The organism is Streptomyces sp. NPDC005266, assembly GCF_040607655.1.
Lineage (GTDB): Bacteria > Actinomycetota > Actinomycetes > Streptomycetales > Streptomycetaceae > Streptomyces.
Map to the genome: position 1 here is coordinate 89,132 of NZ_JBEXHC010000011.1, position 45,668 is coordinate 134,799.

A 45,668-nucleotide genomic window follows, 5' to 3' on the forward strand; every position below is an offset into this window, starting at 1 on the left:
CACCCCCCACGCGCACAGCCCCAGCGCCGCCACCCGGGGGCCGGTGCGGGCCAGGGAGGGAAGGTGCACCGCGCTGCCAAGGCCGAAGAGCGCGGCGTCCCGTCGGATCAGGACGTCAGCAGGACGCCCGCGTACGAAACGCCCGCGATCACCCCCCACGCGCACAGCCCCAGCGCCGCCACCCGGGGGCCGGTGCGGGCCAGGGAGGGAAGGTGCACCGCGCTGCCAAGGCCGAAGAGCGCGGCGGCGAGGAGGAGCTCCTGGGCCGTCCCGGCGGCGTCGAGCGCGGCGATGGGCAGCATCCCCGTACTCCGCAGGGCGACCATCGCGAGGAAGCCGGCGATGAAGAGGGGCACGAGCGGAGGCCGTTTGCCCTCGCGTCCCCTTCCCCTCGCGCCCGCGCGCGCCTTCGCTCCGGCCCGCGCCTTCGCTCCCGCCCGCGCCTTCGCGCCCGCCCGCGCCTTCGCTCCCGCCCGCGCCCGCGCCGACACCGCGAGCGCCGCGACCAGCGGGGCGAGCAGCGCCACCCGCATGAGCTTGACCAGCACCGCCTCCCCCAGCGCCGCGGGCCCGGCGGTCTGCGCGGTCGCCACGACCTGGCCCACGTCATGCACGCTCGCGCCCGCCCACCGGCCGAACTGCGCGTCACTGAGCCCCAAGGGGTGGTGCAGCAGCGGCAGTACGGCGATGGCGAGCGTGCCGCACAGCGTCACCAGCGCGACCGAGGTGGCCACATCCCGTTCCTCGCTGTCCGACACCTCGCTCACCGCGCCGATCGCGGACGCCCCGCAGATGGCGTAGCCGGTGGCGATCAGTAGCGGCTGATCGCCGCGCAGCCCCATCCGGCGGCCGAGCCACCAGGTGCCGCCGAAGGTGGCAGCGACGACGCAGACCACCATCGCCACCGTGGCCCAGCCGAGGCCCAGCACATCGTCCACGCTGAGTTTCAGCCCCAGCAGTACGATGCCGAGCCGCATCAGCCGCTTCCCGGCGAGCGTGAGCCCGGCGCGGCAGCCGCCCCGTACAGACCCGCGTACACCGGGCAGATGCGCGGCGGCGATGCCCAGGACCACGGCGGCGGTGAGCATCGGCACGGCGGGGACGAGCCAGTGGACGCCCCAGGCGATCGCGACCCCGCCCGCGGCGAGCCCCAGTCCGTACGCGGGGGCGGGCACCTTGGGGGCGGCGGGCGGCGCGTGCCCGGCCACCGCGCCCGCGCGGGCCGATGCCCGCGCCCCGGTCAGCGCCATGCCGTCACCGCGCCCGCGCCGGCCCGGTACGGGCGGGGTTCCCGGGGCCCTCGGGGGCCGTTCACCGCTCGTCCGACGTGGGGAGCTCGTACACCCGCCGCACGCTGCTGCCCAGGCGGGCGATGTCCGCCCCGTAGACATGGATCGAGATCGCCGTGGACCCGCAGGCGTTCCACACCCTGTGGATATCTCCGGGCGGCGCGAAACCGCACACCGAGCCCCGCGGATTGACCACGTCCTCCACCGCGACCAGCCGCGAGGTGAGGCCGTCGGGGACGAGCCGGTAGCGGCGCTCGTGCTCCTCGCCCTCATGGACGCCGGTCACACACCAGGACACATGGTCATGGACGGCCGTGCGCTGACCGGGCAGCCACACCAGCGCGACCACCGAGAAACTGCCGTCGGGCTCGGCGTGCAGGATGTGCTGGCGGTAGCGGTCGGGGGCGCTCTCCCGCTGGGCGGGATTCAGCAGATCGGCCGTACCGAGGAAGGGCGCGAGCCGCTCGCCGACCAGATAGGCGGTCACATCGGGCGGCAGGCCCCGGCCGACGGCCTCGCGTACGCCGTCGACGAACGCGGCGAGGCGCGCCGTGACGGGGGATGCGGTGGTGCCGGTCGGAGTGGTCATGGGGGCAGCGTCCTGCCGCCCGGTCCATCACGTCCAAGGACAGTTCTTTGACCTGACCCCAAATAGCGCTTATGGACGGGCGGTGCTCAGCACCCCACCCGATTCCCGGCCACCGTCTTGAGCTCCTCCAGGACCCGCGCCGTGGCCGGGATCGCCAGATGCTCGCGGAGGACGTACGCCGAGACATGGCGGCGCGAGGCGGGCTCCAGGGCGCGCCCGGTCACCTTGTGATGGCACAGGAAGGAGAGCACCAGACCCGGCATCATCGCGACCCCGAGCCCCGCCGCGACCATGCTCTGCACCACCAGATTGTCGTCCGTGGTGAAGGCGATGTCCGGGGCGAAGCCCTGCTCGGCGCATTCGTGCAGAAAATTGGCGCGGCACCGCAGACACCCCGCTATCCAGCGCTCCTCGCTCAGCTCCGCCAGCTTGACCGCCCGCCGCCTGGCCAGCGGATGCCCGGTCGGCAGCAGCACCGTCAGCTGGTCCTCCAGCAGCGGTATCCCGATCAGCTCGGCGGGAGTCTCCTCGCGCAGCCCGGGATAGGTGAAGGCGAGGGTGATGTCGCATTCACCGCGCACCACCCGCCCCAGCGACTCCGGCGGCTCGCCCTCCAGCAGCTCCACCCGCAGCCCCGGATGGCCGGCGGCCAGCCGGGCCATGGCCTCGGGGATGAGCGTGGCGTTGGCACTGGGGAAGGCGCAGATCCGCACCCGGCCCGAGCGCAGCCGGGTGATGGCGTTCATCTGCTGCTGGGCGGCGGAGATGCTGCCGAGGATGGTGTCGGCGTGCCGGGCGAGGGTCTCCCCGGCCTCGGTGAGCCGCATACCGCGCCCGACCCGGATGAACAGCGGGCTGCCGACGGCCCGTTCGAGCGCCCTCATCTGCTGGGTGATCGCAGGTTGCGTATAGCCGAGGGCACGGGCGGCGGCCGAGTAGGAACCGGCGCGCACCACCTCGTGGAACGTCCTGACGTGCCGGGAATCGAACACCCTCGCATGATAGGCGGACGGACGCGGAACCATAAGCGGGATTTGGGGGACCGCAATCGCACCCCTCCCACCGCTTTTGAGTCACCCACCACACCCGGTGCACCACGTCACACGGTCGGACGCGGAATCCTGGGGCAAGCTGACTGCATGCCGCACTACACCTCGTACGACGGGACCGAGCTCGCCTACCGAGTGCTGGAGGCCCGCGACGGCTCCGCACGGCCGCCGCTGATCGCCCTGGCCGGCGGCCCGGGGCGGGACGCCGCGTACCTGGGCGACCTCGGCGGGCTCGACGCCCATCACACCCTCGTCATCCCCCACAGCCGCGGCACCGGGGACTCCCCGCCGGCTGCCGACCCGAGCGGCTACGCGTTTCCGGGGCTCGCCGAGGACCTGGAGGCCCTGCGCCGCCATCTGGGCCTCCAGCGGTTCGCGCTGCTCGCCCATGACGCGGCGGCGGCGACCGCCCAGGCGTACGCGGCCGCCCACCCCGAGCGGCTGAGCCGGCTGATCCTGGTCTGTCCGGGCGCACGGCTCCAGGGCGAACTGCCCGAGGACGCCCGCGAGATCTTCGAGGCCCGCGCCGACGAGCCCTGGTGGGAGGAGGCGTACGTCGCGGTGCAGCTGCTCCCGGACACCACCGATCTCGGCGAGGTGCGCCGGCTGCTGCTGCAGGCCGCCCCCATGGCGTACGGCCGCTGGGATGAACCCCAGCGCGCCCATGCGCAGAGCGAGGGCGAGCAGCTGGGCCCGGTGCCCCGGGCCGGCTTCTGGCAGGGCGTGGACGAGGCGGGCCGCCGCGCGGTGCTGGCGCGACTGCGCGAGGTGCCGTGCCCGGTGCTGGTGGTGACGGGCGACCGGGACGCGGTGACCGGGATGCGGGCCGGGGAGCTGGTCGCGGGTTCCTTCCCGGAGGGTCGGGTACAGCCGCTGCACGGGGTGGGCCACTACCCATGGGTCGACGAGCCGGATCTCTTCCGGCCGGTCATCGAGGACTTCCTGGCCCACCGTCCCAGCCGACCATGAACGCCGTGTGTCAGTCATATGGCAGCCCCTGCCGCGCCATTGATGCCACACCATCCCCGTCCTATCGTCTGAGCACAGGCACGACATTGGCCGTGTGCCCGAGTGGTTGAGGGACTCGCCTGCAAAGCGGGTTACGCGGGTTCGATTCCCGCCACGGCCTCTGGCGTCCGACCAGCGAAAACAGAAGGCGGCACCCCGGAGGGGTGCCGCCCTTTTGATCCTCCGTCTCAGTTCCCGTCTCAGTTGCTCCCCGGCACTCCGCCTGACGACCGTTCAGCAGCTCCAGCGATGAGCGAGATGGAGGGGGCAGCACGATCTCTGAAAGCAGCGGCCGTCACGCGCCAAGGCGTCCATAATCGCGCCATGGACGCAGGGCTAGCAGGGCTCATCGGGGCCGCAATCGGCGGCGTCTTAGGGGTCGGCGGTGCAGTGGCCGCCGCAGCAGTCACGGGCCGAGGCCAGCTTCGCGCCAACCTCGGCCAGATGCAGCGGACGGCGCGGAGGGCTGTTTACCTTCCAGCGCTCGCCGAATATACAGACGCCATGAAAACAATCGACCGAATATTGCGGAGTTGCGATGCTGGTCAGCGGCCTTGAGCAACCGCTGTACCTCTTGGACGCTGTAGGGCTCCACCTCGTACTCCCCCGTCTTCGGGGCCTTGGCCAACTGAACGGGGTTCTTGCCGAGATGCCCTCGCCGTACGGCCTCATTGAGGGCGGTGCGGAAGGTGCGATGCACCTGGTGTGCGGTCCCCGGCTTGCTGCCGTTGGCCTGCATGTTCGCGTAGAACACCTCGATGTGCTCGGGCTTGAGTCTGTCGAGACGGTGGGCCCCCAGGCCGGGGATCAGGTACTTCCGCACGGCGACGGCGCCGTCCAAGGGATGGAAGCCCGTGACGGCAATGGCCGGCGAGTAGCCGATGTCATGCAGCACGGCGGCGGCCTTCAACAGTTCCGCGTCGTCCCCCAGGATCGGGCTCAGGGAGCGAGCGCGTTTGGCGACCCCGAGCGAGTGCGCCCACCGGCGCGGCAGCGGTTCGGACAGCAACGATTCAGAGAGCCTGTACGCCCACTCAGTCAGTCCCATGGCTGCCAAGACTACGGCTGGGCAGTGGGAGTCGGGAGAGCGCGCACGGTTCGCCCCTTGCCATGGACCGCGACAAGCAGACAGTTCCCCTCCATCTGGGCGAGAACACGACGCACGGCGGTCCGGGACGCACCGAACCGCTCACACAGCTTCGCTTCGGACGGGTAGGCGTCCCCTACCGAGAGGGAGTCCTCTTTGATCAGGTCCGTCATACGCTGCGCGAGCGACCGCCGGTCGCCTCCCCGGACCACTCGCCACCCGATCCCGGGAGCGGACTCGACAACCCCGTCAGCTTCGAGAACCTTGAGCGCCCGACGGATCGTGTTCCGCGAGACACCGTGCGAGTTCATCAGGTCGGCCTCTGACGGCAAGGTGCCGCTGCCGGACTCCGCCTGAATCTGCGTTTCGCAGCGTCTCTGCAATGACCAGGTAGGTTCCGCGCGGACTGGCCTCCGGCACTCTGGCTCCTCTCGCATCACTCCATCGTTCGATGTAAGGATCCCACGGAGCGCACCGAACATGCGGAGGCACTCTCCGTGGCGGATACGCCGTACCCGCCAGCGAGCAACCGCGCCAAGAATCCCCCGACTGGTGGGCATCTCGGACGGGTAGCACGCCCAAGAACCCTCCTCGTTCGTACCACACTGCAGTGACAGTCACCATGGAGCTGAGCCCGGTCGTGGGCGCCTCTGTCAGTCAGATGACGCACGTAGAGTTTGCATCATGCTTTCAACTTCTCTTGCTACGTTTTGCGTGGGTCGCCCGGCGTCCTCATTTCGGGGAGCCGAAAAGGCCGACTGATGCGCTGCATCGAATTCATCCAAGCGCTGCAATACCGTGTCGTATTCACTCATATCGAATGGCGCGGTCGAGCCGGTGACTTTGTAATGCTCGATGACTTCCTTCATCTCCGACCCAGGGGTATTGGGATCGCGATAAGTCTGCGCCCAATCTTCGAACGCCGCTTCAGCATAGTCGTCGCGCACCGAATCCAGTAGCCGCATAGCCTGCGAAACCTCGATTCCGGGGTCGTAATGGTAAATGGAGCGCAGAAAATCTTCCGCCTCTTCGATCAGGTTCCAGTCGCTTAGATCACCCATAATCCATTCGGCAGCCCAAGAAATGCAATCAAAGAGGACTTCCCCACCTCTCGGCGTTTTGTCTTGAGCCAGGGTCTGCAAGAGTGCGTGGAGATCAGTCGAATCAGACGCGTTCAGTACGGTGTTTTCGTCGGACGCCGATTCAAGAGCCAGCTGTCGGATGATCTCTGAGTCGAGCTCCCGACTCATCTCCAGGCACAGCCAAGCGCGACGCACATAGTTACTTCCGCGGTTAGAATTTCGCAGATTGACAGGATCTGCGTGAAAAACACTGACCACAACCTCTTCGAGCCTATCGCGGCGTTTCCTGTACGCCTCAACCATAGGGCCCCCGCCGGGGGCAGGGAATGTAAGCCAAAGAGCCTCTAGCTGCTCAAACCTTTTCACGAGCGATATCAGCGAGGTCACTTCACTCATGCCCGATTGCACATATTTTACAAGGTAGTCCCGAACGGATGGGTTGTGGAAGCTAATATGCACCTTCCCATACTGCTCCGCACTTTTCAGCATCGTCCCATCAAGAACACCCAGCGCCTTACGCAAGTCCCTCAAGGACTCACCGCACTCCTCCCAGAGCTCTTGCAGATCCTCTAGACGGATGCTCGACATGAAGGAAAGGACAAGTTTAAGTAGCTTCACGTCGGTCTCACCGAGCTGATTCTTTACAATGTGATCCCAAATTCGGTGCGGATCTTCCAAGTTGGCAATCAGGTCGTCAACCAGCGATTCACGGTGACCTGACAGCAACCCGGAATCCGCGAGAGTGACAGCCACAATCCGCGGGTTGAAGTTACGGTGCTGGATGATTCGTCGATAGACTTGGGGATCAGCGAAGGACTCCTTGACACCCTGGGGCAGTGGCGCCCTATAAACGTGATTATAGAGAATCGAAGCCCTGGCTTTATATGTGTAGTCTTCGAGGTCAATGACGCACGTATGCACGTCGAACGGATGCCTATCAAGTCGCTCGTACCGCTGCCTAGCCTGAGCAAGGATGTATTCACGGGTCGTAAGAACGAACCGCTTGTTCGGGCTGCCTGAAACGCGCTTCATCAGCGACAGAAGCCGACTGTCCTCGTTCTTTCCGAGCTTCTCATCAAGTGTCGTCTGCCCGAGAAAGTCGTCGTAGTAGAAGACTTGACTCACCTCATCATTCCATAGGTGATTGGCTTCGTCGGCATCCTCCGAGATCTCTACAAGTTCATACCCCGTGGCCATGTAGTGAGCACTCAGGACCTGGCCGAGAGTCGTCTTCCCAATACCGGGAATTCCGGCAATTACGCACACGTGCCTGCTCTCTAGAACTTCTAGGGCTCTTGCATAGCTAGGATTAGCGGCGTAGGTCCGAAGCGTGCCTTCGAACTCTCGCGCCAACTCCTGGGATCGTGTGACGACGTTCTTGACTAGCAGCGCATTGAGGACGGATGCGCTCGTAAGCCAGAGACGCAGATGCCTGCGAACGATCTGATCGTACTTCCGCAGGAGCGCGTCTATCTCTTCCTTCCCATAGATGTCATTAGGGGTTTTGACATAGGGCTTCAGTGCTTCAAATAGCTTATCTTTAGCGCCTTTAGTGAGCGAAACAGATGTCGCCAGGATGTATCGCTGCGGCTTTAGCTTTGCGACCTTCGCCGCTTCCACATTCTGGATGTGCTCGATCAGTTTTGCCCGCCCAGACCTGTGCCAATGCTTGCACTGCACGATAAGCGACTCTCCGGCCGGGCGGAGGTGACGCAAGTCGACCCCTCCATCTGCGCCGGCGGAGAAAATCTCAAGCCGCAGACCAAGTTCTTCTTCGAGTAGGTCCTTACACACGGCTTCGAAGTCGAAGTCTGTCAGTCGACTCAGGTCGAACGTTTCCATGTCCCTCCCCGTCCCTCCCCTGTTGGCACCAGCTCCAGTATCGGGCTGTGAGCGGCAACTCGCCCAGCGATCGGGAGACTTGTCCTCAGTGCGGTGTCGACTGTCTCGGTGTGGGGCAGCGGTTCGCGTGGCGGCCCCATGGGGCGAACGGTCTGCGTATGCAACCGGGCGAGGAGTTCGTCAGTAACCGCGTCCCGTCTCAGTTGCCGTCTCGTTCGCCTCCGTGCGGGACCGTCCGCAGCCGTTCCGACGGCCCTGCCAATCACTGCGTCCGCACTGGGTTGAACGTCGGTGACCATCTCTGGACCATGCCCTGGCCAGTACCGACAAACCTGCAAAGCGGGTTACGCGGGTTCGATTCCCGCCACGGCCTCCACCTGCCTGACCAGGCACAACGACAGGGCGGCACCCTCCAGGCGGTGCCGCCCTGTCGTTCGTCGTCTCAGTTCCTCAACGCCCGCCCATGTAACCGTCCAAACGCCCCACGGACTCGGTCTCTGATCGCCAGGATGTATGGCGACACTGCGGGGGCGTGCGCAAGGAGGCACAAGGGCGTGAGGCATGCTTCCGCGTCGCCCCTGGCGCAAGCGGCAACCTTCCCAGGGCTGGCCAATGCAGGAGAGAGATGAAGCAAGACTCGCAGGCTGCGAAGCGTACCCATGTCGCTCCACCAACCGGGGAGCCATTGACGGCAGCTGAAGAGTAATCAGGTGTGCATAGCTAGGCGAGCTATGACCCCGACGAGGTCACTCCCCACTCGTTCTGTCACACGTGGGCGCATGACCTACTGGACGCGGGCGTGAGCGGGGAGAACGTCATGGCCATCCGGGGATGGTCCAGCGCAGTCATGCTCCGCAGGTACGGGGCCGACATGGCCTCACGCCGAGCAGTGGACGCAGTGCACAGGCTGGGTGACCGGTACTGACCTGCGGCTAAGCAAGAGCCGGCGAGCACAGCCGAGGGCTGGTGTGGGACGTTCCATCCACCACACCAGCCCTCTACTCGTCGCCCTTCACGAAGGACCCCATGCCCGGCGTGGTCACGAGCAGCCCTTCCGCGCGGAGAGCGGCCACAGCCTTCCGGGCCGTCATCTTGGCTACGCCCCACTCGCCCATGATCCGCGACTCACTGATCAGGGTGTCGGGCGGATAGGTGCCGTCCTGGATGCGCTGCCTGATGGCGTCGGCGATCTGCTGCCACCTCGGCCGTTTCGGATCCCACTGCGGCTCTCCCATACCTGCACGCTACGTACGCGTACGCGGGCAGACATGTGCAGGCGGGTCTATAGGCAGGCATAGACAGGCATGAAGCGCGGTAGCTAATGTGACGCGGACAACAGCACAGATAGACCCCCGCGACCGGTGCAAGCGGTCCGGGGGCGTGGCCCGCACTGCGAAGGAGTGCAGACGTGCGAACTCTACTGGCCCTCGTTCTCTCATGGCTCTTGCCGTCCACTGGCAAGCGACGAGGCACCCCGCCCGCTCAGGACGCGACAGACACGACTGCCGCGGACGCGCCGACGCGGCGACTGATCATCGCTCCCCTGCCCGCCCCCTTCTCCGTACCGCGGCCCGGGGACGCCCATGACTTCCGCGTGATCGTGGCCGATGAGTTGCCCCTGGTGCGGCCGTACGTCATCGCTCACGAGCGCGAGCGGGAGAGGCAGCGACAGAGGGACCGGCGAACTGCTCTCGCCCTGGCAACCCTCGGCATCGACTTCCACGGGGTGACGGCATGACCGACCCGAGGCGGTACCCGGACGAACCTCTGATCCTGCCCCTGGACGGCTGGCTGTACGAGGCCCACCCCGTCAAGGGCTGCCCGGTCTGCGCTCAAGCGGAGACCGCACTGAACGCAGCCAAGCGAGCCGGGAACGCGTCGGCCCGCTTCGAGGCAGCGAGGACCATTCGAGCGCACCGGGACGGCCACCGCTGATGGCGACCATCGCCGAGGCTCGCGCAGCCACGCGACCGGTTCACTCGAAGCCACGCGCCGGACGCACGGGCGGGGAGGAGCCCTGGTCCCTGTGGAAGTGGGGAGACCTGTGCGGGACGTGCAACGGCACCAGCCTGATCTGGTGCCCGGACTGCGGCGGCTTCGCTGGGTGTGGGACGTGTCGGCAGACGTTCAAGGTCCTGTGCCCCGAGTGCGCTGGCGGCGAGCTAGAGCCGTGGAGGCCGTAACGACGTAGACCACCCACCACTAGAGAGCCCCGTCTCAGCAACACGGGACGGGGCTTTCATCTGGCTCAGGCCACGAACGGCACGGAGGAGTCCTTGCTGCCGTCGTCCGAATCGCTGCCGCACGCGGTGACCAGGCTCGCCAGCACGGCGACGGTCGACATGATCAGGCACGCTCTACGCATCAGGTTCCCGCCCCTTCTGCCGGGCCCTCCCTGGCCCAGCCGGGCAATTCAAGCACTCCGCCACCCGAACTATCCGGGAACGGGAACTCGCCGACCGAGGAAGCCCGTTGCCCCGGCAAGGTTGCTGCTGGAGCCCGGCTTCCAGTCAGCCGTCCTATCCGACCAAGTGGCACGGACCGTCCAACGTCACCGGCCCGAGTCGTCGAAATCGGCTGGGCCCACCCGCCTGTCGGACATGGAGCCTCAGCAGGAGCTCAACGCTCGTCTTGCCGCACTGATGCGGTTCTGCGCGTCAACGCCGTACACGGCGGACTCCCGGAGCGTCCTCCAGGTCCGCAGATACGTGTCGACACTCGCCTCGTCGTCGATCCACAACTCCGCGTGCCAGTTCTCAACGATCACCTGACGGTCGTCGTAGATCCAGAAGGCGGTCGCCGGGGGGATCTTGAGCGAGGCGGACAGCGGGATGATCCCCAGCTCTACCGTGTCCAGGCCGACGGCTCCTGCGAGTCGGTCGAGCTGGGCCGCGAGCACCGAGGGCGGACAGATCAGGGCGTGAAGAGCGGCCTCCCACAGGATGAGGTGGAAACGCTGCGAGGAGTCGTACAGCGCCTCTTGCCGTTTCATGCGGGACCGGACTGCTTCCTCGGTGTCGCGTGGCGATCGCTGCAGCTCCGCGTACCTCGTGAAGATCGACCGGGCGTAGTCCGGAGTCTGGAGAATCCCGAAGATCATGGAGGACTCCCAGCCACGGAATACGGAGGCGTCGGCGTGAGCGCTCAGGTGGGTGTCCTGGACTGGCTTGTGCCCGGCGGCCAGCTGTCGCCGCCATGACCGGATGTGGGACTCGAAGCCACGGAGGCGGGCCAGCAGCTCGTCGTACGCCTCGGGCTGGCCGGTTGCCTCCGCCCACTTGCGCAGGTCATCGGGTGTTGGAGTCTGCCTGCCGTTCTCCAGCCTGCTGACCTTGGACTTGTTCCACCCGTATTGCTCGGCGAGTTCCGTACCGGTGAGCCGGCACCCAGGGGCGGAGAGCCGGAGTTCGCGTAGCCGTACCCCGAGCGCTTCTCGTGCCTGCTGATAGTCCGTGCTCACCGGTTCGCACCTGCTCTCAGTCCTCCTTCGCGGTCAGCTGCGCCGCGAACTGCTCGTACGGGACGGCGTGATGCATCGCCGCGTCACGCGCCATGGCATACCCCAGGACTGCCGCAGGCTCCGTGATCAGTTCGACGTTGACCAGGTTGTCGGCGTCATCGAAGTTGAGGAGCGCGACCAGCCGGGAGTCGAAGATCCAGAAGTCTTCGTCGGGCAGGCTGAGCCGGTCGGCATTCTCTCGCCACAGGTTGTGGATCTTCTCGCCGACGGCGCTGTTGCGGCGCGCGTTGTCGAGCAGATAGAGCTGGTCCGTCGTCGGCGGGTCGTCGACGATGCGGACACGCTCGAACCGTTTGCCGAGCCCGGTCTGCTCGCGGCGCTCGGCACACCACTGGGCGTCGACACCTTCCCAGTTGACGGGCTCGCCACGGGTGAACTGCGCGTACGTATCCGTGAGCTCGTCGGACGCGTACCGGCGGCGGGTTTCCAGGCGCCACGCCGTGTGCTCGAACTGCGTGAAGAGCCGGTCGAACTCATCCAGCCCGATGATGTTCGGCACGCGAGTGACCTCCTTGGGGGCGAAGTCGACGAGCAGTTCCCGTGGCACCACGATCGGCACCTCCCCCTCGTTCAGGTGCCGAAGCTGGGCGACGTCGTCAGGGTCGGTGAGGGCCGGGCCGTGCACGATGACCTCGCCCGTGTCGAGGTCTTCGTGAATGGACGGGCACCCGTTGACGCCGCTGCCCGTGCCGTTGAAACGCAGTCGTCGGGTCATGATCACGTCCTTCCACTGGGGACTGATCTCCCAAGCTTTCCCGAGGTCGGCGTCTTCTGGTGGGGGTCTCGTCGACCCACATCAGCAACCTTGCGCAACGTCGCCGGGTAGTCAAGCAACTTCGCGCAACTTCCATGGCGGGCATCAACTCCACCTCTCTAGCGTCCTGTTCATGCCTACGACGGAACTGCGGGACGTCGACCCGCACGCGACAGTGGAGTCTCTGAGGGCGGCGCTCACCGAGGCCGGGTTCGTCTTCCCCTCCCTCGGCGTCGACTTCGCGAACCCCGATCTGAAACTCGTCGAGCTGGGGCGCGTCCGCGCCGACGGAGCCGAACGACTGGCAGAAGTACTTCGGCGAGGGGGCCGTGAGTGATGGCAACGCGGGAAGAAGACGGCACCCTGGTCGTCGACACGAAGACGGACAAGATCGGCTACGTGATGCTGGCCCCTACGTCCAGCTCCGACCCCCCGGCGGCGGACGCGAGTGGGACGCGGACCCCGACGCCATCCGGCAGGCCACGGACACCGACGTGCTGCGCGCCCGTGTGACCGAGATGAACCGGGCGGAGCGCCTAACTGCGATTAGCCTGTCCACCGCCGCGAAGAGATCGTCTCGTGCGGCATCGACAGAGGACAGACCAAGCCCGATGAAGACAGTAGCCGGGAGGTCAGACCGGCTAGGACTTCGAGACGAACGATCCCTGACCGAGCACCGTGTAGAGCCTGCCCTCTTCCCTGAGAGCCGCTACGGCCTTCTGAACAGTTGAGGGTGCCACGTCCAGCTCGGTAGCAAGGTTGACCACGGCAGGAAACCTCTCGCCTGCCGGGTACTGCCCAGCGTCCAGGCGGCGGCGTAGCTCGGCAGCGACCTGAGGCCATACCGGCTTGCTGCGGTCAAGATCCATACGCCGAGGATGCGTGAGTACGCGCATTCACGCGACCGCGTATACGCGTATACGCGTACCTCAGCTTACGAAAGGCCCCCGCGACCGGACGAACGGTCCGGGGGTATGGCCACCAGCTATGAGGAGCTGATGACAGTGAGCCAGCCTAGCCATGTACGGCTGTTGCCCTGGAAGGGGCCAGAAGGGAAGACAGCGCACCTGATCACGGACGGCACTCCCACACCGCTGTCTCTGCTGGCGGACAGGATCGAGAGCCAGCAGATCGAGACAGCAGCCGTGATCGTGGAGTTGGCGCGGCCGATGGTCGGAGGGGAAGCCAAGCTCACGGCAGATGAGTTGCGCTGGATCGCTGGCCGGCTGATCGAGAGCCTGACGGATGTACTGAACATCGCTGAGAGCCGGGGACAAAGGATTCCCGACTATGCGGATCCGGAGGAGTAGCCCAAGCCCTCACAGAGCCCCTGGACGCCCTGTCTGGGGGCTCTGTCATGCCCAACCGCAGATATTCCAACTCAGGGTCCAACGAGGTTGCTGGGCATCCTTGGCGCAGTTCTGTGCCCGGGTTGAGCCAGTCGCCTGCCATGTTCTGAACCGCTTGACCAAGGGGGCGAGCCTGGTCGGACTCGGTACTAGTTCCGGGCTGCGTGAGCAGACTGCAAAGCGGGTTACGCGGGTTCGATTCCCGCCACGGCCTCCCGTAGCGAACAGCCCCCTCAGTCGGCGACCGACTGAGGGGGCTGTTCCGATCAGGGCCCGCTTGCCGACCGGGTCCGGACCCTTGTCCGGGCATCGGGCCGCGACGGATACTTCGCTGCGCGCCGAACCCTTGGTGATCTACCGTCGGCCGTATGAGCATCGGCACCGCATCCCCGGAGGAAGAGCCAGCGTGACGCCATGGGAGATGCTCGCCGTCTTCGCGGCGGGCACCGGGGCCGGCGCGATCAACACCGTCGTCGGCTCCGGGACTCTGATCACCTTTCCCGTTCTGCTCGCCACCGGTCTGCCGCCCGTCACCGCCGTGGTCTCCAACGCGCTCGGCCTGATCCCCGGCTCCATCAGCGGAGCCATCGGATACCGCAGGGAACTCGCCGGCCAGGCCCGGCGCATCCTGAAGCTGTGCGTCGGCGCCCTTCTCGGCGGTCTCACGGGCGCCACGCTGCTGCTGGCCCTGCCCAGCTCGGCATTCGAGAGGATCGTCCCGGTCCTGGTGGGCCTCGCCCTCGTCCTGGTCGTGTTCCAGCCGCGGATCAGCGGGGCGGTGCGGCGCCGACGGGAATCAGCCGACCGTCCCGCCCGTCGTGACGGTGGCCCGCCGCTCCTCATCGGGCTGACGCTCGCCAGCGTCTACGGCGGCTACTTCGCCGCCGCCCAGGGCATCATCTACGTGTCGCTGATGGGCACGCTGCTCGATGAGCCGCTGCAGCGCCTCAACGCCGCCAAGAACGTCCTGGTCGCCGTAGTCAACGCCGTCGCAGCGCTGTTCTTCCTCTTCGTCGCGGACTTCGACTGGACGGCCGTCGCCCTCATCGCGCTCGGCTCCGCCCTGGGCGGGCAGATAGGGGCCGCGGTGGGCCGCCGCTTCAGCCCCGCCGTCCTGCGGACCCTCATCGTGGCGGTCGGCACGGTCGCCATCGTCCAGTTGGTGATCCACTGACCACGGCCCGTGCGGCCGGATTTCGTCGATCGGTCGTCGGCCGTCACAATTCAGCCAGGCGACCCTCCCCGTTCTCCTGCCACGGATACGCAGGGGCGGGTGGCGCCTCGGATGGATGAAGGAGATGAGCTCCCAGCGAGGAGGCACGTAGTTGGAAGGAAGGCTGGCCATGACGGTGGACGCGCGTGACGAGGTCGAGAAGTTCATCCTGGGCGATCGGTTCGCCTGCCTGGCGGGGCGCTCCGCTTGGCGCCGGGGTGGCATCACCTATCGGCACTATGACTTGATGGGGAGCGAGGACTCCGCCCGGCTGATGGCACTCGATCTCGCCGATTTCGTGGCGACGGCGGATTGGAGCGCCCGGACGTTCACCAGCTTCATCGCGACCTTCGAGCAACCTCGTGGGGTGGATGAGCTGCGGTTCGAGGAGTTGCTCTGGGATCAGCTGCAGCTGCTCCACGAGCAGGACGCGCGGTCCTATCACTGGGCCGAGGGCTACTCGTCGGATCCCCGGTCCAGGGAGTTCGCGTTCAGCGTGGCCGGTCATCCGTTCTTTGTGATCGGGCTGCACGAGACCCACCGCCGCTGGGGCCGCCGGCCTCCCTTCCCGATGCTGGCCTTCAACTCCCACCGGCAGTTCGACAGCATCAAGGGCGCCGGAATGTGGGACCGGCTGACGGAAAAGATACGGAAGCAGGACATCCAGCTCCAAGGGGACATCAACCCCAATCTGATGGAGTACGAGGAGCTTTCCGAGGCCCGCCGCTACTCGGGCCGTCCCAAGCCCGCCGACTGGCAGTGCCCCTTCGCCGCCCGCGAAGCCGAGCGCGAGCCCGCCCTGATCGCACCGTCTCCCGCCTAGGGATCCGCTTCACCGCTCGCCTCGGGGCCCGGCAGCCACCGTGCTGCCGGGCCCCGGCACGGCGGGCGGCTACTTCAGAAGCCACTTTCCGGCCAGCCGCATGACCTCCGCACGGTTGCGCGCCGGAGCGGCGCGGCGACGGCCTCGTCGCGCCGGGTCGGCGACCTCGCGCTCCCAGGTGCCGTGATGCACATCGGCTGGGTCCCGGACCGCTCCGGCGGCTACCGCGGCCAGATGGCCGTCCTGGTGAAGCCGAACGGGCCGATCGGCTCCCTCTATATGGCGGCCATCAAGCCCTTCCGGTACGTGGGGGTGTACCCGGCGCTGATGCGGGCGATCGGACGCCGGTGGCAGGAGGGATCGGACCCGCGCCGGCCGGCCAACCCCTAGGTCCGGTTGACGACCGCCGCCTGGGGGCGGATCGGGAGGCGGTTGACCGGGCGGCCCGTCGCCGCCCGGACGGCCGCCGCCACCGCCGCCGGGGAGGTGACGACCGGGATCGCGCTGGCCGCCTTGGCGCCGAAGGGGGCGACCACGTCGCGCTCCTCGACGAGCTTGACGATGCGGATGTCGGGGACGTCCAGGGCGGTCGGCAGGGCATAGCCGGTGAGGTCGGGGTGGCGGACCACGCCGCGGGAGGTGCGCAGGTTCTCGGTGAGGGCCGCGCCGATGCCCTGGGTGACGCCCGCCTCGATACGGGTGCGCAGCTGAGCCGGGTTGAGCACCCGGCCGACATCCTGGGCGACCGTCATGTCGACGACCCGCACTGCGCCGATCTCGATGTCGACGTCCACGACGGCGCGCACGGCGCAGAAGGCGAGCCCGACGAAGGCGTCGCCCTGGCCGGTCTCGTCCAGCGGTTCGGTGGGGTGGGGGCGGCACTGGGCGGTGGCCCAGAGCTCCTTGCCCTCCAGGGCCTCCTCGACGGTCGTGCTGAGCACGCCGTCGTAGGAGGTGATCTTGCCGTCGGCGATGGTCAGCAGCTCGGTGGACATGCCGAAGGTATGGGCCAGCGGCTGCAGCAGCTGGGTGCGGACCATCTTGGCGGCGCGCTCGACCGCCCCGCCCGACACCCACGTGTGGCGGCCGCGCGAGGCCGGCCCGGCGGGGGGCTGGTCGGTGTCGACCGGGGCGACGTGGACCTCCTCGATGCCGAGGACGTCCTGGACGATCTGGCGGGCCAGGGTGGTGAAGCCCTGGCCGGTCTCGACGGCCGCGCAGATGATGGTGGCGACCGGGCCGGTGACCTTGACGGTGGCGGTGGAGACCTCGTCGGCCCCCTCGGCGCCGAGCATATGGACCATGCCGAGCGCGTAGCCGACCCCGCGCCGCACCGCGGACGGCTCCCCCGCGCCCTCGGGGCCACCGGGCAGCAGCCACTCCTCCTCGGGGTCGTCCTTGGGGAGGGCGGGCAGCGGCGCGTCCCGGACGGCACGCAGCAGTTCGTGGACCGGGGCCGGGCAGGTGACGGTCTGTCCCGTGGGGAGCAGATCGCCGGTGGTCAGGGCGTTGCGCAGCCGGAGTTCGACGGGATCGACGCCGAGCTTGGCCGCGAGCTTGTCCATCTGACCCTCGTACGCGGCGCACACCTGCATCGCGCCCTCACCGCGGACATGGCCGGAGGGCGGGTTGTTGGTGCGCACGGCCCAGCCCTCGATGAAGGCGTGCGGGACGACGTAGGGGCCGCAGGCGAAGGAGACGGCGGCGGCGAGCGCGTCGGCGGAGGAGTCGGCGTAGGCGCCCGCGTCCAGCAGGATCTGCGCCTCGACCTTCACCAGCGTGCCCTGGGCGTCCGCGTGGTGGCGGTAGCGCAACAGGGTGGGGTGGCGGTGGGCGTGGCCGAGGAAGGATTCCTCGCGGGTGGCGGCGAGCTTGACGGGGTGGCCGGTGCGCAAGGCGAGCAGGCCGAGCGGCAGCTGCATGCCCGGGTCCTCGCGCTCGCCCATGGCGCCCGGCACGCCGGTGACGACGACCTTGACCCGCTCCGGCTCCAGGCCGAAGCAGGCGGCGGCGAGGTCGCGGTCGGTGTGCGGGTCGGTGGAGGCCGTATAGATCTCCACGCCGCCGTCGGGGCGCGGTACGGCGAGGCCCGCCTCGGCGCCGATGGGCGCGGGGTCCTGGCGGCCGATGCGGTACAGGCCCTCCACGACGACGTCGCCGACCACGTCCGGGTCGCCGAAGCGCAGCGGGATGTGGCGGACGAGATTGCCGTCGGGGTGCAGCGGTTCGGCGGAGAACGCCTGCTCGGGGTCGGTGACCGGCTCCAGCACCTCGTACTCGACGGCGATGGCGGCGGCGGCCAGCCGGGCCGTGTCGGGGTGGTCGGCGGCGACGGCGGCGATCGGCTCGCCGTGGTGGCGCACCAGGTCCTTGGCGAAGACGGGGCGGTCCGCGACCCAGCGGCCGTGGGAGGTGTCGCCGGGGACGTCCTCGTGCGTCACCACGGCCCGCACCCCCGGCATTTCGGCCGCCGCTCCCGTGTCGATGGAGACGATACGGGCGTGCGGATGCGGCGACCGCAGGACGGCGGCCCACAGCAGGCCCTCGGCCCACAGGTCGGCCGCGTACGGGAAGGTGCCCGATGCCTTGGCCGCCGCGTCGGTGGGCGGCAGCGAGACGCCGAGCCCTGTCTGCGGCGCGGGCGGTACGGGGGTGCCGGCGGCGGGGGTGGCGGTGACGGCGCCGGCGCCGTCCGCGATTCCGGTCATGCCGATGCCCTTCCAGTGCCGCTTCCGTTGACGCTCCCCCGGCCGGTGGTGCCCTGGGCCCCGTACGGGCCGGCCTGGTGCGGAATACGGGCCGGGTCCTGATGGTCCCCGTGCTCCCCGGACTCCTCCGCGGCCGCTTGCGCCGCCTCTTCGGCGGCCCGGCGGTTTTCGACGACGTCGCGGACGGCGTCGAGCACCCCGCGGTATCCGGAGCAGCGGCACAGATTGCCGCAGATCGCCTGGCGGGTCTCCTGGGGGGTGGGGGCGTGATTGCCCTCCAGCAGGTCGTGCACGGTCATCGCGAGTCCGGGCACGCAGAAGCCGCACTGCACCGCGCCGCATTCGGCGAGCGCGCGCTGGACGTCGGAGGGCTGCCCGTCCACGGCGAGGCCCTCGACCGTACGGACCTCGCAGCCCGCGGCGGTGGCGGCGGGCACCAGGCAGGAGGCGACGAGCCGCCCGTCGACCTGGACGGAGCAGGCGCCGCACTCGCCCTGCGAGCAGCCGTCCTTGGCCCCGGCGAGGCCGAGGCGCTCCCGCAGGACGTACAGCAGGGACTCGCCGATCCATACCTCGGTGACGGGGCGGTCGGCCCCGTTGACGCGCAGCACATAGGAGGCGAGCGGGTGCTCGCTGTGGCTCTCGCCCGGCTGCGCCGCGCCGTCCGCCGCCCCGGCTCCGTCGGGAACGGAGTCGGGAAGGGGCTCAGCGGGGGCGTCAGCGGCCTCGGGCGCCTCCGCCGGGGCCTCGGCGGGGGCGGACGCCTCAGGGGCCTCAGCGGCCCCTGTGAACTCCTCCTCGTCCGCGATCCGTTCATGGTCGGCTGCCGACTCGGGGGTCTCGTCCGGGCCGTCACCGGCATCGGCGGCGGGCGCGTCGGCGGGGCCCGCGCCGTCGTCGGGGCCGGAGTGCGGGGCATGCCCATGGACGTCGCCGGGGAACTCGCCGTGCCAGCCCGCCTCCTGCGGCAGGCCGTCCTGCGCCGGACGGTCCTGCGGCAGCCCGGGCGCGGGGCTGCCGTGCGGCGGGGTGTGCAGGCCCGTGTGCTGACCCTCCACCGAAATCTCACCCGAGTCCCCGGGCGCGGGCCAGCCCGGGGCGCCGCCCGGGGCCGGTGTGTCGACGTCGGGCATCCGCAGCGGACGGCGGGCGGGGGCCGGCGCGGAGGCGGCCGGCGGCGCGACCGGGCCCGGGTGGCCCTCGACCGCGTACTCGCCGGAGTCCTCCACGCCCTCGTCGGCGGCCGGGATCGACCACTGGCCGGTGTGGCCAGGCTGCTCCTGCCGCCGCGCCTGGTCGGCGAAGGGCATGCGCAACTGGGCGGTCGTCTGCGGGTCCTGCCGGTCGTCGGGGGGGCCGGCCTGGCCGCCGTACGGCGGTGCCGCGGGGCCGGGGTGGTCGTCCACCCGGTACTCGCCGGTCTCGTCCACGCCCTCGTCGCCCGCGACCGGGATGGTCCACTGGCTGGTGTGCACGGGAACGCCGCCGGCCGTGGGCGACGCGGGCAGCGGCCAGTCGTCGACCGGTCCCTCGGTGGCCTGGGCCGGCCAGTGGCCGGTATGGGGCGGATGGCCGGTGTGGGGCTGGTCCTCGGCGGGCGCCGGCCACTGCCCGGCACCCTGCGGAACGTCGTGGGGCTCGCCGTGCGGATCCTGATGGCCACCGTAGCCGTAGCCGCCGGAGCCTTCCGGATCGGCCGCCGGCATGTTCCAGTGCCCGGTCGTGGCCGGGTCCTGGGGGGCCGGCTGCCAGTGGCCGCCCTGGGACGGCGCCCCGGGCGCGCCGTGCGCCTCGGACGTGCCGTGTGCCCCGGGCGCGCCGTGCGCCCCGGGCGCGCCGTGCGCCTCGGACGTGCCGTGCGCGCCGGTCATCGGCGGCGGGGTGTAGCCCGTGCCGGGCGCCGCGAGCGGATCCCAGCCGCCGGACGCACCGGCCTGGTCCAGGTACGCCTGGTAGTCGGGCGGCAGTTGGACGAACGCCGTCGACTCCGCGTCGTACTCCGGGCCGTGCGGCATCGGCTGCCACCCGCTCCCGGGCTCCGGCCGGTGCGGCTGCTGTTCTTCACTCACGCGAGCGCCCTCCCCAGTGCTCGGCGGGCCAGGGCTGCCACCGTACGCCTCAGATGGAGCGCGGCGGGCGGCAGGGTGACCTGCTCGGTGCCGTCCTCGCCGGGCGGCGGGTCGGGGATGCACGCGGCGGCGACGTACTCGCCGAAGGCGGTGGTGACCTGCGGATCCAGATGGCCGCGGTCGCCGTCCCAGTCGATGAGCGAGGCGACCCAGCGCTCGGCCTCCAGGGGCCGCAGCGGCATCGGCGCGACCGCGCCGACCGCGCAGCGCACCCCGCGCCGCGCCGGGTCGAGGACGATGGCGACGGACGCGGTGGCCCGGCCGGGGCCGGTGCGTCCGGTGGCCTTGAGGAAGGTCTGCGGGGCGTGCAGCAGCGGAACCCGGACGAATCCGACGAGTTCGCCGGGACGCAGCATCTCGACGCCGGCGAGCAGATGGCTGACCGGGATCTCACGGCGCGAGCCCTCGGGCCCGGCGATGACGAGCGTCGCCTCCAGCGCGGCGAGCACGGGCAGCGCGTCGCCGGTGGGGGCGGCGCTGACGATGTTGCCGCCGAGGGTGCCGGCGTTGCGGATCTGCGGCGGTCCGGCGGCCCGCGCGGCCAAGGCCAGGGCCGGGATCAGCGCGGCGAAGTCGGGGCGGCCCATCCGGGCGTGGGTGAGCCCGGCGCCGAGCAGGGCGTGTCCGTCGAGGTACCGCCAGCCGCGGATCTCGCTGATCCGGCCGAGGCCGACGAGCGCGGCGGGCCGCAGCAGGCCGGAGTTGACCGCGGCCATCAGATCGGTGCCGCCCGCGACGGGCACGGCGGCAGGCATGGCGGCCAGCGCCGCCACGGCCTCATCGAGCGAGCCCGGCAGCGTCACCGTGTGCGCCGCCTGCGGTGCGTGCGTGGTCAACCCAGCTGCCCCTTCCCCGGTGTCCCGGCTGTTGCGCCGTACGGTACGTGCTGACAGCCCGGACGTGGCAACTCTGGCACATCTTCCGCGCCCGCCGTCGCGAGGGTCCGCGATCCGTGGATCCGTCCCTGACCTGGGGGATGGTACGGATTTCTGGCGACGTCTCCGTCGAGAGTGGATTGCCACGTTTCAGGGACCCTTGTACGAAACCGGGCGAGCGGCTCCACGGTCCCAGGGGCGCGCGGCCCGGGGAGGCACCTTGCGGGCGGCTCACACGATCGGGGGCGACCCCTCGAGCGGACGTCCGAGGACGCCGGGGCGGCGCTGCCAGGGGCGCGGACCGGCGGGGGGCCGGTAGCTCACGCCCAGCGCGTCCAGACGCGCGTAGTGTGCTTCCATGCGCCCGTTGAATTCCGCGAAGTCCCGTGTCGACGGGGGCGGAAGCGGGGACCACACGACCTCGGCGAAGGCGGCGAGCCGGGGGAAGGTCTGGTAGTCGACGCGCCGGCGGTCCTCCAGCACCTCCGTCCAGACGTTGGCCTGGGCGCCCAGCACCCGCTCCGCCTCGGATGCGGTGAAGTCCGGGGGAACCGGGTCGAAACGGTAGACGTCCTCCAGGGTGCGGACATAGCCGATGGGGACCGGTTCGTCCGTGCCCGGGTCCTGCCGGTGGTCGAAGTAGACCTGCTGTTCAGGACAGATGACGACGTCGTGGCCGGCCCGCGCGGCGGCGAGGCCGCCCGCGTAGCCGCGCCAGGAGGCGACGGCGGAGCCGGGCGCCAGGCCGCCGTCCGCGGATCCGGCTCCGCCGTCCAGGATCTCGTCCCAGCCGATCAGCCGGCGGCCGCGCTCGCCGAGCCAGCGTCCGAAGTGGCGGATGAACCAGGACTGCAGCGCGTCCTCGTCGGCGAGCCCCAGCGCGCGGATGCGCTCCTGGGCGGCCGGGGATGCCTTCCACTGCTCCTTGGGGCACTCGTCGCCGCCGAGGTGGACGAAGGTGCCGGGGAACAGCTCCAGGACCTCCTCCAGGACGTTCTCGAAGAACCGGAGCGTGGTGTCGGTGGGGGAGAGTACGTTCGGATTGATGCCCCAGGTGGTCCAGACTCCGAGGGAGGCCGTATCGATGACGTCCGCGTTGCCCAGCTCCGGGTAGGCGGCGATGGCGGCCTGCGCGTGTCCGGGGATGTCGATCTCCGGGACGACGGTGATATGCCGCTCGGCGGCGTAGGCGACGATCTCGCGGATGTCGTCCTGGGTGTAGTAGCCGCCGTGCGGCCGCTCGTCCCACAGCGGGGAGGCCCGGTGGCCGAGCTTGGTGCGCTCGCGCCAGCCGCCGGTCCCGGTGAGCCGGGGGTAGCGGCGGATCTCGATGCGCCAGCCCTGGTCGTCGGTGAGATGCAGATGCAGCACGTTGAGCTTGTGCGCGGCGAGCAGGTCGATGTACGCGAACACGCCGTCCTTGGGCATGAAGTGGCGCGCCACGTCCAGCATGAGGCCCCGCCAGGCGAAACGGGGGGCGTCCTCGACCGTCTGCTCCGCGATCGCCCAGGTGGTGTCCGCGCTCTTCACCGGCGCGCGGCGGAATGCCTCCGGCCCCAGCAGCTGACGGAGCGTCTGCACGCCCCACAGCACGCCCGCGGCCGCCCCGCCCACGACCTCGACGCGCCGGCCGGCGACGGTGAGCCGGTAGCCCTCGGGCTCCAGGGCCGGGTCGGTCCGGAGGGTGATGGTGTCACGGGCGCCGGGTTCGCCGTCCGGCAGGGACAGGGCGAGGGCCTGGCCGAGGGTGGCCCGCAACAGGCGCGCCACCCCTTCCGTGCCGGGGCCGGCGGCCAGTGCGGTGAGGCTCGGGTCGAGCCGCGCGCCCGTGCGGTCCGGCCGGGTCCTGATACGGCGGGGGGCGGGGATCAGACCCACGGCGTTGTCTGTCACGTCAGTCCTTCACCGCGCCGCCGAGGCCGGAGACCAGTCGGCGCTGTACGAGTACGAAGAAGACCAGGACGGGGATGGTCATGACGGTGGACGCGGCCATGATGCCGCCCCAGTCGTTGCCCTCGTCCTTGAAGAAGACGAGCAGCGCCATCGGGAGGGTGGAGTTCTCGGTCGCGCTGATGATGAAGGACTTGGCGAAGAGGAAGTCGTTCCAGGCGGAGATGAAGGAGAAGACGCTCGTCGCCACGAGTCCGGGGAACACCAGGGGGAAGAGGATCTGCCACAGGAAGCGGGAGCGGCTCGCCCCGTCCAGGTGGGCGGCCTCCTCCAGGGACTCGGGCACCGCCTTGACGAAGCCGCGCAGCATCCAGATGGCGAACGGCAGCGAGAAGGCGATGTGCGGCAGGATCAGCGAGCCCAGGGTGTTCAGGCCGACGCCCGGCACCGCTTCGCCGAGGTCCCGCATCAGGAAGAACATCGGGATGGTCAGCGCCTCGACGGGCACCATCTGGGCGACCAGGAACATGATGAGCAGGGTGGTGCGGAAGCGGAACCGGAACCGGGTGACCGCGGTCGCCGCGAGGAAGGCGATGAGCGCGGACGCGACGACGACCACCCCGGCGACGTACAGGCTGTTGAGGAAGTAGCGCCCGAAGTCCTGCTGCGCGAAGACGCGGCGGAAGGAGTCGAGCGAGGGCGACAGCGTCCACGGCCGGGGCTCGGTGGACTGGATCTCCCCCTCCGGTTTGAAGGCGGAGAGCACCATCCAGTAGAGCGGGAAGGCGACGATCGCCGCGACGGCCAGGGCGGTGATCTCGGCGGCCAGCCGCCAGGGGCGGCGGACAAGCGGCGAGACGCGCGTAAGGCTCACAGTTCTTCTCCCTGACGTCGCAGCAGCCGCAGATAGACCAGGGTGACGGCCAGCAGGATCAGCAGCATCACCACGCCGATCGCCGAGCCCAGGCCGTACTGCGAGGAGGCGAACGCCTTCTGGTATGCGTACACGTTGAGCGTGAGGTTCTGGCCCGCGATACCGCCGCCGTTCGTCATCACATAGATCTGGGTGAAGACCTTGAAGTCCCAGATGATCGACTGGATGGTCACCACGACAAGGATCGGCCGCAGCATGGGCGCCATGACCGCGCGCCAGATCCGCCAGTTGGAGGCCCCGTCGAGGGCGGCGGCCTCCAGCACCTCCGCCGGGATGGCCCTGATCCCCGCGTAGACGGTGACCATGACGAATGGGAACGAGCACCAGACCACCTCGAACAGCACCAGGGCGAAGGCGCTGTAGCGGTCGTACGTCCACGAGTAGTCCTGGAAGCCGGAGAGTCCGCACCACACCAGGACCTTGTTGACCGGCCCGAAGTCGGGGTCGAAGAGAAAGACCCAGACCGTCGAGCCGGTGATCCCGGGGGTGGCCCAGGCGCCGAGGGCCGCGAGCATCAGGGCCAGCCGTGGGAGGGCCCGTATGCGCGTCAGCAGCACCGCGAGGGCGCAGCCCACCGCGAGGGTCGACACCACGCACACTGCCGCGAAGACGAGCGTGGCCACGGCGACATCCCAGAACTGGCTGTCGCCCAACAGCTCGGCGTAGTTGGAGAACCCCTGGAAGGTGGTCGGCTCGCCGCCGCTGACCTGGGCCTGGGTGTACTCCAGGAAGGAGATCAGCCCGAGCTGGTAAATGGGGTAGACGAGTAGTCCGGCGAGGACGATCAGCGCCGGGGCCAGATACATCCAGGGAGTCCAGGCCCCCTTACCCGCCGGGGCCGGCCGGGCGTGCTTTTTGGTGCCCGGGCTCACTGATGGAATGCCTCGTTCATTTTCTTCGCCGCGTCGCCCGCCGCCCTGTCCACGCTCTTACGACCGCTGACGATCTCCTGGAACATGGTGGGCAGGACCAGCTGGGAGTCGATCGTCGCCCAGGCGGGCGACGCGGGGACGAACTTGGAGCTGTCGCTCAGGGTCTTCACGAAGGGCTTGACGAACGGCTGCTTCTGCGCGACATCGCCGCGCACATCGGTGAACGTGGGCAGGAAGCCCATCGCGTCGAACAGCTTCCGCTGTGTCTTCTTTCCGGCCAGGGTCTCCAGCAGATCCACCGCCAGCGAGCGGTGCGCCGTGCTCTTGAGTACCCCGAGGTTGTTCCCGCCCGCGAAGGCCGGGGCGACCTCGCCCTTCTTGACCCCGGGCAGCGGAACGACCCGGTACTTGCCCTTGGCCTTCCCGGCCTCGATCGCCTGGTGGTTGAAGTCACCGGCGATCACCATGCCCGCCTTGCCGGAGGCGAAAGCCTCGACGGTGTCATTGCCGCCCCATTGGGCGCACTTGGAGGCCGGGCAGTTGTCGTCGCCGAACAGCGAGGTGAAGGCCTTGATGCCCTTCTTGGCGTCCTTGCTGTCGATGGCCGCGTCGTACTGGTTGGAGCCGAACTTGCCCTTCTCGTTGGCGAGATCTCCGCCGTTGGACCAGATGAAGGGCATCGCCGCGTACGTGGAGGCGCCGCCGACCGCGAGCCCGTACATGTCCGGGTGCGCTGAGCGGATCTTCTTCGCGGCCGCGATCAGCTCGTCCTGGGTGGCCGGGGGTTCGAGGTTCAGCTCCTTGAAGATGTCCGTGCGGTAGTACAGGGCCCGCGCGCCGACGAAGAAGGGCGCCCCGTACACCTTGCCGCCGACGGTCACCGCGTATTCGGCCGTCGGGTCGGTGTTCATGGCCTCGTCCCAGGCGCCGAACTCCTTGCTGACATCGGCGAGTCCACCGTCCTTCACATATCCGGCCGTGTCGGTGTTTCCGTACTCGACCAGGTCCGGTGCGCTCTTCGGATCGTTGAACGCCGCCTTCATCTTCTGGGCGCGGGTGTTGACCGGGATGTAGGTGACCTGGACGTCGGCCCCCTTGTGTTCCTTCTCGAATGCGGCGACCGCCTCGTCGATCACCTTCTTCTTGGGTGCGTTATTGACCTCCTGAAAGAGCCAGACACGCAGCGTGCCGGTCTTCTTGTCCTCCTTGGAGCTGTTGTCGGAGGTGGAGGGGGCGCACCCGGTGGCGGCTAACCCCGCCAGCACCAGGCCCACGAGGGGGGCGGTGACACGGGCGGACGGCATGGGGAGTGGCTTCATGGGAACCCTTAGCAACAGGGCGTTGCAGTAGACGCAACGCACGTTTCGCTCAGCACAACAAGCGTGAGGCTAGGGAACCTTGAGCGTCCCGCACAAGAGGTCTGAACCACTCAGTGAGAGACGGAGGTTTACCTCAGGGCCGGGTCAACGCCTCGCCGGGGTAAGCAGGTTCGTCGTACGGAACCGCCTCCACCCGCGCGCCCGCCGCGCCCAGGCGCTCCACCACCTGGTCCCAGTCCGGCCAGGTCCGCCGGATCCGTTCGAGAATGCGGGCGCTGGCGACCAGGACGACCTCACAGCCAGGGTCGTCGGCCCACTCCAGAAGTCTGGGCAGGGTCGGCTGCGCCACCGACATCACACAGCTGCCCGCGGGCCGATGGCCCCGCTCCTCCGCCAGCCTGCCGCACTGCTCCAACTGGGCGTCCCAGTCCTTCTCGAACTGGCAGTACGTACTGGCGCCGGCCGCGTCGGGCTCGTCGACCTCCCGAGCCCCGAACACCAGACAGACCGCCCGCGCCGCCCCGTTCCCCGCACGACCGCTCATGGGCCGACCCTACTGGCCCGCGCCGCCCGGCGACACGGGTTCGCGGGCACAGCACACCCGGCCCGCGAACCCTTGTCGGGATCGCGGGCCGGGCGTGGCCGTCTACGCGGGGCTCCGGCCGAGGCCGGCACGGGGGCTACTTCTGACCGTCGCCGCCCTTGCCGTCCTTGCCCTTGTCGCCACCGGCGCCCATGCCCTCGAAGATCTCCTTGCACATCGGGCAGACCGGGTACTTCTTCGGGTCGCGACCCGGGACCCAGACCTTGCCGCAGAGTGCGACGACAGGAGATCCGGAGAGGGCGCTCTCCATGATCTTGTCTTTCTGTACATAGTGGGCATAGCGCTCGTGGTCGCCGTCACCGTGCGACACCTGAGGTGTCGGCTCAACGAGGGTCCCCGTGCCTGCCCCGCGCTCGGGCTCAAGAGTGCTCATACAGCCCTAGGGTACTCATCTCTAGTTCAGGGACGGGTCGTCCGGATAGGTGGCGACCATCGCCAGCTCACTGCGCTGGCGCCGCAGCACCTCGCGCCACAGCCGCTCCGGGGCGGGCGAGGAGACGTCCCCCGGCTCGGACTCCACCACGTACCACGCGCCCTCGGACAGCTCGTCCTCCAGCTGACCCGGACCCCACCCCGCGTATCCGGCGAAGATCCGCAAGCTGCCCACGGCCGCCGCCAGCAGCTCCGGCGGCGCCTCCAGATCGACCAGCCCGATCGCCCCGTGCACTCTGCGCCACCCGAGTGGCCCGCCCTCGGCCCGCGCCTGGGCCCGGCCCGACTCCCCCGGCACCACGGCCACTCCCAGCGCCGAGTCCAGCGACACCGGACCGCCCTGGAAGACCACCCCCGGCTCCCCGGCCAGCGCGGCCCAGGACTCCAGGATGTCGCCCACCCCCACCGGGGTCGGGCGATTCAGCACCACGCCGAGCGAGCCCTCCTCGTCGTGGTCGAGGAGCAGCACCACCGCGCGGTCGAAGTTCGGGTCAGCAAGCGCCGGTGTCGCGACAAGCAGCCGTCCTGTGAGCGAGGACACCTCGGTCATGGGCACATGATCCCGCATATTCGGGCCGGACGGGGAGTGGAAGGCGAGACCCGGATGAGAGCAGGTCGGGGCGTACGACAGCAGGAGCGGCGCACGTGACTGTCGGCTTTCCGGCGGAGACGGAACGTGTCGTGACGGATTCCTGACCTTACGGCGGGTGCACGAGACTTACGGAGGCGGTCTCGAAGGCCATTACTCTTACCTTTTGGCCCCTGCCCGTCTCAGGAACGCGAGACCAGATGACCCGCTCGAACGATGTCCTGCTCGTCCATGGCGGCACCCCGCTCGAGGGCGAGATCCGTGTCCGCGGCGCGAAGAACCTCGTGCCGAAGGCCATGGTCGCCGCCCTGCTCGGCAGTGGGCCGAGCCGGCTGCGCAATGTCCCCGACATCCGCGATGTGCGGGTGGTACGCGGACTGCTGCAGCTGCACGGCGTGACGGTGCGCCCCGGTGACGAGCCCGGTGAGCTGGTAATGGACCCCACGCATGTGGAGAGCGCCAATGTCGCCGACATCGACGCACACGCCGGGTCCTCGCGGATCCCGATCCTCTTCTGCGGTCCGCTGCTGCACCGTCTCGGCCACGCCTTCATCCCCGGCCTCGGCGGCTGTGACATCGGCGGCCGGCCGATCGACTTCCACTTCGACGTGCTGCGCCAGTTCGGCGCGACGATCGAGAAGCGGGCGGACGGCCAGTACCTGGAGGCTCCGCACCGGCTCCGGGGCACCAAGATCCGGCTGCCGTACCCGTCGGTGGGCTCCACCGAGCAGGTGCTGCTGACGGCGGTGCTCGCCGAGGGTGTGACGGAACTCTCCAACGCGGCGGTCGAGCCGGAGATCGAAGACCTCATCTGCGTCCTGCAGAAAATGGGCGCCATCATCTCCATGGACACCGACCGCACCATCCGGATCACCGGTGTCGACAAGCTCGACGGCTACAACCACCGGGCCCTCCCGGACCGCCTGGAGGCCGCCTCCTGGGCGAGCGCGGCGCTCGCGACCGAGGGCAGCATCTATGTGCGCGGCGCCCGCCAGCGCGAGATGATGACCTTCCTGAACACCTTCCGCAAGGTCGGCGGCGCCTTTGACATCGGGGACGAGGGCATCCGGTTCTGGCACCCGGGCGGCAAGCTCAACGCCATAGCCCTGGAGACGGACGTCCACCCCGGTTTCCAGACCGACTGGCAGCAGCCGCTGGTGGTGGCCCTCACCCAGGCCTCCGGGCTCTCCATCGTCCACGAGACGGTCTACGAGTCCCGGCTGGGCTTCACCTCCGCGCTGAACCAGATGGGCGCGCACATCCAGCTCTACCGCGAATGCCTGGGCGGCTCCGCCTGCCGCTTCGGCCAGCGGAACTTCCTCCACTCGGCCGTCGTCTCCGGCCCCACCAAGCTCCAGGGCGCCGACCTGGTCATCCCCGACCTCCGCGGCGGCTTCTCGTACCTGATCGCCGCCCTCGCGGCCCAGGGCACCTCCCGGGTACACGGCATCGACCTGATCAACCGCGGCTACGAGAACTTCATGGCGAAGCTGGTGGAGCTGGGCGCGAAGGTGGAACTCCCGGGCGGCGACACCACCGCCTGAGCCACCGCGGCACCCCCGCCGGGGGCCCGGGGGCCATCCCCCGAAGCAGCACAACACGGCGAAGCCGGTGGAGCTGGCGCGAAGGTGGAACTCCCGGGCGGCGACACCGCGACACCACCGCCTTGAGCCACCGCGGGCATCCTCCGCCGGGGGCCCGGGGTCATCCCCCGGGGCAGCACAGCACGGCGAAACCGGTGGAGCTGGGCGCGAAGGTGGAACTCCCGGGCGGCGACACCACCGCCTGAGCCACCGCGGGCATCCCCCCGGCCGGGCACCGCACGCCCGGCGGGCGGCCAGAGGAGGCCCCGGCGCCGACCACCGACGCCCTCGCACCCCCTGACCGGCCCGGACGCCACGACAGCCCCCGCGGCGCCCCCAGGGCGCCCGCCGGGCGGCTTCAGGGGCCGGGGAAACGACGAAGGGGCGGCCACCCGATCCGGGTGGCCGCCCCTCGCGCTCGGGGTCTTACTTGCCCTTGGCGGCTTCCTTGAGCTTGGAGCCCGCGGAGACCTTCACGCTGTGGCCGGCCGGGATCTCGATCGGCTCACCGGTCTGCGGGTTGCGCGCGGTACGAGCGGCACGGTGGGTGCGCTCGAAGGTCAGGAAGCCGGGGATGGTGACCTTCTCATCGCCCTTTGCGACGACCTCGCCGACCACCTCTGCGAGGGCGGCCAGAACGGCGTCGGCGTCCTTGCGGGTCACCTCGGCGCGCTCGGACAGAGCGGCCACCAGCTCACTGCGGTTCATGTTGTACTCCCGTGTTCATCTTGCCAATGAGGCGTGAGATCGAAGCCGATGCTGCCAGGGCCCTCGGACAGTCCCCGGACCCGGGTCTGCTGTTCAGACCCTCGCGCCCGGAACGCATCCTGCCCCCACCTGTGGCGGGAATGCCAATCCGGAAGCCTGGAGAGTCACACGAAAAGCGCCGTGGCGGTCGTTTTTCTGCCCGCCACCCTATGGCTGCCCCGTGTACCCCACAGGCCGCGACGCGCCGTGCCCGGATCAGACCGCAGTGGTCCCGGTCACAGGCTTCGCGGCCTCGCGGACGGCTCCCGCGACCGCGCCCGCGACCTTGTCGTTGAAGACGCTCGGAATGATGTAGTTGGCATTCAGTTCGTCGTCATGGACGACGTCCGCGAGGGCGCCGGCAGCGGCCAGCATCATCTCGGTGTTCACCGTACGCGACTGGGCGTCCAGCAGCCCACGGAAGACACCCGGGAAGACCAGGACGTTGTTGATCTGGTTCGGGAAGTCGGAGCGGCCGGTGGCGACCACGGCGGCGGTCTGGCGGGCGATCGCGGGGTCCACCTCGGGGTCGGGGTTGGCCAGTGCGAAGACGATCGCGTCCTCCGCCATGGCGGCCACGTCGTCCCCGGAGAGCAGGTTCGGGGCCGAGACACCGATGAAGACGTCCGCGCCCCGTACGGCGTCGCGCAGGGTGCCCGTGATGCCCTCGGGGTTGGTGTTGTCGGCGATCCAGCGCAGTGGGGACTCCGGGTCGGCGGAGACCAGGTCCTCGCGCCCGGCGTGCACCACCCCATGGATGTCGGCGACGACCGCGTGCTTGACGCCCGCGGCGATCAGCAGCCGCAGAATGGCGGTGCCGGCCGCCCCGGCGCCGGACATGACCACCCGCACGTCGCCGATCTTCTTGTTGACCACGCGCAGCGCGTTGGTCAGAGCGGCGAGCACGACGATCGCGGTGCCGTGCTGGTCGTCGTGGAAGACCGGGATGTCGACGGCCTCGCGCAGCCGCGCCTCGATCTCGAAGCAGCGGGGGGCGGAGATGTCCTCCAGGTTGATTCCGGCGAAGCCGGGGGCGATGGCCTTCACAATCGCGACGATCTCGTCCGAGTCCTGGGTGTCCAGGCAGATCGGCCAGGCGTCGATGCCCGCGAACCGCTTGAAGAGGGCCGCCTTGCCCTCCATGACCGGCAGGGCGGCCTTGGGGCCGATGTTGCCGAGGCCGAGGACCGCGGAGCCGTCGGTGACGACCGCGACGCTGTTGCGCTTGATGGTCAGCCGGCGGGCGTCCTCGGGATTGTCGGCGATGGCCTGGCAGACCCGGGCGACGCCGGGGGTGTAGACCATGGAGAGGTCGTCACGGTTGCGGATGGGGTGCTTGGACGACATCTCGATCTTGCCGCCGAGGTGCATCAGGAACGTACGGTCGGAGACCTTGCCCAGCGAGACGCCCTCGATGCCCCGCAGCTTCTCGACGATCTCGTCGGCGTGGGCGGTGGAGCTCGCGGCGATGGTGACGTCGATACGGAGCTTCTCGTGGCCGGAAGCGGTGACGTCCAGGCCGGTGACGGAGCCGCCGGAGGACTCCACGGCCGTCGTGAGCTGGCTGACCGCGGTACCGCTCGCGGGCACCTCCAGCCGGACCGTCATCGAGTAGGAGACGCTGGGCGCCGTTGCCATGGCCGACTTCCTCTGCTTTGCCTTGTTCCTGATGTCCGGGCCGCGGGATTGCCGCGGCCACGCTCTCAGATGGTTACACCTACCTTTCGGTACGAGGTAACCCGGCCCGACTTTTGGACATATTGTTCTGACATACGAGCGTGGGGTCAGCCGAGTGGAAACCCCCACTCCTTCGCGGGAACGCCGGGCGAGGCGGGCCGCCCGCCGTCCGCGCCGCCCTAGGCTCTGGCGCGCACAGCGTCGAGGATCAACGAGGAGCGCGGGCATGGCTCAGGGCACCGTCAAATGGTTCAACGCCGAGAAGGGCTATGGATTCATCGCCCAGGAGGGTGGCGGGCCGGACGTCTTCGTCCATTACAGCTCGATCGACGGGCACGGCTACCGCAGCCTGGCGGATGACCAGCGGGTGGAGTTCCAGATCGTGCAGGGCCGCAAGGGGCCCCAAGCGGAAGAGGTCCGCGTCCTCGGCAGCTGAGCTGCCGGACACGGACCCCTTCATCTGGATTCATCTGAAGGAAAGGGTGGCACCGACCCGCCATGCTCGCCTCGCGGCAAGTGGTCGCTCGAAGCGACGAAGGTTGGGCCCGGGGGCTTGGATCGAGCCGGTGCCACAGTAAGGCTAACAAACCATGCCGGGATGCGATTCCCTCCGCGCGGGTTGATTTCCCTGCCTCCGCGCGGGTTGATTTCCCTGCGGATTCTCAGTCCCTCAGCAGGTCCGGAACGCCCTCCGCGTCCGGCTCGTCGCGCTCGCCCGACACCACCGTCAGCCGCTGGGTCGCGCGCGTGAGCGCCACATAGAGCACCCGCAGCCCCGCGGGGGACTCATCGGCGATCTCGGCGGGCGAGACCACGACCGTGGCGTCGTACTCCAGCCCCTTGGCCTCCAGGCTGCCCAGCGCCACCACCCGGTCGCCGAGCCCCTCCAGCCAGCGCCGGGCCTGCTCCCGCCGCTTCATGGCGACGACCACGCCGACGGTGCCGTCCACCTCCTCCAGCAGCCGCATCGCCTCCCGGCGCGCGGCCGCCCCCGGATCACCGTCCGCCCCGGGTGCGAACCGCGGCTCCACCCCCACCCGGCGGACCGCCTCGGGCGCCGGGGTGCCGGGCATCGCGAGCGTGAGGACCTTGGTGGCCAGCTCGGCGATCTCCGCCGGGTTCCGGTAGTTGACGGTGAGGGTGAAGCGGCGGCGCGGACGGGTGCCGAGCGCCTCGTCACGGGCCGCGGCCGCCTCGGCCGGGTCGGACCATGAGCTCTGGGCCGGGTCGCCGACGACCGTCCAGGTCGCGTGGCGGCCGCGGCGGCCGATCATCCGCCACTGCATGGGCGTGAGGTCCTGCGCCTCGTCGACGATGACGTGCGCGTAGTCGGTGCGCTCCTGCTCGGCCCGCTCGGCACGGGTACGGCGCCCCGCGGCCCGGTCGGCGTAGGTGCTCAGCTCCTCCAGACCGGTCAGGTGGTCCAGCGGATCGACCTCACGGGGCGTGGCGGGCCGGGCGGGGGCGCCCAGGATGGTGTTCAGCTCGTCCAGCAGCGCCACGTCGTGGACCGACAGCGGGCCCTGTCCGTCCGGCCCCAGCCGGGCCAGCGAACGGGCCACCAGGCGCGCCTCGCGCGGCTGGAGCACCCGCCGCGACCAGCGCCCGAGCCGCTTCTCGTCGGCCATGGCGGCGAGCACGGCGCGTGGGGTGAGCTCGGGCCACCAGGCGTCGAGGAACTCCTGGAAGGCGTCCTCGGAGGAGATGTCCTCGTCGAAGCCCTCCCGCGCTTCGGCGGCCAACTCGGGGTCCGTATAGCGCTTGGGCGCGCCGGACCGCTTCCACAGCGCGTCCAGCAGCAGCCGGCGGGCGCGCGGGCGCAGCAGATTCACGGGCGCGGTCCCGCCCAGCGCGCTCTGGCGGATCCGGCGCAGTTCCTCGGCCTCCAGCTCGACGCGCTGCCCGAACGCGACCACCCGCAGCCGCTCGGGCGGGCGGGCGGGTCTCTCCCTCGGTCCCGCCCCGGGTCCGCCGCCGGTGGGTGCGCCCGCGTCGAGGGCGTCGTCCAGCGCCGGCTGACGGTCGCCGCGCGCCGCACGCCGCGGCGTTGCGCCGGCGGCCGGCCGGCCGGCGGCGGTCCGGTCGCCCGGCTCCGTGGAAGCGGAGCCGGGCGCGCCGGGCGCAGCGGCTCCCCGCGGGAGCTCAAGCGCGCCGCGGGCCGCCGTGCGCAGCACCTTCTGCATCCGCGCGGAGCCCTTGATCCGGGCCACGGCGGGGTCGTCGTACGCGGTGGCCTCGGCGCCGTCGACCAGCGAACCGACCGCGCGGATCGCGACCTGCCCCTCCTCGCCCAGCGAGGGCAGCACGCCCTCGGTGTAGGCGACGAGCAGCGGGGTGGGGCTGACGATGAGGATGCCGCCCGCGTACCGCCGCCGGTTCTGGTAGAGCAGATACGCCGCACGGTGCAGCGCGACCGCCGTCTTGCCGGTGCCGGGGCCGCCCTCGACCTCGGTGACGGAGGCGGCGGGGGCGCGGATGACCATGTCCTGCTCGGCCTGGATGGAGGCGACGATGTCGCGCATGGTGTGGCCGCGGGCCTGGCCTAGGGCCGCCATCAGCGCCCCGTCGCCGACCACGGGCAGCGCGCCGCCGTCGAGCGTGGCGGTCAGCTCGGGGCGCAGCAGATCGTCCTCGACGCCGAGCACCTTGCGGCCCTTGCTGCGGATGACGCGGCGGCGCACGACGCGGCCGGGGGCGACCGGGGTGGAGCGGTAGAAGGGGGCGGCGGCGGGGGCCCGCCAGTCGATCACCAGCGGGGCGTAGTCGGCGTCGAGCACGCCGATGCGGCCGATGTGCAGGGTTTCGGCGATCTCCGCGTGGTCGCCGTCGGCTCCGCCGCGGATCGCGTCGTCGGCCGGTTCGACGGAGGTGTAGGCGCCGTCCGGGCCGCGTTCGCCGTCCTTGCCGAGGAGCAGATCGATGCGGCCGAAGAGGAAGTCCTCGAACTCGTTGTTGAGCCGGTTGAGATGCATCCCGGCCCGGAAGACCTGGGCGTCCCGCTCCGCCAGCGCGCCGGGCGTGCCGACCTGGCCGCGCTTGGCGGCGTCGTCCATGAGGAACTCCGCCTCGTGGATCTTCTCCTCGAGGCGGCGGTACACCCGGTCCAGATGCGCCTGCTCGCTCCGGATCTCGCGATCCCGGATCCCGTCTGCGCCGTCCCGCGGGGGCGCCGTCCGGTTGTCATGCGTGGCGTTCTGCGCGGCCACCCAGGCCCCCTTCTGTGTTCTTAGGGCAGCCGTCAACCGTACACCCCCTTTTGCGCCTAAACCGGCGCCGCTCCCGCGGAGGTGGCTGAGCGCCTGGATGTGGCACTGAGCGGATGCGGTGAAGTTCGCCGCTGATCCCTCGCCGTTCGGCCTGGCCGAGGGCTTGGACGCCGAGAAGGATCAGCACTTGACTTCGCCGTAACCGCTTAGAGCTCGACCGCGGCCAGGCGCTTGCCGTCCAGGGTGCGGATCTCGAAACGGGCGATCTCGTCGGTGTTCAGGGCGGCGCCGCCCTGGGCGTAGAGGGGCTCCTTGCTCCAGCGCGAGCCGTCCCCGTCCTTGATGCCGTAGCCCGAGGTGGGCACGGCCCAGGTGGTGACGGTCTCCTCCCGGCCGTCCTTGCCGATGGCGACCAGATCGCAGCTGCGCGGCCCCTTCACATTGCCGAGCCTCAGCGCCACCGAGGTGCCCCAGCCCTTCTGGGTGAGGGAGACGGCCGCGTCCACCTTGGTGACCGGGTCCACCGCGCTGTACTGCTCGCTGCCCTGTTCGAACACCGCCTTGGGGGTGCCGACCGCCTGCTGGGTGGTGCCGCCCTTGCCGGAGTGCGCCGTGACGGCCGCACCCGCGAGCGGGCCGCCGACGATGAGGACGGCGGCCGCGGCGACGAGGTAGAGCCGCCGTCTGCCGCTGGCCCGGCGGCTGACCGTCACCTCGTCGAGGAGCCGGTCGAGCAGTTGCGGCCCGGGCCGGGCGGTGAGCGCCGCCGGGTCGGGGAGCGTGGTGCCGTCGGCGGAGGTGGCGTACTCGGCCAGCAGCGGCGGGATGCCCATCAGCTCGTCGAGCTCGGCGGCGCACCTCTCGCATCCGATCAGATGCTCCTCGAACCGCATCGCGTCGGCCGGGTCGAGCACACCGAGCGCATAGGCGCCGACCGCGGTGTGCTGCTGGTCTTCCGCTGCCGGCATCATGCCGATACCCCCCGTTCCTCGAGCGAGAGCTTCAGGGAGCGCAGCGCGTAGAAGACCCGGGACCGCACCGTCCCCGGTGGTACGCCCAGCACTTCGGCCGCCTCACTCACCGTCCGTCCCTTGAAGTATGTCTCCACGAGCGCCGCTCTATGTGCGTCGGTGAGGTCATTCAGCGCGTCGGAAATGGTCATTTGACGCAGCGCGCGGTCGATGTCGTCCGCGGCGGGCATCACTTCGAGGGGCGCCGCGTTCACCTCACGGGGCCGGGCGCGGCGTTGACGGTGGCCGTCGATGACGATGCGTCGGGCCACGGTCACCAGCCAGGGGCGCACCGACCCTCCGGAGCGCTGCAGTTGGTCGGCGTTGCGCCAGGCCCGGAGCAGGGTCTCCTGGACCACGTCCTCGGCTCGGTGCCGGTCGCCCGCCACCAGGCGCAGGACGAAGGCGAGAAGCGGGCCTGCGTGCTCCGCGTAGAGCGCGCGCATGAGCGCGTCGTCCGGTGTCGTCCTCTCGGTCACGAGGGCATCTTTGCGTACGCAAGCCGCCGGGTCGAGAGGGGTACGGGCTGGAATGGCTCGGTGTTCAGCATCGGCGCTGTGATGTACACCCTATTTCCGGTCTGAACATCTCCTGGTGTGCGGCGCGTACTTGAGCCCGAGAACCCGGCGCCGGGCGGGCGTCGGTCACCAGGAAGGGCTCCCTCCCCATCCCCGCCCCGCAGGCCCCGGTCCCCCCATCCGGGGTCTGCGTCATGTCTGAATCTCGTTCATGTTTCTTTCCCCGCCGGGGTTCAGGCGGCGGCGGTGGCGGGCGACGCGTTCGCGGTTGCCGCACACTTCGCTGGAGCACCAGCGCCGGCGGCGGCCGCGCGAGGTGTCGAGATAGACCAGCGAACAGGTCTCCCCCTCGCACCGTCGCAACTGCCCGCGTGCCACCGGGTCGGTGAGCAACTCGACGGCGTCCCGGGCGATTCGGGAGAGCAGCGCCCCGCAGTCGGGGGCGGTGGCGAGGGTGCGGACGAGGGCGCCGTCGGGGGCGCGTACGGCCCGTACGGCGGGTGGTGCGGTGGCGGCGAGCGCGTTCATCCGCTCCAGGTCGGCGCCCGCGGCGCGGCCCTCGACCTCGGTGTGGACGATGCGGTGCAGCAGATCGCGGGCCGCCCGGAAGCGGACGAGCCAGCCGCCGTCGACGGCGTCGAGCCGGGTGCCCCCGGGCACCAGCCCGGCGCCGAGGAGCCATGCCTTGAGGTGCTCCACCCCGTCCAGCCGCTCGGCGGACGCCTCACTGAGCCGCCCGCCGACCGTGGCCACCAGGTCCAGACAGAGCCGCCCGGAGTCGAACCGCAGATCAAAGGGCGACACCGCTGCCATGTTCCTGTCACTTCCTTCGCGGTACGGGGTGAGCACGGTCACTCTCAGAGTGCCCGCCCCGGCCCCCGCCCGTAACCCCGCCGGTCCCCGGCCGGTCCGCGGCCCGGCGGGGTTACGGACGGGGCCCTACTCGCTCCCGTACTTGGTGTCGGCCGAGGGGTCGAGCGCGAGCCGGTAACCCCGTTTGACGACCGTCTGGATCAGCTTCGGGGAACCCAGCGCCGACCGCAGCCGGGCCATCGCCGTCTCCACCGCGTGCTCGTCGCGCCCCGCCCCCGGCAGGACGCGCAGCAGATCGGCGCGGGCCACGACCCAGCCGGGGCGGCGGGTCAGGGCGCGCAGCAGGGCCATACCGGCCGGGGGCACGGTGCGCAGCTCACCGTCCACGACCACCGCGTGGCCGCGGATCTCCAGCCGCTGCCCGGCGACCGGCAACGGCCGCACCCGGCCCGGGAGTTCGCTGGTCAGCAGCTGGACGAGCGGGCCGAGCCGGAACCGCTCCGGCTGGCGGGTCGGCACGTCCTGGGCCTCCAGCGGCAGCGCGGTGACCGGGCCGACGCACGCCACCAGCACATCGCGGCGCAGCGCGCCCAGCAGCTCCTCGCGCATGCCCCGGTGCTCGGCCCGCTCCAGCAGGCTTGCCGCGGCGGGCGCGCTGGTGAAGGTGATGGCGTCCAGGGTGCGCGCGACCGTGGCGTCCAGCAGCCGGTCTACGGGCCCGATGTCCGTCGGTGGCATCCAGCGGTAGACGGGGACCCCGATCACCTCCGCCCCCCCGGCCCTCAGCGACTCGACGAAGCCGGGCAGCGGCTCGCCGTGCAGCTGAACGGCGATCCGGCCCCCCTCCACCCCCTCCTCCAGCAGCCGGTCGAGCACCTCGGCCATCGACTCGGAGGCCGGGGACCACTCCTCGCTGAGCCCGGCGGCCCGGATCGCGCCGCGCACCTTGGGCCCGCGGGCCAGCAGCCGGACGCCGCGCATCCGGTCCAGCAGCGCCTCGCCCAGGCCCCAGCCGTCGGCGGCCTCGACCCAGCCGCGGAAGCCTATGGCGGTGGTCGCCACCACGACGTCCGGCACCTGGTCGATCAGCTGCTTGGTCGCGGTGAGGAGCTCGGAGTCGTCGGCCAGCGGCACGATCCGCAGGGCGGGCGCGTGCAGGACGGCCGCGCCCCGCCGCAGCAGCAGCGCGCCGAGCTCTTCCGCCCGGCGCGCGGCGGTCACCCCGACGGTGAATCCGGCGAGGGGTCCGACGGGCGCCTCGCCGTTTTGATCTCGGTGCATCGTCCTCGTCCCGATTCACTCGCGTAGGGGCCGCCCCCGGAGTCCCCAATCCTGTCGCCGTCCGGTGACGGACGCGGTTCACGGAGGTTTCCCAGCTGTAACGGGGCGTACGGCCGGATCCTTCCCCGACCGGCCGTACAGCCGCTGCCCGGGGCCTGGCCGGTGCGGAGGCCGCGGCCTACGGGCGGCGGCTGTCGGCCGGTGGTGGCGGGGCGTGCGTCACACGTCCGCGTAGGCGGGTTGCCGCTCAGCCCGCGGATCATGCGCCCCCGGCTCGGACGGGCGGACCGCCGGGCGGGTGCCCCGCAGGTATACGGCCCAGGTGACCACCGAGCACAGGGCGTAGAACGCGAGGAACGAGACGAAGGCGGGGGTGCCGGAGTGGGCGCCGAGGAACGACTCCCGGAAGGCCAGGTTGATGCCGAGGCCGCCGAGCGCGCCGACCGCCCCGATCAGCCCCATGGCCGCGCCCGACAGCCGCCGCCCGTAGGCCGCGGCCTCCTCACCGGCCAGGCCACGGGCAGCGGCCTTCGCCTGGAAGATGCCGGGGATCATCTTGAAGGTGGAGCCGTTGCCGAGCCCGGAGAGGACGAAGAGGGCGATGAAGCCGACGAGGAAGACACCGAGGGACTTCTGCGCGGAGGCGTAGACGACCACGAGGGCCGCGGCGGCCATCGCGGCGAAGTTCCCCAGCGTGATCCTCGCGCCGCCGTAGGTGTCGGCGAGCCGGCCGCCGATGGGGCGGATCAGGGAGCCCAGCAGCGGGCCGATGAAGGTGAGCGAAGCGGCCTGCAGCGGGGTGCGGTCGAACTGGTTCTGCAGCACCAGCCCGAAGGCGAAGCTGTAGCCGATGAACGAGCCGAAGGTGCCGATGTAGAGCAGCGACATGATCCAGGTGTGCGGATCCCGGGCCGCCTCCCGGACCGCCCCGGCGTCGTTGCGCACCGGCGCCAGATTGTCCATGAACAGCGCCGCGAGCACCGCCGCCACCACGATAAACGGCAGATAGACGGCCAGCACCAACCGCGGCTGGGCGGCCCCGGCCGTGCCGATGACCAGCAGCCCGACCAGCTGGATCACGGGCACGCCGATATTGCCCCCGCCCGCGTTGAGCCCGAGCGCCCAGCCCTTCTTGCGCAGCGGATAGAAGGAGTTGATGTTCGTCATGGACGAGGCGAAGTTCCCGCCGCCGACGCCGGTGAGCGCCGCGACGGCCATGAAGGTGGTGTACGAGGTTCCCGGCTCCATCACCATGGCGGCGGCGACGGCCGGTACGAGCAGCAGCCCGGCGCTGACGATGGTCCAGTTACGGCCCCCGAAGCGGGCCACGGCGAAGGTGTACGGGATCCGGAGAATCCCGCCGACCAGGGTGGGCATCGCGACCAGGAAGAACTTTCCGGCCGGGTCGATCCCGTACTCCGGCCCCATGAACAGGACCATCACCGACCACAGGCTCCAGATCGAGAACCCGATGTGCTCGGAGAGGATGGAGAAGATCAGATTCCGGGTGGCGGTCCGCTCCCCCTTCTCCCGCCAGAAGGTCTCGTCCTCGGGGTCCCACTGCTCGATCCAGCGGCCCCCCTTGCGCGCGGTGGTGGTCGGGGCTGTCATCACGCCTCCACGGTTCTCGGTGTCGCTGCCGACGCTAGGGCCGTGGCATTAACGCTCTGTGGCGGCAGGTGACCGGGACGAAACCTTGCTCTCACCGGCGGGAGCGGGGAGCGGTGAGGGTGACCGGGGTCCTGCTCCTTGGCGCAATGGCGATCGCGCGCACAGCATGTCGCGCTACCGGTAGCGTACCTATGCGCCAACCGACTCCTCCGGAGGACCGCATGAGCACACAGCCGGAAGACCTGCACGACGGTCCCGTCCTCCCCCAGCCGCCGATGACAAGAGACGCCCTGCGGGAAGCGGTCAAACGCCTGGACCTGGCCCGCATCGCGGAGTTCGACCGCGAGCTGGGCGAGGCGTTCGACCGCGCCGTGCAGTCCGCGTCGACCACGCCCATGCGGCTGTTCCTGGAGAAGTGGGCGACCGTCGTCGCCATCGAGCGCCACCCCGCCAGGCTTCGCGCCATGCGTGAGGCGGAGCGGATCACCGGGGACCCGACCGCCACCGAAGAAGAATTCCGGGCGGCGCAGCGGACCATCGCCCGCGTTCTCGACGAGGCCTCGGGCGAGGCAGGAGTCACCCGGTGAACACACGGGGCGAGGGGATCGAAGACGGCACCGGTTGGGCTTGGGAGTACAACCCTGACGCGAGTTGGGTCGTCGGCGGCATGAAGGACACGGACCGGGAAGCGCTCGAGGTGATCAGCAGCGCCCTCGCCGATCTCGCCGCCCAGGGAATAGGACCCGACGGCCGCCTCGACGAGGACCCTGAGCCTCATCGCCTGCGGACCCACAGTGTGGAAACCCTCCTCGTCTGGTACCAGGTGATCCCGCACCGGAAGCGGGTGTACGTCAACCGCGTCAATCTGTGAGGCCGCCGGATGTCGCCTCCGGGCGGGGGAGCCAGGAGGCGGGTGGGCGGTGGAGCCAGTGGTGGGCGGCGGCCAAGGTGCGGGCGGCAGTGAGGAGGGCGTCCAGGCCGGGGTGGCGCAGGCCCTTGCGCCAGACGATGGAGACGGGCGAGAGCGGTACGGGGTCGACGAGCGGACGCAGGACGGTGCCGGGCAGCTCCATGAACTCCTCGCTCGCCAGCACCGACCAGCGGCGCTTGGTCACCACCCGGACGAACTCCGCCTCGCCCTCGATCTCCGGGAACGGCTCCGCCATCGCGATCCCGCGCCCCGCGAAGAGCTGTGCGGCCAGATCCGTCCACTCGGCGGTGGCGGGGTTGCCGCGCGCCGCGTACAGCGTCTCCCCCGCGAGCGCGGACAGCGGGATCTGGTCGTGGCGGGTCAGCGGGTGGTCCTCGGGCAGGAGGACAGCGATCCGCTCGTAGCGGACCGGGCGGTGGGCCAGCCGGGCCGGCAGGGCGGGGCCGAGGCCGTGGACCCGCCCGAAGGAGACGTCGAGGCGGCCGGCCAGGAGTTCGGGCGCGGCCCCGGCCAGCCCGCTGTGGAAGCGGGCCACCAGCTCGGTCTCGGGGGCGGCGCGGCGCGCCTCGGTGAGCACCCGGTTGCCGGTGGACGCGAGCGCGCCGATGTCGACGAGCAGCGGCCGCTCCACCGCCCCGCTGAACGCCGCGGCCAGCTCGTCCTGCGCCTCCAGCGCCCGGCGCGCGTACGGGAGCAGCCGCTCCCCCTCGGCGGTGAGGGCGACCTGCCGGGTGGTGCGGACGAACAGCTCCGCGCCCAACTCCCGCTCCAGCCGCCGGATATCGCGGCTCAGCGCCTGCTGGGCCACGTAGAGGCGCGCGGCGGCGCGGGTGAAGTGCAGCTCGTCGGCGACGGCGGTGAAGGCGCGCAGCAGACGCGGATCGATGTCCCGGTTCACGCGCACCATAGTGGCCGCACCATATTGACAACGGAAGCGAGTAAATGGGCCCGGATCAGGTGTTGGACGGGGTACGGGCCGGGCCGCGACCGTAGAACGGTGCTCCTCTTCCTCGCCTCCCGCCCCGTGGTCCCCCGTCGTCCCGCCCCGCCCGCACGCCGTCGCGGGCGGTCTCTTCTCACCCCGTACCGCCGGCTCTTCACCGCCCCCGGCACGCTCGCCTTCACGCTCGCGGCCTTCGTCGGACGGCTGCCGGGCTCGATGCTCGGGGTCGGCACCGTGCTCATGATCGCAACCGTCCGGGACTCGTACGCCCTGGCGGGCGCCGTCTCGGCGACCGGCGTCGCGGCGACGGCGGTCGCCGGGCCGCTGCTCGGGCGGCTGGTGGACCGGTACGGGCAGGCCAGGGTCGCGGTCCCCGCCGCCGTCGTCTTCGCGCTGGGCGCGACCGCCATGGTGCTGTGCGTGCACCACGGCGCCCCGGCCTGGGCGCTGTTCTGCTGCGCGGCGGGCTCCTCCGGGGTGCCCGCTCTCGGCGCGATGACCCGCGCCCGCTGGGCCGCGCTGTACCGCGACGATCCCGCCGCACGGCACACCGCCAACTCCTTCGAGCAGGTCGTCGACGAGGCATGCTTCATGGCCGGCCCGGCGCTGGCCATGGTGCTGTGCACGGCGGCCTTCCCGGCGGCCGGGCTGATCACGGCGGCGGCGCTGCTCCTCACCGGCACCCTGCTGTTCGCCGCCCAGCGCCGCACCGAGCCGCCGCCCTCGCCGCGCGGCCCCGCGGACCGCGCCGCGCTGCTGCGCACCCCGGGGCTGCGGGTGCTCCTCCTCACCTTCCTCGCCACCGGCGCCGTCTTCGGCTCCATGGAGGTCGCGACGGTCGCCGCCGTACGGTCCCTCGGCGACGGCTCCGCGAGCGGCGCCGTCATCGCCCTCCAGGCCGCCGGCTCCTGCGCGGCCGGCCTGGTCTTCGGCGCCCTTCCGCTGCGCGGCCCGGCGGCGACCCGCTTTGTGACGGGCGTGGCCGCCATGGCCCTGGCCCTCCTCCCCCTCCTGACGGCCGACCGCCTCACCACCCTCGCCCCCCTCCTCTTCCTCGCGGGCATGGCCACGGCCCCCACGATGATCACCGGCATGAACCTGGTCCACCGCCTGATCCCGGCCGCCCGCCTCAACGAGGGCATGACCACCGTCTACACCGGCCTGCTCATCGGCATCTCGGCGGGCGCGGCCGCGGGCGGCTGGACGGTCGATCACCTGGCCCCCGCCTCCCCCTACACCACCCCGGCGACCGCGGCCGCCCTCGCCACGGCGGTGGCCCTGGTGGGATGGCGGCGTCTGCAGATACCGGTTCGGTGCGCACCGAACCCGCTCGACCCGTGAGCCGTGCGACCGTCTGGGCACAGAACTCTTCGAACCCGCGCGACCCTCTGGGCACAGAACTCTTCGAACTCCTCGACGGTCAATGGCACTCCCGGTTGTTCGCTTCACCGGGCATACGCACCGCGCCGGGCCTCCGGTCGACACGGGGCGCGAAAGAACCGAGTGACGGTCATCGCAGGGCGGGGCACGGCGGCACCCGCGCCGAGAAGCCGGCGCGGGTGCCGCCCCCGGACGGTACGACGGCCGCCCTGGGCCCGGGGTTCAGCAGCCCCGAGGCTTGATCCACGAGCATTCGAGGTCGGCGGGGTCCGTACTACGGGCGGCACGAGGCCGTACGACGGGGGTCCGGTCCGCGCCGGACCGCGCCAGCGTCACCACGATCGCGTCCTCCAGGCTCTTCACCGACGGGGCGAGGTAGTTGTTGAGCACGACGCTGTAGACCAGCTCCCTGCCGTCCGCGTCGGTCACATACCCGGAGAGCGCCGAGGCGCCGGTCAGTGAGCCGGTCTTGCCGCGTGCGTTCCCCGCCGCCGGGGTGCCGCACATGCGTGAGCGCAGGGTGCCGCCCACGAAGCGGTCCGGGGCGCAGGCCACCGGCAGCGAGGCGTACCAGTCGGCGTACCAGGGCTCGCCGCGCACCGACAGCAGCAGTTCGGCGAACTGGCCGGCCGCGATGTTGTCCATACGGGAGAGCCCGGAGCCGTCCACCTGGCGTACCGGGCCGACGTCCACACCCTGCCGCTTCAGCCAGTCGGCGATGCCGGCCAGCCCCGCGTCCCAGGTGCCGCGCCCCGCCGTCTCGTAGCCGATCGCCTTGGTGAGCACCTCGGCGTGGATGTTGTTGGAAAGCTTCATGAAGGGGATCAGCAGCCGCTTGAGCGGCATCGAGCGGTGCGAGGCGAGGGTACGGGCGTCCGGCGGGGTGGCCCGGCCGAGGCGGCTGGCCCCGGCGACGCGCACGCCGTGCCGGTCCAGCGCGTCGGCGAAGACCGCGGCGGCGTAGCCGGTGGGCTCCCAGACGCTGACCCACTCCTTGGCCGCCTGGGCCCCGGCCGGGAGGGCGCCGCTGACGGTGATGGTGTTGGTGCCGTGCTGCCGCTCGACGGAGAGGGTGGAGCCGCCGCCGGTGGCGGCGGTGGTGGCGCGGTTGTCGATATGAACGTATCCCGTCTTCGGCGTGAGCGTGACCTTCGGCTTGTCGCCCGCCGCCGCGCCGGGGGCAACCTCGACGATGACGCTGCCCGCGTCGTAGTCGGTGTCCGGGGCGAGAGTCAGCGGCGAGATCTGTGCCGCATAGTAGGACGACTCGTCGTCGGCGGCCCAGGAGCGGCCGACGCGCTGGGCGTCGAACCGGGTGTCGTCGGCGATCAGCCGCCCGGTGACCCGCTCGATCCCCGCGTCGGCGAGGTCCGCGGCCAGCCGTTCGTAGTCGGCGGCCAGCATCGTGGGATCGCCGGTGCCGCGCAGATACAGATCGCCCCGCAGCACCCGCCCATGGCGGCTGCCGTCGGTCAGTACGTCCGTCCGGAAGGTGTGGTCGGGGCCGAGCAGCCCCATGGCGGCGGCCGAGGTGAACAGCTTGGTGTTGGAGGCGGGCATCAGCCGGTCGTCGGGCCGGTGCCGGTAGAGGGTGGTGCCGGAGTCGGCGTCGGCCACCACCACACTGGCCGCACCGCCCTTCAGCAGGGGGTCGGCGAGGACGGTGTCGAGGGCCTCCGGGAGGCCGGCGCGGGAGGTGTCCGCGCCGGCCGGTGAGCTCCAGCTGAGGGTGCAGGCCAGGCCGATGACGAGGGGCCGGATCCAGGCCCGGGTACGGCGGTTCACACGTCTTACGGGTCTCCTCATGACACCGGAGGATCCCGTACGGCGGCCGACCGCAACAGAGGCCCTGTGTCCAGGCCCTGTCCGGGCTCAGCCGAGGCCCCAGGCGCGCCCCAGGTGGTAGGCGGCGCAGAGGTCGACGGCCCGGGACCGGCCCCGGGCCCGGCAGGCTCGCCGAGGCCCCCAGCGCGCCCCAGCCGGTAGGCGCCACACAGGTCGACGGCCCGGG

General features: G+C 70.5%; 41 protein-coding genes, 1 tRNA gene and 3 pseudogenes. 15 read left to right on the forward strand and 30 right to left on the reverse strand.

Translation table 11 applies throughout. From position 1 onward, the window contains the following. Nucleotides 1-107 precede the first annotated feature (107 nt). The 3 genes from ABZU99_RS20980 to ABZU99_RS20990 all read right to left on the reverse strand — a co-directional run bounded on the left by ABZU99_RS20980 (nt 108) and on the right by ABZU99_RS20990 (nt 2,870). Entirely contained in the window at nt 108-1,250 is a 1,143-nt protein-coding gene (locus ABZU99_RS20980; protein WP_356048715.1) for a putative sulfate exporter family transporter, read from the reverse strand. Nucleotides 1,251-1,311: 61 nt separating this feature from the next. Next, the gene (locus tag ABZU99_RS20985) at nt 1,312-1,878 is read right to left on the reverse strand and encodes a cysteine dioxygenase family protein (RefSeq protein WP_356048713.1); all 567 of its coding nucleotides are present in this window, start codon (nt 1,876-1,878) and stop codon (nt 1,312-1,314) included. Between the two features lie 86 nt (nt 1,879-1,964). After that, entirely contained in the window at nt 1,965-2,870 is a 906-nt protein-coding gene (locus ABZU99_RS20990) for a LysR family transcriptional regulator (protein ID WP_356048711.1), read from the reverse strand. Between the two features lie 147 nt (nt 2,871-3,017). Between ABZU99_RS20990 and ABZU99_RS20995 the strand changes: the two genes are divergently transcribed. Both ABZU99_RS20995 and ABZU99_RS21000 read left to right on the forward strand, forming a co-directional pair. Next, on the forward strand, nt 3,018-3,896 hold the full coding sequence (locus ABZU99_RS20995; protein ID WP_356048709.1) for an alpha/beta hydrolase: 879 nt from the start codon (nt 3,018-3,020) through the stop codon (nt 3,894-3,896). An 88-nt stretch (nt 3,897-3,984) separates the two neighbouring features. After that, nucleotides 3,985-4,056 (forward strand) — tRNA-Cys (locus ABZU99_RS21000). 285 nt (nt 4,057-4,341) lie between these two features. Here ABZU99_RS21000 and ABZU99_RS21005 read toward each other — a convergent pair. The 3 genes and pseudogenes from ABZU99_RS21005 to ABZU99_RS21015 form a co-directional block, all read right to left on the reverse strand. Continuing rightward, nucleotides 4,342-4,983: an HD domain-containing protein gene (locus tag ABZU99_RS21005; RefSeq protein ID WP_356048707.1), complete on the reverse strand. Its 642-nt coding sequence runs from the start codon at nt 4,981-4,983 to the stop codon at nt 4,342-4,344. Nucleotides 4,984-4,994: 11 nt separating this feature from the next. Continuing rightward, nucleotides 4,995-5,442, reverse strand: a pseudogene (locus ABZU99_RS21010) (GntR family transcriptional regulator). Between the two features lie 233 nt (nt 5,443-5,675). Further along, nucleotides 5,676-7,946 carry a restriction endonuclease gene (locus tag ABZU99_RS21015; protein ID WP_356048705.1) on the reverse strand — a complete coding sequence of 757 codons (2,271 nt, stop codon included), beginning with the start codon at nt 7,944-7,946 and terminating at the stop codon, nt 5,676-5,678. 751 nt (nt 7,947-8,697) lie between these two features. Between ABZU99_RS21015 and ABZU99_RS21020 the strand changes: the two are divergent. Further along, a pseudogene (locus ABZU99_RS21020) lies at nt 8,698-8,871 on the forward strand (recombinase XerC); the annotation flags it as partial. Between the two features lie 73 nt (nt 8,872-8,944). Here the strand turns inward: ABZU99_RS21020 and ABZU99_RS21025 are convergent. Further along, the gene (locus ABZU99_RS21025) at nt 8,945-9,181 is read right to left on the reverse strand and encodes a winged helix-turn-helix domain-containing protein (protein WP_356048703.1); all 237 of its coding nucleotides are present in this window, start codon (nt 9,179-9,181) and stop codon (nt 8,945-8,947) included. Between the two features lie 173 nt (nt 9,182-9,354). On the opposite strand from ABZU99_RS21025, the gene ABZU99_RS21030 reads away from it, so the two are divergent. Then, complete coding sequence (locus ABZU99_RS21030; RefSeq protein WP_356048701.1) at nt 9,355-9,684, forward strand: hypothetical protein; 330 nt, start codon at nt 9,355-9,357, stop codon at nt 9,682-9,684. After that, on the forward strand, nt 9,681-9,881 hold the full coding sequence (locus ABZU99_RS21035) for a hypothetical protein (protein ID WP_356048699.1): 201 nt from the start codon (nt 9,681-9,683) through the stop codon (nt 9,879-9,881). The genes ABZU99_RS21030 and ABZU99_RS21035 overlap by 4 nt, the downstream gene beginning before the upstream one ends. A 673-nt stretch (nt 9,882-10,554) precedes the next feature. Here the strand turns inward: ABZU99_RS21035 and ABZU99_RS21040 are convergent. Beyond that, nucleotides 10,555-11,406, reverse strand: a complete 852-nt coding sequence (locus tag ABZU99_RS21040) for a helix-turn-helix transcriptional regulator (protein WP_356048697.1) — start codon at nt 11,404-11,406, stop codon at nt 10,555-10,557. Nucleotides 11,407-11,422: 16 nt separating this feature from the next. Then, nucleotides 11,423-12,181 (reverse strand): DUF6879 family protein, encoded by a 759-nt coding sequence (locus tag ABZU99_RS21045; RefSeq protein WP_355945089.1) that lies wholly within the window; start codon nt 12,179-12,181, stop codon nt 11,423-11,425. A 172-nt stretch (nt 12,182-12,353) separates the two neighbouring features. On the opposite strand from ABZU99_RS21045, the gene ABZU99_RS21050 reads away from it, so the two are divergent. Next, complete coding sequence (locus tag ABZU99_RS21050) at nt 12,354-12,557, forward strand: hypothetical protein (protein WP_355945091.1); 204 nt, start codon at nt 12,354-12,356, stop codon at nt 12,555-12,557. A 304-nt stretch (nt 12,558-12,861) separates the two neighbouring features. Here ABZU99_RS21050 and ABZU99_RS21055 read toward each other — a convergent pair whose 3' ends face one another. Then, nucleotides 12,862-13,116 (reverse strand): GntR family transcriptional regulator, encoded by a 255-nt coding sequence (locus tag ABZU99_RS21055; protein WP_356227935.1) that lies wholly within the window; start codon nt 13,114-13,116, stop codon nt 12,862-12,864. A gap of 78 nt (nt 13,117-13,194) precedes the next feature. On the opposite strand from ABZU99_RS21055, the gene ABZU99_RS21060 reads away from it, so the two are divergent. The 4 genes and pseudogenes from ABZU99_RS21060 to ABZU99_RS21075 all read left to right on the forward strand — a co-directional run. Then, nucleotides 13,195-13,530 (forward strand): hypothetical protein, encoded by a 336-nt coding sequence (locus ABZU99_RS21060; RefSeq protein ID WP_355945095.1) that lies wholly within the window; start codon nt 13,195-13,197, stop codon nt 13,528-13,530. Between the two features lie 445 nt (nt 13,531-13,975). Further along, complete coding sequence (locus tag ABZU99_RS21065; RefSeq protein ID WP_355945098.1) at nt 13,976-14,743, forward strand: sulfite exporter TauE/SafE family protein; 768 nt, start codon at nt 13,976-13,978, stop codon at nt 14,741-14,743. A 169-nt stretch (nt 14,744-14,912) separates the two neighbouring features. Next, on the forward strand, nt 14,913-15,605 hold the full coding sequence (gene gntA / locus ABZU99_RS21070) for a guanitoxin biosynthesis heme-dependent pre-guanitoxin N-hydroxylase GntA (protein WP_355945101.1): 693 nt from the start codon (nt 14,913-14,915) through the stop codon (nt 15,603-15,605). Between the two features lie 180 nt (nt 15,606-15,785). Beyond that, nucleotides 15,786-15,995, forward strand: a pseudogene (locus tag ABZU99_RS21075) (DUF2867 domain-containing protein); the annotation flags it as partial. Here the strand turns inward: ABZU99_RS21075 and ABZU99_RS21080 are convergent. From ABZU99_RS21080 to ABZU99_RS21125, 10 genes are all read right to left on the reverse strand, one after another. Then, nucleotides 15,992-18,313 (reverse strand): molybdopterin cofactor-binding domain-containing protein, encoded by a 2,322-nt coding sequence (locus ABZU99_RS21080; protein ID WP_356048693.1) that lies wholly within the window; start codon nt 18,311-18,313, stop codon nt 15,992-15,994. The pseudogene ABZU99_RS21075 and the gene ABZU99_RS21080 overlap by 4 nt on opposite strands. Beyond that, on the reverse strand, nt 18,310-20,382 hold the full coding sequence (locus ABZU99_RS21085) for a 2Fe-2S iron-sulfur cluster-binding protein (protein ID WP_356048691.1): 2,073 nt from the start codon (nt 20,380-20,382) through the stop codon (nt 18,310-18,312). Before ABZU99_RS21085 ends, ABZU99_RS21080 begins: the two co-directional genes overlap by 4 nt. Further along, nucleotides 20,379-21,278, reverse strand: a complete 900-nt coding sequence (locus tag ABZU99_RS21090) for an FAD binding domain-containing protein (RefSeq protein ID WP_355945110.1) — start codon at nt 21,276-21,278, stop codon at nt 20,379-20,381. The genes ABZU99_RS21085 and ABZU99_RS21090 overlap by 4 nt, the downstream gene beginning before the upstream one ends. 270 nt (nt 21,279-21,548) lie before the next feature. Beyond that, nucleotides 21,549-23,210 (reverse strand): beta-N-acetylhexosaminidase, encoded by a 1,662-nt coding sequence (locus ABZU99_RS21095; RefSeq protein WP_356048688.1) that lies wholly within the window; start codon nt 23,208-23,210, stop codon nt 21,549-21,551. A gap of 1 nt (nt 23,211) precedes the next feature. Continuing rightward, the gene (locus ABZU99_RS21100; RefSeq protein ID WP_356048686.1) at nt 23,212-24,081 is read right to left on the reverse strand and encodes a carbohydrate ABC transporter permease; all 870 of its coding nucleotides are present in this window, start codon (nt 24,079-24,081) and stop codon (nt 23,212-23,214) included. Continuing rightward, nucleotides 24,078-24,947 (reverse strand): sugar ABC transporter permease, encoded by an 870-nt coding sequence (locus tag ABZU99_RS21105; RefSeq protein ID WP_355945119.1) that lies wholly within the window; start codon nt 24,945-24,947, stop codon nt 24,078-24,080. Before ABZU99_RS21105 ends, ABZU99_RS21100 begins: the two co-directional genes overlap by 4 nt. Nucleotides 24,948-25,009: 62 nt before the next feature. Next, nucleotides 25,010-26,317, reverse strand: a complete 1,308-nt coding sequence (locus ABZU99_RS21110; protein WP_356048684.1) for an extracellular solute-binding protein — start codon at nt 26,315-26,317, stop codon at nt 25,010-25,012. A 148-nt stretch (nt 26,318-26,465) separates the two neighbouring features. Beyond that, complete coding sequence (locus ABZU99_RS21115) at nt 26,466-26,876, reverse strand: hypothetical protein (protein WP_355945125.1); 411 nt, start codon at nt 26,874-26,876, stop codon at nt 26,466-26,468. 136 nt (nt 26,877-27,012) lie between these two features. Continuing rightward, nucleotides 27,013-27,309, reverse strand: a complete 297-nt coding sequence (locus ABZU99_RS21120; protein WP_355848040.1) for a DUF3039 domain-containing protein — start codon at nt 27,307-27,309, stop codon at nt 27,013-27,015. A 21-nt stretch (nt 27,310-27,330) separates the two neighbouring features. After that, the gene (locus tag ABZU99_RS21125) at nt 27,331-27,918 is read right to left on the reverse strand and encodes a YqgE/AlgH family protein (protein WP_355945128.1); all 588 of its coding nucleotides are present in this window, start codon (nt 27,916-27,918) and stop codon (nt 27,331-27,333) included. A gap of 239 nt (nt 27,919-28,157) precedes the next feature. Between ABZU99_RS21125 and murA the strand changes: the two genes are divergently transcribed. Further along, nucleotides 28,158-29,501 carry a UDP-N-acetylglucosamine 1-carboxyvinyltransferase gene (gene murA, locus ABZU99_RS21130; protein ID WP_355945131.1) on the forward strand — a complete coding sequence of 448 codons (1,344 nt, stop codon included), beginning with the start codon at nt 28,158-28,160 and terminating at the stop codon, nt 29,499-29,501. A 465-nt stretch (nt 29,502-29,966) separates the two neighbouring features. Here the strand turns inward: murA and ABZU99_RS21135 are convergent, their stop codons facing one another. Continuing rightward, nucleotides 29,967-30,248: an HU family DNA-binding protein gene (locus tag ABZU99_RS21135; protein WP_355945134.1), complete on the reverse strand. Its 282-nt coding sequence runs from the start codon at nt 30,246-30,248 to the stop codon at nt 29,967-29,969. 255 nt (nt 30,249-30,503) lie between these two features. Beyond that, complete coding sequence (locus ABZU99_RS21140; RefSeq protein WP_355945137.1) at nt 30,504-31,925, reverse strand: NAD-dependent malic enzyme; 1,422 nt, start codon at nt 31,923-31,925, stop codon at nt 30,504-30,506. Between the two features lie 265 nt (nt 31,926-32,190). Here ABZU99_RS21140 and ABZU99_RS21145 point away from each other — a divergent pair, with 265 nt between their 5' ends. Beyond that, the gene (locus tag ABZU99_RS21145) at nt 32,191-32,400 is read left to right on the forward strand and encodes a cold-shock protein (protein WP_355945140.1); all 210 of its coding nucleotides are present in this window, start codon (nt 32,191-32,193) and stop codon (nt 32,398-32,400) included. 226 nt (nt 32,401-32,626) lie between these two features. Here ABZU99_RS21145 and ABZU99_RS21150 read toward each other — a convergent pair whose 3' ends face one another. The 6 genes from ABZU99_RS21150 to ABZU99_RS21175 form a co-directional block, all read right to left on the reverse strand. Continuing rightward, a complete protein-coding gene (locus tag ABZU99_RS21150; RefSeq protein WP_355945143.1) occupies nt 32,627-35,170 on the reverse strand; it encodes a UvrD-helicase domain-containing protein in 2,544 nt (847 codons plus the stop codon). 206 nt (nt 35,171-35,376) lie between these two features. Continuing rightward, on the reverse strand, nt 35,377-36,141 hold the full coding sequence (locus tag ABZU99_RS21155) for a zf-HC2 domain-containing protein (protein ID WP_356049130.1): 765 nt from the start codon (nt 36,139-36,141) through the stop codon (nt 35,377-35,379). Beyond that, nucleotides 36,138-36,659, reverse strand: coding sequence for a sigma-70 family RNA polymerase sigma factor (locus ABZU99_RS21160; RefSeq protein ID WP_355945148.1), 522 nt, complete (start codon nt 36,657-36,659; stop codon nt 36,138-36,140). Before ABZU99_RS21160 ends, ABZU99_RS21155 begins: the two co-directional genes overlap by 4 nt. Nucleotides 36,660-36,890: 231 nt before the next feature. After that, complete coding sequence (locus ABZU99_RS21165; RefSeq protein WP_356049128.1) at nt 36,891-37,511, reverse strand: ABATE domain-containing protein; 621 nt, start codon at nt 37,509-37,511, stop codon at nt 36,891-36,893. Between the two features lie 126 nt (nt 37,512-37,637). Beyond that, complete coding sequence (locus tag ABZU99_RS21170) at nt 37,638-38,792, reverse strand: uroporphyrinogen-III synthase (RefSeq protein ID WP_356049127.1); 1,155 nt, start codon at nt 38,790-38,792, stop codon at nt 37,638-37,640. Between the two features lie 219 nt (nt 38,793-39,011). Further along, on the reverse strand, nt 39,012-40,403 hold the full coding sequence (locus ABZU99_RS21175) for a nitrate/nitrite transporter (RefSeq protein ID WP_355945156.1): 1,392 nt from the start codon (nt 40,401-40,403) through the stop codon (nt 39,012-39,014). Nucleotides 40,404-40,624: 221 nt separating this feature from the next. Between ABZU99_RS21175 and ABZU99_RS21180 the strand changes: the two genes are divergently transcribed. Together ABZU99_RS21180 and ABZU99_RS21185 are read left to right on the forward strand one after the other, a co-directional pair. Further along, nucleotides 40,625-40,990, forward strand: a complete 366-nt coding sequence (locus ABZU99_RS21180) for a DUF6247 family protein (protein WP_355945159.1) — start codon at nt 40,625-40,627, stop codon at nt 40,988-40,990. Beyond that, on the forward strand, nt 40,987-41,274 hold the full coding sequence (locus tag ABZU99_RS21185; protein WP_356049126.1) for a hypothetical protein: 288 nt from the start codon (nt 40,987-40,989) through the stop codon (nt 41,272-41,274). The genes ABZU99_RS21180 and ABZU99_RS21185 overlap by 4 nt, the downstream gene beginning before the upstream one ends. Here ABZU99_RS21185 and ABZU99_RS21190 read toward each other — a convergent pair. Further along, nucleotides 41,264-42,241, reverse strand: a complete 978-nt coding sequence (locus ABZU99_RS21190; RefSeq protein WP_356049125.1) for a LysR family transcriptional regulator — start codon at nt 42,239-42,241, stop codon at nt 41,264-41,266. The genes ABZU99_RS21185 and ABZU99_RS21190 overlap by 11 nt on opposite strands. A 90-nt stretch (nt 42,242-42,331) precedes the next feature. On the opposite strand from ABZU99_RS21190, the gene ABZU99_RS21195 reads away from it, so the two are divergent. Next, nucleotides 42,332-43,618 (forward strand): MFS transporter, encoded by a 1,287-nt coding sequence (locus ABZU99_RS21195; RefSeq protein WP_356049124.1) that lies wholly within the window; start codon nt 42,332-42,334, stop codon nt 43,616-43,618. A gap of 261 nt (nt 43,619-43,879) precedes the next feature. Here ABZU99_RS21195 and dacB read toward each other — a convergent pair whose 3' ends face one another. After that, on the reverse strand, nt 43,880-45,463 hold the full coding sequence (gene dacB / locus ABZU99_RS21200; RefSeq protein WP_356049122.1) for a D-alanyl-D-alanine carboxypeptidase/D-alanyl-D-alanine-endopeptidase: 1,584 nt from the start codon (nt 45,461-45,463) through the stop codon (nt 43,880-43,882). Nucleotides 45,464-45,668 lie beyond the last annotated feature (205 nt).

What these genes read in the sequence shown, in the direction of transcription:
- ABZU99_RS20980 (WP_356048715.1), bottom strand. Translation starts at nt 1,250, where the DNA reads ATGGCGCTGACCGGGGCGCGGGCATCGGCCCGCGCGGGCGCGGTGGCC.
- ABZU99_RS20985 (WP_356048713.1), bottom strand. Translation starts at nt 1,878, where the DNA reads ATGACCACTCCGACCGGCACCACCGCATCCCCCGTCACGGCGCGCCTC.
- ABZU99_RS20995 (WP_356048709.1), top strand. Translation starts at nt 3,018, where the DNA reads ATGCCGCACTACACCTCGTACGACGGGACCGAGCTCGCCTACCGAGTG.
- ABZU99_RS21005 (WP_356048707.1), bottom strand. Translation starts at nt 4,983, where the DNA reads ATGGGACTGACTGAGTGGGCGTACAGGCTCTCTGAATCGTTGCTGTCC.
- ABZU99_RS21015 (WP_356048705.1), bottom strand. Translation starts at nt 7,946, where the DNA reads ATGGAAACGTTCGACCTGAGTCGACTGACAGACTTCGACTTCGAAGCC.
- ABZU99_RS21025 (WP_356048703.1), bottom strand. Translation starts at nt 9,181, where the DNA reads ATGGGAGAGCCGCAGTGGGATCCGAAACGGCCGAGGTGGCAGCAGATC.
- ABZU99_RS21035 (WP_356048699.1), top strand. Translation starts at nt 9,681, where the DNA reads ATGACCGACCCGAGGCGGTACCCGGACGAACCTCTGATCCTGCCCCTG.
- ABZU99_RS21045 (WP_355945089.1), bottom strand. Translation starts at nt 12,181, where the DNA reads ATGACCCGACGACTGCGTTTCAACGGCACGGGCAGCGGCGTCAACGGG.
- ABZU99_RS21050 (WP_355945091.1), top strand. Translation starts at nt 12,354, where the DNA reads ATGCCTACGACGGAACTGCGGGACGTCGACCCGCACGCGACAGTGGAG.
- ABZU99_RS21055 (WP_356227935.1), bottom strand. Translation starts at nt 13,116, where the DNA reads ATGCGCGTACTCACGCATCCTCGGCGTATGGATCTTGACCGCAGCAAG.
- ABZU99_RS21060 (WP_355945095.1), top strand. Translation starts at nt 13,195, where the DNA reads ATGGCCACCAGCTATGAGGAGCTGATGACAGTGAGCCAGCCTAGCCAT.
- gntA (WP_355945101.1), top strand. Translation starts at nt 14,913, where the DNA reads ATGACGGTGGACGCGCGTGACGAGGTCGAGAAGTTCATCCTGGGCGAT.
- ABZU99_RS21080 (WP_356048693.1), bottom strand. Translation starts at nt 18,313, where the DNA reads ATGACCGGAATCGCGGACGGCGCCGGCGCCGTCACCGCCACCCCCGCC.
- ABZU99_RS21105 (WP_355945119.1), bottom strand. Translation starts at nt 24,947, where the DNA reads ATGTATCTGGCCCCGGCGCTGATCGTCCTCGCCGGACTACTCGTCTAC.
- ABZU99_RS21110 (WP_356048684.1), bottom strand. Translation starts at nt 26,317, where the DNA reads ATGCCGTCCGCCCGTGTCACCGCCCCCCTCGTGGGCCTGGTGCTGGCG.
- ABZU99_RS21115 (WP_355945125.1), bottom strand. Translation starts at nt 26,876, where the DNA reads ATGAGCGGTCGTGCGGGGAACGGGGCGGCGCGGGCGGTCTGTCTGGTG.
- ABZU99_RS21120 (WP_355848040.1), bottom strand. Translation starts at nt 27,309, where the DNA reads ATGAGCACTCTTGAGCCCGAGCGCGGGGCAGGCACGGGGACCCTCGTT.
- ABZU99_RS21125 (WP_355945128.1), bottom strand. Translation starts at nt 27,918, where the DNA reads ATGACCGAGGTGTCCTCGCTCACAGGACGGCTGCTTGTCGCGACACCG.
- murA (WP_355945131.1), top strand. Translation starts at nt 28,158, where the DNA reads ATGACCCGCTCGAACGATGTCCTGCTCGTCCATGGCGGCACCCCGCTC.
- ABZU99_RS21135 (WP_355945134.1), bottom strand. Translation starts at nt 30,248, where the DNA reads ATGAACCGCAGTGAGCTGGTGGCCGCTCTGTCCGAGCGCGCCGAGGTG.
- ABZU99_RS21140 (WP_355945137.1), bottom strand. Translation starts at nt 31,925, where the DNA reads ATGGCAACGGCGCCCAGCGTCTCCTACTCGATGACGGTCCGGCTGGAG.
- ABZU99_RS21145 (WP_355945140.1), top strand. Translation starts at nt 32,191, where the DNA reads ATGGCTCAGGGCACCGTCAAATGGTTCAACGCCGAGAAGGGCTATGGA.
- ABZU99_RS21155 (WP_356049130.1), bottom strand. Translation starts at nt 36,141, where the DNA reads ATGATGCCGGCAGCGGAAGACCAGCAGCACACCGCGGTCGGCGCCTAT.
- ABZU99_RS21165 (WP_356049128.1), bottom strand. Translation starts at nt 37,511, where the DNA reads ATGGCAGCGGTGTCGCCCTTTGATCTGCGGTTCGACTCCGGGCGGCTC.
- ABZU99_RS21170 (WP_356049127.1), bottom strand. Translation starts at nt 38,792, where the DNA reads ATGCACCGAGATCAAAACGGCGAGGCGCCCGTCGGACCCCTCGCCGGA.
- ABZU99_RS21175 (WP_355945156.1), bottom strand. Translation starts at nt 40,403, where the DNA reads ATGACAGCCCCGACCACCACCGCGCGCAAGGGGGGCCGCTGGATCGAG.
- ABZU99_RS21180 (WP_355945159.1), top strand. Translation starts at nt 40,625, where the DNA reads ATGAGCACACAGCCGGAAGACCTGCACGACGGTCCCGTCCTCCCCCAG.
- ABZU99_RS21190 (WP_356049125.1), bottom strand. Translation starts at nt 42,241, where the DNA reads ATGGTGCGCGTGAACCGGGACATCGATCCGCGTCTGCTGCGCGCCTTC.
- dacB (WP_356049122.1), bottom strand. Translation starts at nt 45,463, where the DNA reads ATGAGGAGACCCGTAAGACGTGTGAACCGCCGTACCCGGGCCTGGATC.